51 protein-coding genes and 1 pseudogene (1 of these 52 running past the window's edge) are annotated in these 57,671 nt (G+C 71.9%); 24 read left to right on the top strand and 28 right to left on the bottom strand.

What is annotated here, in order from left to right; genetic code table 11:
- Positions 1-1,502: the final stretch of a multifunctional oxoglutarate decarboxylase/oxoglutarate dehydrogenase thiamine pyrophosphate-binding subunit/dihydrolipoyllysine-residue succinyltransferase subunit gene (locus tag MUE36_03305; protein ID MCU0309952.1), read on the top strand. 2,131 nt of this gene lie to the left of the window's left edge; only the last 1,502 of its 3,633 coding nucleotides appear in the window; its start codon lies off the left edge, out of view; it ends in the stop codon at positions 1,500-1,502.
- On the opposite strand, the gene MUE36_03300 is transcribed toward MUE36_03305, so the two are convergent.
- Positions 1,499-2,833 carry a M20/M25/M40 family metallo-hydrolase gene (locus MUE36_03300; GenBank protein ID MCU0309951.1) on the bottom strand — a complete coding sequence of 445 codons (1,335 nt, stop codon included), beginning with the start codon at positions 2,831-2,833 and terminating at the stop codon, positions 1,499-1,501. The two genes, MUE36_03305 and MUE36_03300, sit on opposite strands and share 4 nt — an antisense overlap.
- Positions 2,834-3,048: 215 nt before the next feature.
- Between MUE36_03300 and MUE36_03295 the strand changes: the two are divergent.
- From MUE36_03295 to ettA, 3 genes and pseudogenes are all read left to right on the top strand, one after another.
- Positions 3,049-3,312 (top strand): annotated as a pseudogene (locus tag MUE36_03295) (hypothetical protein).
- 450 nt (positions 3,313-3,762) lie between these two features.
- On the top strand, positions 3,763-4,437 hold the full coding sequence (locus MUE36_03290) for a hypothetical protein (GenBank protein ID MCU0309950.1): 675 nt from the start codon (positions 3,763-3,765) through the stop codon (positions 4,435-4,437).
- 100 nt (positions 4,438-4,537) lie between these two features.
- Entirely contained in the window at positions 4,538-6,214 is a 1,677-nt protein-coding gene (ettA, locus tag MUE36_03285; GenBank protein MCU0309949.1) for an energy-dependent translational throttle protein EttA, read from the top strand.
- Positions 6,215-6,268: 54 nt separating this feature from the next.
- On the opposite strand, the gene MUE36_03280 is transcribed toward ettA, so the two are convergent.
- The 4 genes from MUE36_03280 to cysD are packed head-to-tail and all read right to left on the bottom strand — an operon-like array spanning position 6,269 to position 9,680.
- On the bottom strand, positions 6,269-6,826 hold the full coding sequence (locus MUE36_03280) for a nuclear transport factor 2 family protein (protein MCU0309948.1): 558 nt from the start codon (positions 6,824-6,826) through the stop codon (positions 6,269-6,271).
- 60 nt (positions 6,827-6,886) lie between these two features.
- Complete coding sequence (cysC, locus tag MUE36_03275; protein MCU0309947.1) at positions 6,887-7,516, bottom strand: adenylyl-sulfate kinase; 630 nt, start codon at positions 7,514-7,516, stop codon at positions 6,887-6,889.
- Positions 7,513-8,775 carry a GTP-binding protein gene (locus MUE36_03270; protein MCU0309946.1) on the bottom strand — a complete coding sequence of 421 codons (1,263 nt, stop codon included), beginning with the start codon at positions 8,773-8,775 and terminating at the stop codon, positions 7,513-7,515. The genes cysC and MUE36_03270 overlap by 4 nt, the downstream gene beginning before the upstream one ends.
- Positions 8,775-9,680, bottom strand: a complete 906-nt coding sequence (gene cysD, locus MUE36_03265) for a sulfate adenylyltransferase subunit CysD (protein ID MCU0309945.1) — start codon at positions 9,678-9,680, stop codon at positions 8,775-8,777. The genes MUE36_03270 and cysD overlap by 1 nt, the downstream gene beginning before the upstream one ends.
- Before the next feature lie 140 nt (positions 9,681-9,820).
- Between cysD and MUE36_03260 the strand changes: the two genes are divergently transcribed.
- Positions 9,821-10,525 (top strand): 3'(2'),5'-bisphosphate nucleotidase CysQ, encoded by a 705-nt coding sequence (locus tag MUE36_03260; protein MCU0309944.1) that lies wholly within the window; start codon positions 9,821-9,823, stop codon positions 10,523-10,525.
- 88 nt (positions 10,526-10,613) lie between these two features.
- Positions 10,614-12,266, top strand: a complete 1,653-nt coding sequence (locus MUE36_03255) for an AarF/UbiB family protein (protein ID MCU0309943.1) — start codon at positions 10,614-10,616, stop codon at positions 12,264-12,266.
- Positions 12,267-12,281: 15 nt separating this feature from the next.
- Here MUE36_03255 and MUE36_03250 read toward each other — a convergent pair whose 3' ends face one another.
- The gene (locus MUE36_03250; GenBank protein MCU0309942.1) at positions 12,282-12,737 is read right to left on the bottom strand and encodes a hypothetical protein; all 456 of its coding nucleotides are present in this window, start codon (positions 12,735-12,737) and stop codon (positions 12,282-12,284) included.
- Between the two features lie 76 nt (positions 12,738-12,813).
- On the opposite strand from MUE36_03250, the gene nucS reads away from it, so the two are divergent.
- On the top strand, positions 12,814-13,473 hold the full coding sequence (gene nucS, locus MUE36_03245; GenBank protein ID MCU0309941.1) for an endonuclease NucS: 660 nt from the start codon (positions 12,814-12,816) through the stop codon (positions 13,471-13,473).
- Between the two features lie 105 nt (positions 13,474-13,578).
- Here nucS and MUE36_03240 read toward each other — a convergent pair whose 3' ends face one another.
- The 4 genes from MUE36_03240 to MUE36_03225 form a co-directional block, all read right to left on the bottom strand.
- On the bottom strand, positions 13,579-13,854 hold the full coding sequence (locus MUE36_03240) for a hypothetical protein (GenBank protein MCU0309940.1): 276 nt from the start codon (positions 13,852-13,854) through the stop codon (positions 13,579-13,581).
- Positions 13,855-13,983: 129 nt separating this feature from the next.
- Positions 13,984-14,928 carry a CPBP family intramembrane metalloprotease gene (locus tag MUE36_03235; protein ID MCU0309939.1) on the bottom strand — a complete coding sequence of 315 codons (945 nt, stop codon included), beginning with the start codon at positions 14,926-14,928 and terminating at the stop codon, positions 13,984-13,986.
- A 36-nt stretch (positions 14,929-14,964) separates the two neighbouring features.
- Positions 14,965-15,270 carry a type II toxin-antitoxin system PemK/MazF family toxin gene (locus tag MUE36_03230; GenBank protein ID MCU0309938.1) on the bottom strand — a complete coding sequence of 102 codons (306 nt, stop codon included), beginning with the start codon at positions 15,268-15,270 and terminating at the stop codon, positions 14,965-14,967.
- Complete coding sequence (locus MUE36_03225) at positions 15,257-15,508, bottom strand: ribbon-helix-helix domain-containing protein (GenBank protein ID MCU0309937.1); 252 nt, start codon at positions 15,506-15,508, stop codon at positions 15,257-15,259. Before MUE36_03225 ends, MUE36_03230 begins: the two co-directional genes overlap by 14 nt.
- A gap of 266 nt (positions 15,509-15,774) precedes the next feature.
- Here MUE36_03225 and MUE36_03220 point away from each other — a divergent pair, with 266 nt between their 5' ends.
- Both MUE36_03220 and MUE36_03215 read left to right on the top strand, forming a co-directional pair.
- Complete coding sequence (locus MUE36_03220) at positions 15,775-16,707, top strand: sulfite exporter TauE/SafE family protein (protein MCU0309936.1); 933 nt, start codon at positions 15,775-15,777, stop codon at positions 16,705-16,707.
- Between the two features lie 125 nt (positions 16,708-16,832).
- Positions 16,833-19,475 carry an adenylate/guanylate cyclase domain-containing protein gene (locus MUE36_03215; protein MCU0309935.1) on the top strand — a complete coding sequence of 881 codons (2,643 nt, stop codon included), beginning with the start codon at positions 16,833-16,835 and terminating at the stop codon, positions 19,473-19,475.
- A gap of 121 nt (positions 19,476-19,596) precedes the next feature.
- Here MUE36_03215 and MUE36_03210 read toward each other — a convergent pair whose 3' ends face one another.
- On the bottom strand, positions 19,597-20,502 hold the full coding sequence (locus MUE36_03210; protein MCU0309934.1) for an SDR family oxidoreductase: 906 nt from the start codon (positions 20,500-20,502) through the stop codon (positions 19,597-19,599).
- A gap of 126 nt (positions 20,503-20,628) precedes the next feature.
- On the opposite strand from MUE36_03210, the gene MUE36_03205 reads away from it, so the two are divergent.
- Positions 20,629-21,792, top strand: coding sequence for a fatty acid desaturase (locus MUE36_03205; GenBank protein ID MCU0309933.1), 1,164 nt, complete (start codon positions 20,629-20,631; stop codon positions 21,790-21,792).
- A gap of 3 nt (positions 21,793-21,795) precedes the next feature.
- Here MUE36_03205 and MUE36_03200 read toward each other — a convergent pair whose 3' ends face one another.
- Positions 21,796-22,281 carry a hypothetical protein gene (locus tag MUE36_03200; GenBank protein MCU0309932.1) on the bottom strand — a complete coding sequence of 162 codons (486 nt, stop codon included), beginning with the start codon at positions 22,279-22,281 and terminating at the stop codon, positions 21,796-21,798.
- 135 nt (positions 22,282-22,416) lie between these two features.
- Here MUE36_03200 and MUE36_03195 point away from each other — a divergent pair, with 135 nt between their 5' ends.
- The gene (locus tag MUE36_03195; protein ID MCU0309931.1) at positions 22,417-22,761 is read left to right on the top strand and encodes a metallopeptidase family protein; all 345 of its coding nucleotides are present in this window, start codon (positions 22,417-22,419) and stop codon (positions 22,759-22,761) included.
- 7 nt (positions 22,762-22,768) lie between these two features.
- Here MUE36_03195 and MUE36_03190 read toward each other — a convergent pair whose 3' ends face one another.
- Positions 22,769-23,569, bottom strand: a complete 801-nt coding sequence (locus MUE36_03190) for an ROK family protein (protein MCU0309930.1) — start codon at positions 23,567-23,569, stop codon at positions 22,769-22,771.
- A gap of 117 nt (positions 23,570-23,686) precedes the next feature.
- Between MUE36_03190 and amrS the strand changes: the two genes are divergently transcribed.
- Genes amrS through amrA form a run of 3 tightly spaced genes read left to right on the top strand, consistent with a single transcriptional unit; the run spans position 23,687 to position 26,225 of the window.
- The gene (amrS, locus tag MUE36_03185) at positions 23,687-24,802 is read left to right on the top strand and encodes an AmmeMemoRadiSam system radical SAM enzyme (GenBank protein ID MCU0309929.1); all 1,116 of its coding nucleotides are present in this window, start codon (positions 23,687-23,689) and stop codon (positions 24,800-24,802) included.
- 8 nt (positions 24,803-24,810) lie between these two features.
- Entirely contained in the window at positions 24,811-25,611 is an 801-nt protein-coding gene (gene amrB / locus MUE36_03180; protein ID MCU0309928.1) for an AmmeMemoRadiSam system protein B, read from the top strand.
- The gene (gene amrA, locus MUE36_03175; GenBank protein ID MCU0309927.1) at positions 25,608-26,225 is read left to right on the top strand and encodes an AmmeMemoRadiSam system protein A; all 618 of its coding nucleotides are present in this window, start codon (positions 25,608-25,610) and stop codon (positions 26,223-26,225) included. Before amrB ends, amrA begins: the two co-directional genes overlap by 4 nt.
- Here the strand turns inward: amrA and pgi are convergent.
- The 7 genes from pgi to MUE36_03140 form a co-directional block, all read right to left on the bottom strand.
- Entirely contained in the window at positions 26,159-27,841 is a 1,683-nt protein-coding gene (gene pgi / locus MUE36_03170; GenBank protein MCU0309926.1) for a glucose-6-phosphate isomerase, read from the bottom strand. The two genes, amrA and pgi, sit on opposite strands and share 67 nt — an antisense overlap.
- Positions 27,842-27,875: 34 nt before the next feature.
- Complete coding sequence (locus MUE36_03165) at positions 27,876-28,778, bottom strand: aldose 1-epimerase (GenBank protein ID MCU0309925.1); 903 nt, start codon at positions 28,776-28,778, stop codon at positions 27,876-27,878.
- A gap of 47 nt (positions 28,779-28,825) precedes the next feature.
- Positions 28,826-29,857 carry a decarboxylating 6-phosphogluconate dehydrogenase gene (gene gnd, locus MUE36_03160; protein ID MCU0309924.1) on the bottom strand — a complete coding sequence of 344 codons (1,032 nt, stop codon included), beginning with the start codon at positions 29,855-29,857 and terminating at the stop codon, positions 28,826-28,828.
- A 93-nt stretch (positions 29,858-29,950) separates the two neighbouring features.
- Entirely contained in the window at positions 29,951-30,580 is a 630-nt protein-coding gene (locus MUE36_03155) for a class I SAM-dependent methyltransferase (GenBank protein ID MCU0309923.1), read from the bottom strand.
- Positions 30,581-30,619: 39 nt separating this feature from the next.
- The gene (locus MUE36_03150) at positions 30,620-33,076 is read right to left on the bottom strand and encodes a GNAT family N-acetyltransferase (protein ID MCU0309922.1); all 2,457 of its coding nucleotides are present in this window, start codon (positions 33,074-33,076) and stop codon (positions 30,620-30,622) included.
- Positions 33,073-34,737: an ABC transporter substrate-binding protein gene (locus MUE36_03145; GenBank protein ID MCU0309921.1), complete on the bottom strand. Its 1,665-nt coding sequence runs from the start codon at positions 34,735-34,737 to the stop codon at positions 33,073-33,075. The genes MUE36_03150 and MUE36_03145 overlap by 4 nt, the downstream gene beginning before the upstream one ends.
- Positions 34,738-34,770: 33 nt before the next feature.
- Positions 34,771-36,030, bottom strand: a complete 1,260-nt coding sequence (locus tag MUE36_03140; protein ID MCU0309920.1) for an alpha/beta hydrolase — start codon at positions 36,028-36,030, stop codon at positions 34,771-34,773.
- A 115-nt stretch (positions 36,031-36,145) separates the two neighbouring features.
- Here MUE36_03140 and MUE36_03135 point away from each other — a divergent pair, with 115 nt between their 5' ends.
- From MUE36_03135 to MUE36_03125, 3 genes are all read left to right on the top strand, one after another.
- On the top strand, positions 36,146-37,549 hold the full coding sequence (locus tag MUE36_03135) for a wax ester/triacylglycerol synthase family O-acyltransferase (protein ID MCU0309919.1): 1,404 nt from the start codon (positions 36,146-36,148) through the stop codon (positions 37,547-37,549).
- Between the two features lie 42 nt (positions 37,550-37,591).
- Positions 37,592-39,211 carry an acyl-CoA synthetase gene (locus MUE36_03130; GenBank protein ID MCU0309918.1) on the top strand — a complete coding sequence of 540 codons (1,620 nt, stop codon included), beginning with the start codon at positions 37,592-37,594 and terminating at the stop codon, positions 39,209-39,211.
- A gap of 139 nt (positions 39,212-39,350) precedes the next feature.
- Positions 39,351-40,814, top strand: coding sequence for an aldehyde dehydrogenase (locus tag MUE36_03125; protein MCU0309917.1), 1,464 nt, complete (start codon positions 39,351-39,353; stop codon positions 40,812-40,814).
- 101 nt (positions 40,815-40,915) lie between these two features.
- Here MUE36_03125 and MUE36_03120 read toward each other — a convergent pair whose 3' ends face one another.
- The 3 genes from MUE36_03120 to MUE36_03110 all read right to left on the bottom strand — a co-directional run bounded on the left by MUE36_03120 (position 40,916) and on the right by MUE36_03110 (position 45,199).
- A complete protein-coding gene (locus tag MUE36_03120) occupies positions 40,916-42,112 on the bottom strand; it encodes a CoA transferase (protein ID MCU0309916.1) in 1,197 nt (398 codons plus the stop codon).
- Positions 42,113-42,142: 30 nt separating this feature from the next.
- The gene (locus MUE36_03115) at positions 42,143-43,786 is read right to left on the bottom strand and encodes an acyl-CoA synthetase (GenBank protein MCU0309915.1); all 1,644 of its coding nucleotides are present in this window, start codon (positions 43,784-43,786) and stop codon (positions 42,143-42,145) included.
- Between the two features lie 93 nt (positions 43,787-43,879).
- Complete coding sequence (locus MUE36_03110; protein ID MCU0309914.1) at positions 43,880-45,199, bottom strand: hypothetical protein; 1,320 nt, start codon at positions 45,197-45,199, stop codon at positions 43,880-43,882.
- 135 nt (positions 45,200-45,334) lie between these two features.
- On the opposite strand from MUE36_03110, the gene MUE36_03105 reads away from it, so the two are divergent.
- From MUE36_03105 to MUE36_03095, 3 genes are all read left to right on the top strand, one after another.
- Positions 45,335-46,561 carry a hypothetical protein gene (locus MUE36_03105; GenBank protein ID MCU0309913.1) on the top strand — a complete coding sequence of 409 codons (1,227 nt, stop codon included), beginning with the start codon at positions 45,335-45,337 and terminating at the stop codon, positions 46,559-46,561.
- Positions 46,562-46,642: 81 nt separating this feature from the next.
- Positions 46,643-47,353 carry an ABC transporter ATP-binding protein gene (locus MUE36_03100; GenBank protein ID MCU0309912.1) on the top strand — a complete coding sequence of 237 codons (711 nt, stop codon included), beginning with the start codon at positions 46,643-46,645 and terminating at the stop codon, positions 47,351-47,353.
- Between the two features lie 110 nt (positions 47,354-47,463).
- Complete coding sequence (locus MUE36_03095) at positions 47,464-49,899, top strand: ABC transporter permease (protein ID MCU0309911.1); 2,436 nt, start codon at positions 47,464-47,466, stop codon at positions 49,897-49,899.
- Positions 49,900-49,994: 95 nt separating this feature from the next.
- Here MUE36_03095 and MUE36_03090 read toward each other — a convergent pair whose 3' ends face one another.
- The gene (locus MUE36_03090) at positions 49,995-51,014 is read right to left on the bottom strand and encodes an acyl-CoA/acyl-ACP dehydrogenase (GenBank protein MCU0309910.1); all 1,020 of its coding nucleotides are present in this window, start codon (positions 51,012-51,014) and stop codon (positions 49,995-49,997) included.
- A gap of 5 nt (positions 51,015-51,019) precedes the next feature.
- Positions 51,020-52,216 carry an acyl-CoA dehydrogenase family protein gene (locus MUE36_03085; protein MCU0309909.1) on the bottom strand — a complete coding sequence of 399 codons (1,197 nt, stop codon included), beginning with the start codon at positions 52,214-52,216 and terminating at the stop codon, positions 51,020-51,022.
- 99 nt (positions 52,217-52,315) lie between these two features.
- Between MUE36_03085 and MUE36_03080 the strand changes: the two genes are divergently transcribed.
- From MUE36_03080 to MUE36_03070, 3 genes are all read left to right on the top strand, one after another.
- A complete protein-coding gene (locus MUE36_03080) occupies positions 52,316-52,942 on the top strand; it encodes a hypothetical protein (protein ID MCU0309908.1) in 627 nt (208 codons plus the stop codon).
- 127 nt (positions 52,943-53,069) lie between these two features.
- A complete protein-coding gene (locus MUE36_03075; GenBank protein MCU0309907.1) occupies positions 53,070-54,314 on the top strand; it encodes an amidohydrolase in 1,245 nt (414 codons plus the stop codon).
- Between the two features lie 43 nt (positions 54,315-54,357).
- Positions 54,358-55,044, top strand: a complete 687-nt coding sequence (locus tag MUE36_03070) for a hypothetical protein (protein MCU0309906.1) — start codon at positions 54,358-54,360, stop codon at positions 55,042-55,044.
- Between the two features lie 7 nt (positions 55,045-55,051).
- Here the strand turns inward: MUE36_03070 and MUE36_03065 are convergent, their stop codons facing one another.
- Entirely contained in the window at positions 55,052-55,888 is an 837-nt protein-coding gene (locus MUE36_03065; GenBank protein MCU0309905.1) for a 2'-5' RNA ligase family protein, read from the bottom strand.
- Between the two features lie 69 nt (positions 55,889-55,957).
- On the opposite strand from MUE36_03065, the gene MUE36_03060 reads away from it, so the two are divergent.
- On the top strand, positions 55,958-56,725 hold the full coding sequence (locus tag MUE36_03060; GenBank protein ID MCU0309904.1) for an alpha/beta hydrolase: 768 nt from the start codon (positions 55,958-55,960) through the stop codon (positions 56,723-56,725).
- A gap of 29 nt (positions 56,726-56,754) precedes the next feature.
- Here the strand turns inward: MUE36_03060 and atpC are convergent, their stop codons facing one another.
- Both atpC and MUE36_03050 read right to left on the bottom strand, forming a co-directional pair.
- Positions 56,755-57,150, bottom strand: a complete 396-nt coding sequence (atpC, locus tag MUE36_03055; protein ID MCU0309903.1) for an ATP synthase F1 subunit epsilon — start codon at positions 57,148-57,150, stop codon at positions 56,755-56,757.
- Positions 57,150-57,671 (bottom strand): F0F1 ATP synthase subunit beta (locus MUE36_03050; protein MCU0309902.1); only part of this gene is annotated, 522 nt, incomplete at its 5' end. The genes atpC and MUE36_03050, both read right to left, overlap by 1 nt.

Raw genomic sequence — 57,671 nt, 5'->3', positions numbered from 1 at the left:
GGGTGGCCGGGCTCGCCTTCGCCTATCGCCAGGCGTTCCACAAGGACGTCGTGATCGACATGGTCTGCTACCGCCGCCACGGGCACAACGAGGGCGACGACCCGAGCTACACCCAGCCGCTCATGTACCGGCGCATCGACGCCCGCCGAACGGTCCGCAAGCTCTACACCGAACTGCTCGTCAAGAAGGGCGACATCTCCGTGGAGGAGGCCGAGGCCGCCCTCGACGACTTCCAGCAGCGGTTGCAGAGCGCCCTCGACGAGACCCGGTCCCAACAGCCCACCCCGGTCGTCGCCGACGCTCCGGAGCGGGTGTACATGGGTGTGCGGCCCCAGGTCGACACCGGCGTGTCGAAGGCCGACCTCGACGAGGTCTTCGCCGCCATCGACCACGTACCCGACGGGTTCACCGTCCACCCGAAGCTGGCTCGCCAGTTCGACGCACGGCGGTCGATGTACGGCGAGGGCGAGATCGACTGGGCCCTCGGGGAGGCTCTGGCCTTCGGCACCCTGCTCCACGAGGGAACGTCGGTCCGGGTGGCCGGGGAGGACAGCCGGCGCGGCACCTTCTCCCACCGCCACGCCGCGCTCGTCGACCACGACACGGGCGAGGAGATCGTCCCGCTCGCCGGCGCAGCGCGCGACGGCGCCAAGTTCTGGATCTACGACTCGCTCCTGTCGGAGTTCGCGGCGCTCGGGTTCGAGTACGGGTACTCGGTGGAGAACAAGGACGCGCTGGTCGTGTGGGAGGCGCAGTTCGGCGACTTCATGAACGGCGCGCAGGTCATCATCGACCAGTTCGTCGTCGCCGCCGAGGACAAGTGGGACCAGACCTCCGGACTCGTCCTGTTGTTGCCCCACGGCTACGAGGGTCAGGGGCCCGAGCACTCCTCGGCGCGCATCGAGCGGTTCCTCACCCTTTCGGCCGGCGACAACATCCAGGTCTGCAACGCGACCACGGCGGCGCAGTTCTTCCACCTCCTGCGCCGTCAGATGCATCGCGACGTGCGCAAGCCGCTCGTCGTCTTCACGCCGAAGTCCGGGCTACGGGCCAAGACCAGCCGTTCGCCGGTCAGCGACTTCGTCCAGGGCTCCTTCCAGGAGATCCTCGACGATCCCCGCATCGAGGACCCCGCTGCGGTGCGTCGCGTCGTCCTGGCCTCGGGCAAGATCGCCGTCGAAGCCCAGGCCGAGCGCGACGAGCGCGGTGCGCCGGTGGCCGTGGCCCGCGTCGAGCAGCTCTATCCGTGGCCCTACGAGGGCGTGGCCCGGGTGCTGGACCGCTACCCCAACGCCCGCGAGCTGTGGTGGCTCCAGGAGGAGCCCGAGAACATGGGCCCCTGGAACAACGTCAAGGGTCGGATGTACGAGGCCCACGAGGACACCCACGAGATCCACCGCGTGAGCCGGCCCGAGTCGGCCAGCCCGGCCACGGGGGCGTCGAGCATCCACCATGCCGAGGTGCGCAGCCTCTGGGACCACACGTTCGGCGGGCTCGACTAGCCGAGCAGGTCCTCGGCCACCGCCTTCCAGAGCTCGGTGGAGAGCCGCAGCGACTCGGTGTCGACTCGTTCGTCGTCACCGTGGAACATCGACCCGTAGTCCTCGAAGGTGAGGTGCTCGCTGAAGAGGCCGAAGCCGTAGGCGGTGCTGCCCATCCGACGGAAGAACCGGGCGTCGGTGGCGCCGACGGTGAGGAAGGGCACCGTCTCCGAGCCCGGGTACCACCGCTGGGTCAGCTCCGAGAGGGAGTGCCACAGCGGGGTGTCGACCGGTGAGGCGCTGGAGGGATCGGACTTGTGAGGGGTGTAGGTGACGCGTTCGGCCAGGTCGCCGAGCGCCTCGAAGAGCTGATCCCGGGCATCGTCCTCGGTCTGACCGGGGAGCGTGCGGATGTCGACCTGCAGGTCGACGGTGTCGGGGATCACGTTGATCTTCGTGCCGCCCTCGATGACGGTGGGGGCGAAGGTGGTGTGCGTGCAGGCGTGGAACTGACGGGCCATCCCGGTCGGGAGGCCGGTCAGCATGTCGTCGAGGCCGTCCTCGGAGAGCAACGGACCGGTGATCTCCTCCGGGTAGCCCATCGAGGAGATGAAGCGACGCCACGTGTCGTGGATCATCGTCTCGGGGCGGTACTCGTGGAGCCGGCGAACGACCTCGGCGGCGGTCACGAGTGCGTTGTCGGTGCGGTACGGCTGGGATCCGTGGCCGGGAGTGCCCCCGATGCGGATGGTTCCCCACAACGAGCCCTTCTCCCCCACGATGACCGGCAACTTGGTCCCGGTCGGACTGGGCAGCGGGATCCCCCCGGACTCGGTGATGACGTAGTCGGCGCGAACGGCGTCGAGGTGGTGCCGGACGAGGTGATCGGCGCCGTAGGCGCCGTCCTGCTCCTCGTCGGCGACGGCGAGGTAGACGAGTGTGCCCTCGGGGCGGAACCCGCTGCGGGCCAGCTGCCGCACGGCGACCGCCATGGACGACGTGAGGTTCAACATGTCGATGGCACCGCGACCCCAGACCTCGCCGTCGACGAGCTCACCGCCGAAGGGGTCGTGGCGCCAGCGCGGCGAGTTGGCCGGCACGACGTCGGTGTGCCCCATCAGCAGGAGCGTGGGAGCCTCCGGGTCACGACCTTCGATCCGGGCGACGAGGCTCGTGCGACCCGGGGCGGCGGTGTAGGCCTCGAGGTCGAGTCCCGGACCTTCGAGGTAGGTGGCGAGGAGGTCGGCGCTGCGTTGCTCCTGGCCTGACCCGACCGTGCCGTCGTTCACGCAGGCGTTGCGGATGAGGGCCTGGAGGAGCTCGGTGCACTCGCCCTCGACTCCGGTCGGCATGGCACTCACGCCCGGCAGCGTAGGCTGAGGCCTTCATCACGTCGTGGAGCGGCTCCGAACCTCCCGACCGTGCCCCAACCTCGACCGGCAGCCCCTTCTCGGGAACGGTGCGACGGGGGTGGGCGGGTCGGACGGGGTTGGTGGTGCTCCCGGTCGCCCGTCCGGGCACCGAAGCCCCGCGTGCAGCGGGCCAACAGAAGAGTCGAACCCCCAACATGATCCGATCCCACGTGGTCGTCGATGGCTCGAACATCGCGACCGAAGGGCGCACGACGCCCAGCCTCCGCCAGCTCGACGACGCCGTGAAGGCGTTCCTCGACGAGCACCCGGTGGAGACGCTCACCGTCGTCGTCGACGCGACGTTCCCGAACCGCATCGACCCCTCGGAGCGCCCCGAGTACGAGGAGGCGATCCTCGCCGGCGAACTGGTGACCCCGCCGGCCGGCGCGATCGGCCGCGGCGATGCCTTCATCCTGCAGATCGCCGAGAAGGTCGGGGCGACGGTCCTCTCCAACGACTCGTTCCAGGAGCTGCACCCCACCCACCCGTGGGTCTTCGAGGAGGGCCGCCTGATCGGCGGGAAGCCCGTCCCCGGCGTCGGGTGGGTCTTCCTCCTGCGCACGCCCGTGCGCGGGCCGGTCAGCCGCCGGGCGGTCCGGGAGGCCAAGGACCGGGGAAGGGACACCGGCGATCGGGCCACGGCGGCTTCCGGCGACCGGGCCACGGCGGCTTCCGACGGCCGCCGCCAGGGTCGCGGGCGCGGGTCCGCGAAGAGCACGAGGGGCGCGACGACCCCGTCGGCGGCCAAGGGGAGGAAGCCGCCGCCGCCGACCGGGGACTCGGGCCCGAAGCGCTCGCGGACGTCCCGCAAGCCCTCCGAGCCGCTCAACGAGGCGCTGCCCTTCATCGAGTTCGTCGCCTCCCACCCCGTGGGCAGCACCCTCGAGGGCGAGGTCCTGGAGTTCTCGTCCCACGGCGCGTACGTGTCCGCCGGCGGGGCCCGTTGCTACGTGCCGCTCAAGCTGATGGGCAACCCCGCGCCGCGCGCCGCGCGCGACGTGATGGTCGTCGGCGAACGACGGCTCTTCGCCGTCCACTCGGTCGACGCGCCTCATCGAGGCGTCGATCTGGCCCTCGTGGCGACGGGTCCTCGACCCGTCGGCCCACCCCGACCGGACGCCTCGGAGCGAGAAGATTCGCCGGCGCAGCAACATCGAACTCGGGCGGCTGACGGCCGTGGCGAGAAAGTGAGTCACAAAACAAACGTGGTCTCGGGGGACGACGACACCGGGGGAACCGCGCTCGGTGTTGACGCGCTTGGTACAACATACGGAGCCGAACGACCCGCCGAGGAGGCGATGGTGACCCCAGCAGCGAAGAAGTCCCCAGCCAAGAAGACCGCGGCGAAGTCGACCGCCAAGAAGGCACCGGCCAAGAAGGCCCCCGCCAAGAAGACGGCAAAGAAGGCCCCCGCCCGCAAGGCCCCCGCCAAGAAGGCACCGGCCCGCAAGGCCCCCGCCAAGAAGGCACCGGCCAAGAAGGCCCCCGCCAAGAAGACGGCGAAGAAGGCCCCCGCCAAGAAGACCGCCACCCGCCGGCGCTGACACCACCCCCGGTCGGTCCTTCGATGCCCCGCCCCGTGCGGGGCATCGTCGCGCCCGGGCCCGTGACCGGGCCCCTGGCACCATCGGTAACCTCGCCCCCATGAGCGCCCAATTCATCTTCACGATGCGCAAGGTGAGTCGGTTCCACCCGCCGGACCGCGAGGTGCTCAAGGACATCAGCTTGTCCTTCTACCCCGGGGCGAAGATCGGGGTCATCGGCGCGAACGGGTCCGGCAAGTCGTCGCTGCTCAGGATCATGGCGGGCCTCGACGACGGCTACACCGGCGAGGCCCGACTCAGCCCGGGGTTCACCGTCGGCCTCCTCGAACAGGAGCCCCACCTGGACCCCGCCAAGGACGTGATGGGCAACGTCATGGACGGTCTCGGCGAGACCGCCACGCTCCTCGAGCGCTACGACGCCGTCCTCGCGAAGTGGGCCGATCCCGAGGCCGACTACGAGAAGCTCGGCGAAGAGCAGGCCGACCTCGAGGCGAAGATCGAGGCCAGCGGTGCGTGGGACCTGAAGCGGACGATCGAGATCGCGATGGACGCACTCCGGCTGCCGCCGGGTGAGGCCGACGTGACACCGCTCTCGGGTGGCGAGCGGCGCCGGGTGGCGCTCTGCCGACTCCTCCTGAGCCGGCCCGATCTCCTCCTCCTCGATGAGCCGACCAACCACCTCGATGCCGAGTCGGTGGCCTGGCTCGAGCGATTCCTCCGCGACTACGAGGGGACGGTCGTGGCCATCACCCACGACCGGTACTTCCTCGACAACGTGGCCCGCTGGATCCTCGAGCTCGACCACGGCCGGGGCATCCCCTTCGAGGGCAACTACACGAGCTGGCTCGAGCAGAAGCAGGAGCGCCTCCGCCAGGAGGAGAAGGCCGAGTCGTCGCGGGCCCGCACCCTGGCCCACGAGCTCGAGTGGGTGCGGATGGCCCCGAAGGCCCGCCAGGCCAAGGGCCGGGCCCGACTCAGCGCCTACGAGCAGCTGCTCGCCGAGAGCCAGGCCGCCCAGGGCTCGGGCGACAAGCTGGAGATCTTCGTCCCCTCCGGTGACCGCCTGGGCGATCAGGTGATCGAGGCCGAGCACCTCGCCAAGGGATTCGGCGACAAGCTGTTGATCGAGGACCTCACCTTCTCGCTGCCCCGGGCCGGCATCGTCGGTGTGATCGGCCCCAACGGCGCCGGGAAGACGACCTTGTTCCGCATGCTGACCGGCCAAGAGCCGCCGGATGCCGGTCGACTCACCATCGGCCCGACCGTGAACCTGGCCTACGTCGACCAGAGCCGCGACATCCTCGACGACGACAAGACGGTCTACGAGGAGATCACCGACGGACAGGAGACGGTCCGACTCGGACCCCGGGAGATGAACGGTCGGGCCTACGTCGCGTCGTTCAACTTCAAGGGCAGCGACCAGCAGAAGCCCGTCGGCGTCCTCTCCGGCGGCGAGCGCAACCGGGTCCACCTGGCGAAGGTGTTGGCACGGGGCGGCAACGTGTTGCTGCTCGACGAGCCCACCAACGACCTCGACGTCGACACCCTCCGCGCCCTCGAGGACGGCCTCGACGCCTTCGCCGGCTGCGCCGTCGTCATCAGCCACGACCGCTGGTTCCTCGATCGTGTCGCCACCCACGTGCTGGCCTTCGAGGGGGACTCGCAGGTTCGCTGGTTCGAGGGGAACTTCACCGAGTACGAGGAGTTCCGGCACAAGGAGCTCGGGGCGGAGGCCGACCAACCCCACCGGATCAAGTACAAGCCGCTGTCCCGCTGACGGCCGGGCCGGCGGCCCGACCGTCGCTCCCCCGTCACGTCGACGTCGGTCGGCTCAGCTCAACACCTCGTAGGACGGGTCGGTGCGACCGCGGCGACCGGTGGCTGTCGACCCGTCGGTGAGCGCCGACGCCGGGCTCTCGACGACGCGCTGGAGGTCGTCGACGTAGCGCCGATGGTCGATCGCCCAGACCCCGTCGCGACACGACCACCGGTCGACGTAGCGCCCCCGACCCTCCAGGTCGCGCACCACACCGTCGTTCGCCGGCCAGCGCAGCCAGACGGAGACATAGCACTCGCTGGCGGCCGTGCCGGCGGCCACATCGACGTCGACCAGCACGTTCGTCACCACGTGGGAGTGACGGGCGAACCCCTCGTGGGTCGGCCACACCCAGTCGAGGAAGCCCGACCCGGTGCCCTGGTAGAGGGGCTCGTAGTCGGCGGTGCCCCCGGGATGCCACACCGACTCGGCGAGCGCCCGGTCCATCCGGTCGAGCCCCCGGCAATAGCGATGGAGCACCGCCGTGACAGCCTGCACGGCCTCCACCTCTGCGAGGCGGGACCCCACCTCGTCGAATCGATCGCCGTCGCCGGTCTCCGTCGTCGTGGCCACGTGCCACCCCCGTTCGTCGTCCCCGACAGTCCATCACGACGCGCCCGCGGCGGCCCTCCATCAGGAGCGCGGCCCGGTGACCCTGTCGAGGAGGGCCAGGACCCGGGCCGCCATGTGGTCGACGTCGCCGTCGGACGGCACCAGCCTCAGTTCGGGGTCCACGGGCGCCTCGTAGGGGTCGTCGATGCCCGTCATCCCCGAGAGGGTGCCGGCCCGGGCCTTGGCGTAGAGGCCCTTGGGGTCACGCTGCTCGCACAGCTCGAGCGGCGTGTCGACGAACACCTCGACGAACGCCAACCCTGCGGCGGCGTGCGCCGCCCGGGCCCGCTCCCGACCGGCCCGATAGGGCGAGATCAGGGGAACGAGCGCCACGATGCCGGCGTCGGCGAACAGCCGCGCCACCTCCGAAGCCCGACGGACGTTCTCGTCGCGGTCCTGCGCCGAGAAGCCGAGATCGCCGTTCAGCCCGTGACGGAGGTTGTCGCCGTCTAGGAGGTAGGCGGCCCGTCCCCGGGCGAGCAGGTGACGCTCGACGGCGACGGCGACCGACGACTTCCCCGAGCCCGAGAGGCCGGTGAACCAGACCGTCGCCCCGCCGAGGGCGGTCGCCGACCACCGGTCGGCGCGATCCACTTCACCGGCGTGCCACACCACGTCGGGGCTGCGGCCCGCGGCGCCCGAGGTGCTCACGCCTGTGTCGGGCCCAGGATCATTCCCGCGCCGACGGTGGCGTTGGTGGCCTCGTCGATGAGGATGAAGCTGCCGGTGTCGCGGTTGCGGCGGTAGTCGTCGAAGAACAACGGGGCGGTGGTGCGCAGCGAGACCCGCCCGATCTCGTTGAGGGTGAGCTCGCCGGCCTCGTGGTCGCGATGCAGCGTGTTGACGTCGAGGCGGTAGTGCAGGTCCTTGACGAGCGCCCGCGCCGAGCGCGTGGTGTGCTTCAACGCCAGCTTGGACCCGGTGCGCAGCGCCGAGGACTCGCTCATCCAACAGACCATGGCGTCGATGTCCTGACCGACCTGCGGGCGGTTGTGGGCGCGGCAGATCATGTCGCCCCGCGAGACGTCGATGTCGTCGGTCAGTCGGATGCTCACCGACATGGGCGCGTAGGCCTCGGGGACCGCGCCGTCGGCGGTGTCGATGGCGGCGATGGTGCTGCTGAAGCCGGAGGGCAGCACGACGACCTCATCGCCCTGCTTGAACACCCCACCGGCCACGGTGCCCGCATACCCGCGGTAGTCGTGGTGTGCGCCGCTCATGGGGCGCAGCACGTACTGCACGGGGAACCGGGCGTCGATGAGGTTGCGGTCCGAGGAGATGAAGACCTGCTCGAGGTGGTGGAGCAGCGACGACCCCTCGTACCACGGCATGTGCTCGCTGCGGTGCACGACGTTGTCACCGTTGAGGGCCGAGATGGGGATCGAGGTGAGGTCGGTGATGTCGAGCTTGGTGGCGAAGGCCCGGAACTCGTCGCAGATCCGGTCGAAGACACCTTGGTCGTAGCCGACGAGGTCCATCTTGTTGACGCACAGCACGAGGTGGGGGACCCGGAGGAGCGACGCCAGGAAGGCATGCCGGCGGGACTGCTCGACGAGGCCGTGGCGGGCGTCGACGAGCACGAGCGTCAGGTCGGCCGTGGAGCAGCCCGTGACCATGTTGCGCGTGTACTGGATGTGGCCGGGGGTGTCGGCGATGATGAACTTGCGGCGCGGGGTGGCGAAGTAGCGGTAGGCCACGTCGATGGTGATGCCCTGTTCGCGCTCGGCGCGGAGCCCGTCGGTGAGAAGGGCCAGGTTGGTGTACTCGTCGCCGCGCTGGCGGCTGGTGGCCTCGACCGACTCGAGCTGGTCCTCGAAGATCGCCTTCGAGTCGTACAGCAGGCGACCGATGAGGGTCGACTTGCCGTCGTCGACCGAGCCGGCGGTGGCGAAGCGGAGCAGCTCGGCCATCAGAAGTAACCCTCCTTCTTGCGGTCTTCCATGGCCGCCTCAGAGGAACGATCGTCGGCCCGGGTGGCGCCCCGCTCGGTGAGCCTCGTCGCGGCGACCTCGGCGATGACCTCCTCCACCGTGGCGGCCGCCGACTCGACGGCACCGGTGCAGGTGGCGTCGCCGACCGTGCGGTAGCGGACCTGCATCTCGACGACCTCCTCGTCGTCGGCCACGGTGACGAACGGGCTCACGGCCAACCACATGCCGTCACGGCGGAACACCTCGCGCCGGTGGGCGTAGTAGATGGGGGCCAGGTCGATGCCCTGGTCGGCGACGTACTGCCAGATGTCGAGCTCGGTCCAGTTGGACAGCGGGAACACCCGGATGTGCTCGCCCGGCTTGTGGCGGCCGTTGTAGAGGCTCCACAGCTCGGGGCGCTGGTTCTTCGGGTCCCACTGGCCGAAGTCGTCGCGGAACGAAAAGACCCGCTCCTTGGCCCGGGCCTTCTCCTCGTCGCGCCGTCCACCGCCGAACACGGCGTCGAAGCGGTGCTCCTCGATGGCGTCGAGCAGGGTGGTGGTCTGGAGGCGGTTGCGGCTCGCCCGGGGACCCGTCTCGTCCACCACCCGCCCCTGGCGGATCGACTCCTCCACCGACGCCACGACGAGGCGGACGCCGGTCTTCTCGACCAGCTCGTCGATGTACTCGTAGACCTCCGGGAGGTTGTGGCCGGTGTCGACGTGCATCACGGGGAAGGGCAGCGCACACGGGGCGAAGGCTTTGATGGCCACGTGCAGCATCACCACGGAGTCCTTGCCGCCCGAGAAGAGCAGCACCGGGCGCTCGAACTCGGCCGCGACCTCGCGGAAGATGTGGATCGACTCGGCTTCCAGCGCGGCGAGATGGGACAGCTCGTAGTCCATGGCGGCCTTAGGGTACGGGTGTGGACGGAATTCCTGACCTTAGTGCTCGACAATCAGCGGGCGAGCCGGGGTCACCCCCCGACCCGCACGACGACCACCAGCTTGCCAGCCGCCTGGCCACGGCCGCCGGGGAGCTCCTGGTGACGCTGCGCGTCGAGCTGGACGCCGCCGGCACGGGCGAGCGGGCCATCAAGGACGAGGGCGATCGCCGCAGCCACGAGTGGCTGATGGACGAGCTGCGCCGGGCCCGCCCCGACGACGCCGTGCTCTCCGAGGAGGGCAAGGACGACCAGGCCCGTCTCGCCGAATCGCGCGTGTGGATCGTCGACCCGGTCGACGGCACGCGGGAGTACGGCGAGGGCCGCACCGACTGGGCGGTGCACGTGGCGCTGGCCGTCGAGGGCGTGCCCGCCGCCGGCGCAGTGGCCCTCCCCGGGCTGGGGCTGACCCTTTCCACCGAGCCGCCCGCGGTGCTCCCCGATCGCGACCCGGCCAGGCCGGTGCGCCTCGTCGTGAGCCGCAGCCGTCCGCCCGCGCTGGCCACGACCGTGGCCGACACGCTGGGTGGCGTGCTCGTGCCGATGGGCTCTGCGGGGGCGAAGGCCATGGCGGTCGTTCGGGGTGAGGCCGACGTGTACGTGCACGGTGGCGGCCAGTACGAGTGGGACAACTGCGCGCCGGCCGCGGTGGCCCTCGCCGCAGGCCTGCACGCCTCGCGCCTCGACGGCGGTCCGCTGCGCTACAACAACCCCGACCCCTACCTCCCGGACCTGGTGATCTGTCGCCCGGAGCTGGCCGACGCCGTGCTGGCGGCCGTCGCGGGGGCCGGCCTCGAACCGGCCTGATCCCGCCCGGACCGGGGATCACGGGACGAGCGCGACAGTCACGGCCCGGCCGGGGGATGCACGGGGGTGCTCCGTACACTCGGAGCCGATGGCTTCTCCCCCCACCGCCGCCTCGTCCACCGCCGCCTCGTCCTCCGCACCCTCCCCGGTCGCCGACGGCCCTGCCTCCGCCCCGGCCGACCTCGCCATCGGTGCCTTCTCCGACGACCCGCCGTGGATCGTCGAGCCCGCCGCGATGCCATGGCGGGAGGGTGTCGACGGGGTGCGCTGGGTGGTCCGGGCGCAGCTCCCCGACCTGATCCGACCCCGCCGGCTCCCCCGGGGCCGGCGGGTGTTCAGCGTCGTGGCCCACCTCGGGCGGGCCCTCGGGGGCTGGTACCTCCTCGACCGCGGCCGCGACCGGAGCCGCCTGGGACTGTCACGTCGCCTGCGAGTGGCCGCCGAGCACCTCGGGCCGACCTACATCAAGCTGGGGCAGATCATCTCCTCCGGCGAGGGCCTGTTCCCCGAGGAACTGGTCTGGGAGTTCAAGAAGTGCCGCGACCAGGTACCCGCCCAGCCCTTCAGCGACGTCCGGGCCATCGTCGAGAGCGATCTCGGACGACCCCTCGAGGACGTGTTCTCGTCGTTCGACCGCACCCCGCTGGCCGCGGCGTCGATCGCCCAGGTCCACGCCGCCACCCTGCGCACCGGCGAGGACGTGGTCGTCAAGGTCCAGCGGGCCACGGTGGGCCACCTCGTCCACGCCGACCTCGAGGTCATGGCCTGGTTGGCCCCGTTCCTCGTCGGGCGCATCCCCGTCTCGGCGCTCGCCAACCCACCGGCGCTGGTCGAGCTGTTCGCCGAGACGATCACCGAGGAGCTCGACTTCCGCCTCGAGGCCCAGAACATGCTCGACGTCGCCGAGAGCTTCGTGAAGCTCGGCCAGCGGGGCTACGTCGTGCCCCGCCCGCACCCCGAGCTGGTCACCCCGCGCGTGCTGGTGATGGAGCGGCTCGACGGCTTCAACTTCGACGACGTCGTCGGGATGAAGGACGCAGGGGTCGACACCCACGAGGTCGTGCGCACCGGGATGATCGGGTTCATGGAGGGCGCCCTGATCCACGGGATCTTCCATGGCGACCTCCACGGCGGGAACCTGTTCGTCCTCCCCGACGGCCGCACCGCGCTGCTCGACTTCGGGATCACGGCCAGGATGGGCGACGTCCAGCGCCTGGCCTTCCTCCGGCTGCTGCTGGGGGCCACCACCAACGACGTCCGGGTGCAGCTCGCCGCGCTCCGCGACCTCGGCGCCCTGCCGCCCGACACCGACCTCGAGCAGGTCATCGTCGATCTCGACCTCGAGGGCCCGCCGCTCGACCCCACGCAGATGAGCCCCGAGGAGATGATCCACGAGATCCAGAAGGTGGTGAAGCTGCTGCTCGGCTACGGCGCCCGCATGCCCAAGGAGCTCATGCTCTACGTCAAGAACCTGGTGTTCCTCGACGGTGCCATCGCCCGCCTCGCCCCCGACCTCGACCTCTTCGCCGAGATCGCCAACATCTCGATGTACTTCGCCCAGACCCACGGCGAGCGCATCTTCGCCGACATCGGCGTCGATCCCACCGCGGTCGACTTCGACTTCAGTGGCGTCAAGGCCGGCTTCGGCGTCGACCCCAACCTCGAGCGGCTCACCTACCGGGAGCTGCGCGAACGCCGTGAGCTGATCACGAAGCGCATGTCCGGTCACGAGGTCGACTGAGCCCCTCCCGGACGGTCAGGTCGACGCCGCCCCGAGCCGTGCGTAGAAGGCCTCGTTGAAGCCGCCGAGCCCGGGCAGGGCGGTGTTCTCCAGCTGCAGCACCTCGCCGGTCTCGATCAGTTCGACCGAGACCCCGTCGAGGTGGCCGGCGCCGGTCGGGAGGATGCGCACGGCATCGCGCCGCCACACGGTGGGGGCGCCCTTCACCTTCAGGCCGCGGCCCTTGGGCTTGTAGGCGAACACGTACACCGAGGTCGCGGTCAGGGCCACGGCGGCGTGGGGCGGGAGGCCGCCGGCCCGATCCTTCTCACCCTTGCCCTTGATCATGGCTGCGAGTGGTGAGGCGAAGTAGAGGGCCTCGGTGCCCATCCGCCCGCCCCGACTGAGCATCGCCACGGCCTCGATCGGCTCGGGGACCTCCTTCTGCAGGGACTCGGCGTAGATCCGGTTGTACTTCGCGACGTCGGCCATCGCCACAGTGAACCATCATGCGGAGTGCACCGACCGGAGGATCCGGTACCCCTGGCTCCCCTACCCTCTGTCGGTCATGCGCCTCGTGATCGCCCGCTGCTCCGTCGACTACCAGGGACGGCTGGCGGCGCACCTCCCGAACGCGACCCGGCTGATCATGGTGAAGGCCGACGGCTGCGTGGCCATCCACGCCGACGGCGGCGCCTACAAGCCGCTCAACTGGATGAACGCCCCCAACCGCCTCGTCGAAGAGGAGGGCCGGTGGGTGGTCACCAACCCCAAGGGGGAGACGCTCACCATCACCCTCGACGAGGTGCTGCACGACTCCGCCCACGAGCTCGGCGTCGACCCCGGGCTCCAGAAGGACGGCGTCGAGGCCCACCTGCAGGAGCTGCTCGCCGCCGATCCGACGACGATCGGCGATGGCCTGGTGCTGGTGCGACGGGAGTTCCCCACCGACATGGGCCCGGTCGACCTGCTCTGCCGGGACGCGGACGGCAACGCCATCGCCGTCGAGGTGAAGCGTCGGGGCGACATCGACGGGGTGGAGCAGCTCGCCCGGTACCTCGAACGACTCGACCGCGACCCCAACCTGCGCCCGGTGCGCGGCGTGTTCGTGGCGCAGGCGATTACCAGGCAGTCCCGCGTACTTGCGGCATCCAGGGGAATCGACTGCGTCGAGATCGACTACGACGAACTGCGCGGTATTGAATCGAAGGTCCTCAAACTGTTCTGAGAACCATCCCCTACCGGCACTTCGGTGACGGTCTCGGCGCGGGAACTGCAGACGATTCCACCCGGATCGGAGCCGTGCACCGGGGTCGGCACCGCTGACGACGCTCTATCCCGCCGCGGCGCCCGCTCCCGAGACCCTTCGAAGGTGCGAGAAGTTGATGGCCCACAGCAGGCCTGTCGCCAGTGGAAGCTCCACCCCCTCGACGATGTCGACCGGGTAGCGACGCTTCAGCGGCAGGTCCCTCAGGTCCATCCTCGCGATGGGTTCGTCCCCGTCGAGAACGGTGTAGATCTGCTTCAGGGCACCGGACTTGACGACGACCCACTCGGCACCGCTGGCCAGCGTGAGTTCCATGTGCTTCTTGCTCAGCACCGAGTTCATCTGCGCACGATGTCGGAGCGTCGCGCTGAGGGCAGACGGACCGAACCAGGGCCCACGCCACACCACGACCCTTCACGGCGATCACCGAGACCGGCTGATGAGCCCCGCACTCAGGCTGGTACAGGTTGCCTACCCACGGGTCTCGAACGCGGCGAGCTGGTCGCCGCCGGGCTCGACGACGTCGCCGGACTTGAGGATCTTCACCAGGGCGACGATGCCGACAACGATCGCGATGTACAGGAGGAACCCGCTGGGGTTCGCCGGCTTGTCCGTCAGGTTCAACACCGAGTGGTCCTGGATGAACACCGAGTAGTCCCAGATTGCGTGCAGCGCCATCGTGACGATCAGCGTGCCGGAGAGCCGTCGCACGACGTAGTAGGTGAGCCCGACGCCGAACGCGAAGAACATCTGCTGCAGCGTGCCGGGCACGCTCTGACCGAACAGCGCATTGGGCGCGTGCAGCACTGCGAAGATCGCGCCAGAGAACACCCACACCCACTTCTCGTGCATCGAACCGCGTCCACCGACGATCGCGAGGCCACGGGTCAGCAGCTCCTCGGAGAAGCCGACGAACAGGGTGCCGATGGCCAACCAGGCCGCGTAGGTGGCGACACCTTCGATCTCGCCCCACTTCGTGGACGCCAGGTTCCCGATGGCGCCGAGCAGCAGCAGCGCCGGAATCACCCACATCCAACCGCTACCGACTTTGCGAGGCTCGTGGATCGCGGGCTTCCACCAGCCCAGGAACGTCGTGACCACGACCAGGTAGACAGCACCGAGTCCGACAGCCAGGACCACACCCTTCTGGACGTTCTCGACGGTGTCGCCGACCTCGTCGTAGTCCAGCCCGGTTACGGCCCACACGGTGAACACCACGACCATGTAGCCGACGATCGCGACGATCGCGGACAGAGGAGACGGCTTGATGCGCATACGGGCCTCGATCTGCTGCTGTCGATGGATCCGGTGACGACCGAACAACAGCCACCACGAAACGAGGCGCTGGGCAACGCCAGATGGGCAAGGTACCGGATCGACATTCAGCTGCCACGTTTGCCGGCCCCACGCGACCAACCCACCCGCCAGTTGGGCACCGCCCCATATCGCCGGTTAACAGCCCGTCGCGGCCTGGAGGGTTCGACAAGCTTCGGCCATGCGGGCCGGCGACAACGTGGCGACCCGACGCCGGAAGGTCTCTCTCTTGATCGTGTGGATGTTGTCGAAGTTGACGACACTGCTCGTCGGGACGCCGTCAGCCTCGGTCAACACCAGTTCCGACGCGAGGCCCCGACGGGTTCGCGTGAGTGCGGCCACGACGACCGCGCCGATCCTGTCCGCCACTGGATTCCTTGTCAGCACCAGCACAGGCCGATCTCCTCCCGGCGTCGCCGCGAACCACACCTCACCCCGCTGCATCAGCCCACTCCGACCAGTCCTCTGCCGGTCCCCACTCGGCGATGTCGGCAAGGGCCGCCTCACCCGGCTGCAACGGTGAGGCCTCCCAGCGGTCGCTGTCCCCTTCGGAAGCGAGACGATCGAGGTGGCGACGAAGCGCCTCGCGCAGAAGCTCGGAGCGGTCGACCCCGAGTGCCTCGGCCCATCGTTGCACTTCGGTTGCGTCATGGGCATCGACGCGGAAGCTGAGCATTGTCATACGAGTATGATATTGATGTATGACGGTCCGGGGCAACCGTCCGGAAACGCCGAACGCGCGCCGATCAACGACAATCGAGGGAGCTGATTGCCCAGTCCATCGAGCCCCAGGCCAAGGTGCTGGCCGACGCCCGCGACATCGCCTGCGTGGAGGTCGACCACGACGAGCTCCGCGGCATCGAGTCGGCGATGCTCAGGTTGTTCTGACACGAGCCGGCGCCGGGGCGGAATGGAAACCCGACCAGATCGGTCATATATTGCCGCCCCGTGGATCTGTTCGTCGTCGCCCTCGCCGGGTTCCTCGCCGCACTCGTCGACGGCGCCCTGGGCATGGGCTTCGGGCCGACCAGCTCGAGCATCCTGCTCGGCACCGGGCTGGCCCCCGCCTCGGTGTCCACCACGGTCAACATCGCCAAGGTCTTCTCCGGCCTGGCCTCGGCGATCTCGCACTGGCGGTTCCGCAACATCGACCACCGGCTGGTGGTCCGGCTGGCCCTCCCGGGATGCGCGGGAGCCGTCCTCGGCGTCACCGTGCTGTCGAACGTCGACGCCGAGACGCTGCGCCCGGTGCTGGCCGTGCTGTTGACCCTGATCGGCATGCGCATCCTCTGGCGCTTCAGCCGGCGCACGACCATCCGGCCCGAGGAGTTCGAGGACCTCGCCCACGACCCCGACGCCATGCCCGACTTCGACAGCCGCGGCACCGAGGTGGTGGCCGCCGCCGGCGGGATCACCAACGGCCTCATCGGGGCCTGGGGGCCCGTCGTCACCCCGTTCCTGATGCACCGCGACCTGCCACCCCGCTTCGCGGTCGGGTCGGTGAACACCGCCGAGGTGGCCGTGGCCGTGGTCTCGGCCGCCTCGTTGATCGCCGCGCTGGGCAGCGGCGGCCTGGACCTCGGGGTGGTGGCCGCCATGCTCGTCGGCGGCATGCTGGGCGCGCCGGTGGCGGCCTGGCTGGTGCGCCGGATGGCCCCCCGACCGATGGGTGTGGCCGTCGGCGGCCTCCTCCTCCTCACCAACGCGAGGGAGCTGGCCGGGTGGGCCGACCTCGGCGCCGCCCGCTGGTTCCTCTACGGAGCGGCGATCGCCGCGGTCGCCGTCGCGGCACTCCGGCCCCGACTCGGCGACGCATGGGCCCGACGGATCGCACCCGACGCGCCCCCGGCGCCCACCGCCGCGACGTCGGACGAGGCCTGAGCTCGCAGCTCCGACGCGACGACCGCGGTAGGGAGGGTCCGAGCTGCTCCGACCGCTGCCATCGCGGGACGCGGCACGTGACGATCGGCGCAGCGCAGCTTCCTGTGGTCTGGGATGCTTTGGCGGTGAACAGCCTGCCGACGGGCACCGTGACATTCCTGTTCACCGATGTCGAGGGGTCGACGCGGCGGTGGCAGGACGAGCCGGAGTCGATGCGGGCGTTGTTGGTCGAGCACGACGCGATCCTCGGCGCGGTGATCGAGAAGCACCACGGTCACCTGTTCAAGCACACCGGTGACGGGGTGGCTGCGGTGTTCGCGTCAGCATCCGACGCGGTCGACGCGGCGGTCGACGCCCAGACACGTCTGGCCGATGTGTTGCCGGTGCGGATGGGCCTGCACACCGGTGAGGCCGAGCTCCGCGACGGGGACTACTTCGGGTCGACCCTGAACCGGTGCGCCCGGGTGATGGGGGTGGCCCACGGCGGTCAGGTGGTGTGCAGTGCCGCCACCGCGGAACTAGTGCGTGGTCGCGACGACCTGCGCGACCTCGGTGAGCACCGGCTACGCGATCTCGCTCACCCGGAGCACGTGTTCCAGGTCGGGGGCGGGGAGTTCCCGGCGTTGCGGTCGTTGGAGAACTACGCGACGAACCTGCCGTTGCAGGCGTCGTCGTTCATCGGCCGCGAGGGCGACATCGCCGACATCGGCGGCCTGTTGGGCGAGCAGCCGTGTGTGACCCTCACCGGGGTGGGTGGGGTCGGCAAGACCCGCCTGGCCATCGAGGTCGGCGCCGACGTGCTCCCCCATTACGCCGACGGGGTGTGGCTGGTGGAGCTGGCCCCGGTCGCCCACGACGAGATGGTGCTGCCCACGATCGCCGAAGTGCTGGGCGTGGCCGCCCAGACCGGCGAGCCATTGATCACGACCCTGGTCGGTCGGCTGAAGACCAAGCAGTTGCTGGTCATCATCGACAACTGCGAGCACCTCCTCTCGCCCGTGGCTCGTTTCGTGGACCGTCTGGCCGCGGCGGCGCCGGGGGTGCGGGTGCTGGCCACCAGCCGCGAGCCTCTCGGTGTCGCCGCCGAGCGGGTGCGATCCGTGCCCCCGCTGGCCGAGGGCACCGAGTCGGTCGAGCTGTTCGTCGACCGGGCCACCCAGGCCGGCGCCACCTTCGACGACAGCCAACTCACCGCTGTGGCCGCCATCTGTGTCCGTCTCGACGGGATCCCCCTGGCCATCGAGCTCGCTGCGGCCCGGGCGCGGATGATGGCCCCCACTCAGATCCTGGAACGCCTCGACGAGCGCTTCCGCCTCCTCACCGGCGGGGGTCGCACCGCGGTGGAACGCCACCGCACCCTCCAGGCCACCGTGGCCTGGTCCTACGACCTGCTCGAGGACACCGAGCAGTTGGTGTTCCAACGCCTGTCGACCCTGGCCGGGACGTTCGACCTCGACGCCGGCGAGGCCATCGCCGCCGGCGGGACCGTGGAGGACTTCGAGGTCCTCGACGCGCTCGGACACCTGGTCGACAAGTCGATGGTCGTGGCAGCGACGGGGGCGATGACCACCCGCTACCGGCTGTTGGAGACGCTGCGCCAGTTCGCCGCCGACCGCCTCGTCGAGCGACCCGACGCCGACGAGGTCCGCGACCGACACGCCACCTACTGGTGCGACCGGGCCGTCACCCTCGGACGAGCGACCGGCGGCACCGACCAGAACGCGGTGCTCGACGCCATCGACGTCGACATCGACAACTACCGCAGCGCCTTCGCTCACCTCCTGACCACCGGACGGGTGAACGACGCCGCCCGCAGCGTGCTCGCCCTCAGCGCCTACTGGCAGATCCGCCGCAGTCGCGAAGGACTGGGCTGGTTCCACCAGCTCCTCGACGACCCCGACCTCGACCCCCGCCGCCGGATGCGAGCCCTCGCCGACGCCGCCAACGCCGAGACGAACGTCGGCGACGCAACCGTCGCAGAGCGCCACGCCATCGAAGCCGTCGACCTCGCGGAGACTGCCGGCGTCGACCCCCCCGGGGTGGCCTTCCTCGCGCTCGTCCGCGTCGCCCAGAACCGCATGGACCCGGCGGACTTCCGGAGCTGGTCGGAACGCGGTCACCGGGTCGCAGCGGACAGCGGCAACCGCTATCTCGAGCTGCTCCTCGAAACCCAGAGAGGCTCTCTCGAAGGAGCTTGGGATACCGCCGAGCTGCTCGAGCTCTACGAACGACTCCAGCGCGACGTCCTCGACCACGGTGACCCGCTGCTCATCGCCTTGGCGGAAGGGTCGTATGCCGCGGTCCTCTGGCGCGACGGCCAGATCGACCGGGCCCGTCACCTGGCCCGCTCGGCCCTCGGTCCCGGCCGGGTCGCCGGGTCTCTCGCCCTGGTCTCCACCCACATCTGGGCCTCTGCGATCGACCTCCTCTCCGGCGTCCCCGATAGCGAGGCGACCGACCTCACCGAGGGACTGCGCGTCGCCCATGACGAAGGTCAGACCAACCTCCTCTACATCTGCATGAACATCTGCGCCGCCCGCGCCGCTCGGAACGACGCCCTCGAGACCACCGCCGTGTTGCTCGCCGGCGGCACCCACCAAGCAGACCAGCTCGGCCTCGGACGGGGCAACACGCTGGGCGACGAGTGCCGAGCCCGGGCCCAGGCGGCCGTCGACGCCCACCCCGGCGACCTCACCGCCGCACGACGCCGCGGCGAGGCGATGACCGTCGACGAGCTCGTCGACGTCGCCCTCGGCGCCCTCGCCTGAAACCGAGCCGCGCCGGTCCGTCGGTCAGATCGGCACGTCTCGGATCACTTCGGTGCGGGCGGGGCGAGGCCAGCCCGCGCTCGACCGTGACCTCCTGAACCGGGAAGCCCCGGCAACGCGCTCAGCCGGTGCGGTCGGCGCCGAACATGTCGGCGTTGGGACGGGCCGTGGCCAACAGCTCCTCGACCAGGGGTCCGATGGCGGTCGGGTCGAGCGTCGGGGGGACCTCCGGTCCCCGGTGCCAACCCTCGGCGATCGCCAGCTGGCGACCGGTCACGTCGAAGACCCGCCCGGTGACGTGGGCCGACTCGGTGGACGCCAGCCAGGTGGCGATCGAGGCGATCCACTTCGGCGACAACTGCTCCTTCACCTCGTCGGTGGCCTGACCCATGCCCAGGCCCTCGGTGAGGCGGGTGAGCGCCGCCGGGGCGATGCAGTTGACGGTGACGCCGTAGCGGGCCAGCTCGTCGGCGGCGATGATCGTGAAGGTGGCGATGCCGGCCTTGGCGGCGCCGTAGTTGGTCTGACCGACGTTGCCGTAGATCCCCGACGGCGAGGACGTGTTGATGAGCCGGCCCTGCACCTCCTCGCCGGCCTTGGCGCGATCGCGCCAGTGCGCGGCCGCGAAGTGGGAGGGCCCGGCAGTGCCCTTGAGGTGCACCTTGATGACGGCGTCCCACTCGGCCTCGCTCATGTTGGCGAGCATGCGGTCGCGCAGGATCCCGGCGTTGTTGATCACGACGTCGAGACGACCGTAGGTGTCGACGGCCTGGGCGACGAAGCGCTCGGCGCCGCTCCACTCGCTGATGTCGTCGGTGTTGGCCACCGCGTCGCCCCCGGCGGCGAGGATCTCCTCGACCACCTGCTGGGCCGGCCCGGCATCGGTGCCGGTGCCGTCGGCGGCACCGCCCACGTCGTTGACCACGACCTTGGCCCCGTGCTCGGCCAGCATCAGGGCGTGCTCGCGGCCGATGCCCCGGCCGGCCCCCGTGACGATGCAGATGCGGTCCTCGCAGAGCCGGGCCATGGCGGTGTCCCCCTGGTGACGTGTCGGACGGCGACGACGGGCGGGCCCGTGCGCCGGAACAGGGATCTTGGCACGATCCCGTTCCCCCGCCGCACTGGCCTACCGACCAGTCGGTAGACTGATCCCGTGCCTCCCACCGACGTCGTGACACCTGCCGCCGGGTCGCCCGTGTCCGGACCCGACGACACCCCGGACCGGTCCGAGCCCCCGACCTCCGACGAGACCCGCCGAGGATCGCTCAAGCCGGTGATCGACGTGATCCCGCCGGAGGCCTACGAGAACCCGACGTGGAAGGGCCTCGCTTACTTCGCGCGCGACGCCGTCATCTACGGCGCCGTCGTGGCCGGGCTGATCCTGACGAACAACCCCTTCTTCCTCGTCGCGCTGTGGGTGCTCTCGGCGATGGTGATCTCCGGGCTCTTCATCGTGGCCCACGACGCCGCCCACGGCGCCCTGTTCCGGAACAAGCGCCTCAACCGGGTCATCGGCACCGTCGCGATGCTGCCGTCGTGGCACGTCTACGAGGGCTGGGTCCTCGGCCACAACCGCATCCATCACGCCTACACGGTGCGCCAGGGCTTCGACTTCGTGTGGCACCCCTACACGCCCGAGCAGTACGCCGCGATGTCGCCGCTCGCCAAGGCCCGCCACCGCTTCGAGTGGTCGTGGATCGGCGCCGGCGCCTACTACCTGCGCGAGGTGTGGTGGCACAAGATGATCGTCGGCGCCCCACCGGCCCGCTGGGCCGCGGCGGTCCGGCGCGACCGCATCCTGGTGTGGACCTTCGTCGCCGTCGCGTCGGTGCTCCTCGGCGCACTCGGCTGGGCGATGTACGACTCGGCGGCGGGCGCCGCATGGATGGTCGTCAAGGTGCTGGTGGTGCCGTTCCTGGCCTTCACCTACGTCATCGCCACGTTCGTCCACGTCCACCACGTGCAGCCGGGCATCCGTTGGTGGAAGCGCCGGGAATGGACGAAGTTCAAGGGCCAGATGGAGGGCACCACCGTGCTGCGGGCCCGCTTCGGCCTCAACTTCTTCTTCCACTGGATCATGGTCCACGTCCCCCACCACGTGGACATGCGCATCCCCATGTACAACCTCGAGCTGGCCACCGACGCCATCGAGGAGGCCTTCCCCGGCACCGTGCACGACGCGCCCCTCCGCTTCCGGGACTTCGTCGCCAACACGCGTCGCTGCCAGCTCTACGACTTCGACGCGGGGCGCTGGCTCACCTATCGCGAGGCCGCGACCCGGCCCACGCCGAGCGACGCCACCGCCACCGCCACCTGAGTCCTAGGCGTCGTCCTCGTCGAGGTCCGGGGGGCCCTCCGGACCCCAGTCGTAGCCGAGGGCGTCGAGCCACCGGGCGATCTCGGGCACCCGCCACGACACCGACGAGCCGTCGTGCCCGGGTGCGTCGAACCCCACCAGCACCGTCGCCTTCTCCAGGGTGCGGGGATCGGCTGCCGAGGTGGTCACCGACGTGACGGCCGCCCGGGGGAGGCGGAAGACCTTGCGCGGCGCCCAGGTCACGAAGACCATCGCGTCGGCACCGAGGGCCAGCACGCCCTGGCCCCGCAGGCCGCCGGCCTCCTCGGGCTCGGAGCCGAAACCCACCGCCTTCGGCTCGAGGAGCAGCACCGACTCCCGCCCACCGAGCTCCTCGCGGGCCTGGGCGATGGCGGCGTCACCTCGCTTGGCGAGCAGCGGGTTGAACGCCAGCGCGGCGATCACCAGGACGACGACGACGACGATGGCGACGATGACCAACGGGCTCATGGAGGACCTCGACAGCGACGGGGCTCCCGGTGACCGGGCGGCGGGGCGCCCACAGGTTGGCAGGCCCACCCACCGGCGACGGGGACCCGACCCGGGACGCCTCGAAGGCCACTACCGTCGGCGACCGTGGTGAGCATGACACCCGAGCGGTTCGAGGAGCTGGTCGCCGACGCCCTCGACGCCCTCCCGCCGGCGCTCGGCAGGATGATGGACAACGTGATCGTCGTCGTCGAGGACGACCACCACGAGGGCCTCCTCGGGCTCTACGAAGGGATCCCCCTCACCGAGCGCGAGCAGTACGGGGTGGGCTGGGGTGAGTTGCCGATGCCCGACCGGATCACCGTCTTCCGCCTCCCCATCTGCCGACTGGCCCGCGACGAGGACGAGGTGGTGGAGGAGGTGCTGGTCACCGTCGTGCACGAGGTCGCGCACCACTTCGGGATCGACGACGACCGACTGGTGGAGCTGGGCTGGGACTGAGCGGCGCTCAGCCCTTGCGCTTCCCCTTGCCCTTGGAGCTCGGCACGCCCTGACCGTCGTCGCCGTGCTTGGACTGGTGGCGATGGGCCGCCATCGCACCACCCACGATCCCCGCCTGGTTGAGCAGCTCGGCCGGCACGACCTCGGTCCGACACGTCAGCAGGGGCACGAAGTGCTCCGCCTTCTTGGCGACGCCGCCGCCGATGATGAAGAGGTCCGGCCAGAAGAGGCTCTCGACGAGATGGAGATACTCGTCGACGCGAGCGGCCCACTCCTCCCAGCTCAGCTCGAGCCGCTCGCGCACCGAGTTCGCCGCCCACTGCTCGGCCCCGCCCCCGCGCAGCGGGAGGTGACCGAGCTCGGTGTTGGGCACGAGCCGACCGTCGATGACGAGCGCCGTCCCGATCCCGGTGCCGAGGGTCACCGTGATCACCAACCCCGGCTGACCGTGCCCGGCGCCGAACGCCGCCTCGGCCTCACCCGCGGCGTCGGCGTCGTTCACCACGCTCACCGGGCACCCGCTGGCCTCGGCGAACAGCCCCGCGGCGTGCAGGCCGATCCAGCCGTCATCGAGGTTGGCGGCCGTGTGCACCGACCCTCCCTTGGTGACCCCCGGGAAGGTGCAGCCGATGGGCCCGTCCCACTCGAAGTGCCGGGCCACCTCGCCGACGATGCCGGCCACGGCCTCGGGGGTGGCGGGCTGCGGCGTGAGGAGACGGAGACGGTCGGTGAGCAGCCGGCCCCGCTTCGTGTCGACCACCGCCCCCTTGATGCCGGTCCCCCCGATGTCGATGCCCAGTGCCTTCATGGCCGCGGAGTCTGACACGCTCGACGGACGCGGGGTCGAACGGCGCCCGTGACGCGGCCCGAGGTTTCCGACCAAGGACCCTGGGCGACAACCGACTGCGGTCCTATCGTTCGACCCATGGGCGACGCCGTCCGCATCGACGATCCCTTCACGGTGGCCACCCGCCACTGGCACCGGGTCGACGACGGTCGGCTCCAGTGCGACGTGTGCCCCCGGGCCTGCAAGCTCCACGACGGCCAACGGGGAGTGTGCTTCGTGCGGGGGCGGGCCGGCGACGAGGTGGTATTGACGAGCTACGGGCGCTCGAGCGGGTACTGCGTGGACCCGATCGAGAAGAAGCCCCTGAACCACTTCCTGCCCGGCACCTCGGTGCTGAGCTTCGGCACCGCCGGGTGCAACCTCGCCTGTCGCTTCTGCCAGAACTGGGACATCTCGAAGTCCAAGGAGACCGACCGCCTCTCCGACGCCGCGCCGCCGGAGGCGATCGCCGCCGCCGCGCTCGAGCTGGGGTGCGCCAGCGTGGCGTTCACCTACAACGACCCGGTCGTCTTCCTCGAGTACGCCGTCGACACCGCGGCCGCCTGCCGCGACCAGGGCGTCCGCTCGGTCGCCGTGTCGGCCGGCTACGTCAACGACCGGGCCCGCCGGGAGCTCTTCGACGCCGTCGACGCCGCCAACATCGACCTGAAGGGCTTCACCGAGGACTTCTACCGCCATGTCGCCATGGGTGCCCTGGCGCCGGTGCTCGACACGCTCGAGTACATCCGCCACGGCACCGACGCCTGGCTGGAGATCACGACGCTGCTCATCCCCGACCACAACGACGGTGACGACGAGCTCGACGCGATGACCCGCTGGATCGCCGAGCACCTCGGCCCGGACGTGCCGCTGCACTTCAGCGCCTTCCACCCGGACTTCAAGATGCGCGACGTCGGGTCGACCCCTGCGTCGACCCTGAGCAGAGCGCGGCGGATCGCCGTGGACAACGGTCTGCGCTACGTCTACACGGGCAACGTGCACGACGCCGAGGGCGACACCACCTGGTGCCCCTCGTGCGGGCAGGGCGTCATCGAGCGCGACTGGTACGAGATGCGCAGCTGGAAGCTCACCGGCGACGGGCACTGCCGGGCCTGCGGGGCACCGGTGGCCGGCGTCTTCGACGGGCCCCCGGGCGAATGGGGGGCGCGGCGGGTCCCGGTGGAACTGAAGCACGGGCGGGTACGGCGACGATGAGCGCCTCGGTGCGACCGCCCGCGGTCGCCGGGCTCTTCTACCCCGGGGACCCGGTCGCCCTGGCCGCCGAGGTCGACGAGGACCTGCGCGTCGCCCGTCGGGCGGGGGACGCCGGGGACGCCGCGCCGGGGCCGCCCCCCAAGGCGCTCGTCGTCCCCCATGCCGGCTACGTGTACTCCGGCCCGGTGGCCGCCTCCGGTTACGCGCTGCTCGGCGGATCGGCGATCGAACGCGTCGTGCTCCTCGGCCCCGCTCACCGGGTCCCCGTCGAGGGCATGGCCGTGCCCGGCGTGGGCGGGTTCGCCACCCCGCTGGGCGTGGTCCCGGTCGACGGCGATGCCCTCCGTCGGGCGCTGACCTGTCGAGGGGTCGTGACCGACGACGACGCCCACGCCGAGGAGCACAGCCTCGAGGTGCACCTCCCGTTCCTCCAGCGGGTGCTCGGGCCCGACGGCTGGGCCGTGCTGCCGGTGGTGGTCGGACGGACCACCGACGACGCCGTCGCCCATCTCCTCGACGAGCTCTGGGGCGGCCCGGAGACCCTGGTGGTCGTCAGCACCGACCTGAGCCACTACCACGACGCCGTCACCGCCGCCCGCCTCGACGCGGCGACGGCCGGGGTGATCGTGGCGGGGGACGAGCGGCGCCTCGACCCGTCCGCCGCCTGTGGTGCCCACCCGTTGCGGGGCCTGCTCGTCGCGGCGCGGCGCCACGGCCTGCGGGTGCGCCTCCTCGACCTGCGCAACTCGGCCGACACGGCCGGCGGACCCGATCGGGTCGTGGGGTACGGCGCGTTCGCCGTCGGATGAACGACGCCGGCGGTCGCGAGCTGGGCCCCGACGAGAGGCGGTGGCTGCTCGACCTGGCCCGCCGCACCGTCGCCGAGGGGCTCGCCGGCCGCTCCCCGGACGAACTGGACCCGTCGACGGTGCCGCCGCCCCTTGCGACACCGGGCGCGGCCTTCGTCACCCTGCGTCGCGACGGCCGGCTCCTCGGCTGCATCGGCTCCATCTCCCCCCACCGTTCGCTGGCCGACGACGTGGCCGCCCACGCCTACGACGCGGCGTTCCGCGACCCCCGCCTGCCCGCCGTCACCGACGCCGACGCCGCGGCGATGACCGTCGAGATCTCGGTCCTCGGACCCCTCGAACGGCTCCCCGTGCGCTCGCGCCGCGAGCTGGCCGCGGCGCTGCGCCCGGGCGTCGACGGGCTCTGGATCACCAGCCGGGAGGGTCGGGGAACGTTCCTGCCGTCGGTCTGGGCCCAGACCGACGGGGTCGACGACTTCCTCGACCGCCTCTGGGCCAAGGCCGGCCTCCGCGACAGGCGGTGGCCCCCCGACCTCGAGATCGACCGCTACACGGTCGAGGAGTTCGAGGACGGGCCGGAGCCCGGGGAGCCTCCGGCCCGCAACTCTCGGTAGCGCCGGATCAACGCGCTCGTCGAGCCATCGTGGGCGAGATCGGGCTCGGTCGGGGCGGTGAGCTCCGGGATGATGACCTGGGCGAGCTTCTTGCCCAGCTCGACCCCCCACTGGTCGAAGCTGTTGATCCCCCAGATCGCGCCCTGCACGAACGTCTTGTGCTCGTAGAGCGCGATGAGCTGGCCGAGGGTCGAGGGGGTGAGGGCCGGCAGGAGGATCGACGTCGAGGGCCGGTTGCCCGGGAAGGTCCGGGCGCTGACGAGCTCGGGGGCCACACCCTCGGCGGCGACCTCCTCGGCGGTGCGGCCGAAGGCGAGGGCCTCGGGCTGGGCGAAGAAGTTGGCCATGAACACGTCCTGGTGGCCGTCGACCTCGTGGGGGGCGTGCGCCAGCCCGATCACGTCGCAGGGGATCAACCGCGTGCCCTGGTGGATGAGTTGGTAGAAGGCGTGCTGGCCGTTGGTACCCGGCTGGCCCCAGACGATCTCGCCGGTTCCGGCCGTGACCGGTCGACCCCAACGGTCGACGGACTTGCCGTTGCTCTCCATCGAGAGCTGCTGGAGGTAGGGCGTGAGGTGCCCGAGATAGTGGCTGTAGGGCAGCACGGCCAGCGTCTCGGCACCGAAGAAGTTCGAGTACCAGACGCCGAGCAGGCCGAGCAGCACCGGCAGGTTCTCCTCGAGCGGGGCGGACCGGAAGTGCTCGTCGACGAGGCGGAAGCCGTCGAGCATCTCGGAGAAGTGCTCGGGCCCGATGGCCAACATGAGCGAGAGGCCAATGGCCGAGTCGTAGCTGTACCGTCCACCCACCCAGTCCCAGAACCCGAACATGTTGACGGTGTCGATGCCGAACGCCGCGACCTCCTCGGCGTTCGTCGAGACGGCGACGAAGTGCCGGGCCACGGCAGCGTCGTCGCCCAACGCCTCGAGGGCCCACTGGCGGGCGGTGCGGGCGTTGGTCATGGTCTCGAGGGTGGTGAAGGTCTTCGAAGCGATGATGAACAGGGTCTCGGCCGGATCGAGGTCCTTGGTCAGCTCGTAGAACTCGCTGCCGTCGACGTTCGAGACGAATCGGACGATGAGCTCGGGATCGGCATGGGCCAGCAGTGCCTCGTGAGCCATCCTCGGACCGAGATCGCTGCCACCGATGCCGACGTTCACCACTGCGCGGATCCGCCGGCCGGTGTGACCGACCCACTCCCCCGACCGGACCCGACGGGCGAAGGCGGCCATCCGGTCGAGCACCTCGTGGACCTCCGGGACGACGTCGGTGCCCTCGGCGTCGACGACGGTCGTGCCCCGGGGGGCCCGCAGCGCCACGTGGAGGACGGAACGGTGCTCGGTGACGTTGATCGGGCGGCCGGCGAACATGTCGTCGCGCAGGGCCTCCACTCCCGCACGGCGGGCGAGCGCGAACAGCAGCGCCATGGTCTCGTCGGTCACCCGGTGCTTGGCCAGGTCGACGTGGAGGTCGCCGACCTCGTGGGTGTACCGGGCGGCCCGGTCGGGGTCGTCGGCGAAGAGCTGCCGGAGGTGGACGTCGGCCATGGCCGACTGGTGCTCGACCAGGGCGGCCCACTCGGCGCTCTCGGTGACAGGGGCGGGCGGGGTGGTCATCGGGGCTCCTCGACTGGCGGGGGACGAAGGGGGCTCAGGTCGTGCTCAGGCGGAACGTCGCGGCGAACGACTCGCCGGGCCCGACGATGTCGGCCCCGCCGGTCACCAGCGCGTTGATGGCCGCCGTCATCGGTTCGAGGGCCACGACCGTCGAACCGGCCGGTGAGTAGACCTGACCATAGGGGTAGCCGGCGTCCATCGAGATCCGCAGGGCGCGCCGACGACCGGACAGGGTGAACGACCGCCTCGCCGACGCGAAGCGGACGGCGTCGTCGTGGCCGTCGGGCGACAGGGGTCGGCGTGACGCCCGTTGCCTCGTGACCCCTCCGGTCGGGAGCATCCGTCCGTCGAGTGCGAGGCGGTCGACGGTGGGCACGTGGACGCGTAGGTCACCCGGAGCCTCGCCACGGAGGCGGAAGTAGGGATGCCAACCGAAGGCGACCGGCACCCCGGTGCGGCCGGTGGCGGAGAGGCGGGTGGTGACCGCCAGCACGCCGGGTCGCAGCCGGTAGGTGACCTCGAGGACGTGGGGGAACGGGAACGAGGCCATGACCTCCTCGTCGGCGGCGGCGTCGAAGCGGGCGACGAGGACGGCGCTGCCGCGTCGCGCCGTGACGCGGCCGACCTCCCATCCGGTGCGGCCGACCATCGTGCCGTGGATGGCCAGTCCGTGCTCCTCGCGGTGCAGCCCGGGCGCGCCGGCGAGCTCGACGGTGCGGCCGCCGACCCGGTAGCGGTCGGCGCTCAGGCGGTTGGCCCACGGGGCGAGGAGGGGGAGCCCGCACGTGTGGCCGTCCAGCACCCGCTCCGGGCCGGTCCCCAGGTCGAGGTACTCGTGGGTGCCGTGGCGCAACGAGGTACCGAGCAGACCGAGCGCCGGGACGACGACGAAGCGGGTGGGCCCGGCGCGCAGCGCCCACGCCGCGCGACCGGCCACGCGCGTGGTCGTGACTGCCGCCGCGGCGGCGCGCTCGACCACGGGTGTCAGGTGCCGGGAGCGGCGGGCTTCTCGTCGTGCCCGCCGAACTGCTTGCGCATGGCCGAGAGGACCTTGTCGGCGAAGTCGGCTTCGCCCCGCGAGCTGAAGCGCTCGAAGAGCGCCGCGGTGAGCACGTGAGCGGGCACGCCGACGTCGATGGCGGCGAGCGACGTCCAACGGCCCTCACCGGAGTCGCTCACCCGGCCGGCGAAGCTGTTGAGGCCCGGGTCGTCGACGAGCGCTGCGGCGGTGAGGTCGAGGAGCCACGACGCGATGACGCTGCCCCGCCGCCACACCTCGCTCACCGCGGTGGTGTCGATGTCGTAGCGGTAGTACTGCGGGTCGCGCAGCGGGGTGGTCTCGGCGTCGATCTCGTGGTCGAGCGTGCCCACCCCGGCGTGGCGCAGGATGTTGAGCCCCTCCGCGTAGGCGGCCATGATCCCGTACTCGATGCCGTTGTGGACCATCTTGACGAAGTGGCCCGCCCCCACCGGCCCGCAGTGCAGGTAGCCCATCTCCTCCGGCGTCGGCTCGCCGGTCCGGCCCGGTGTCCGGTCGATGGTCCCCGCACCGGGGGCGATGGTCCGGAAGATCGGGTCGAGGCGGGCGACGACATCGTCCTCTCCGCCGATCATGAGGCAGAAACCCCGCTCGAGGCCGAAGACCCCGCCGCTGGTGCCCACGTCGACGTAGTGCACGCCCTTCGGCGAGAGCGCCGCAGCCCGGTCGATGTCGTCGCGGTAGTACGTGTTCCCGCCGTCGATCACGATGTCGCCTGGGCCCATCCGGGCGGCGAGGTCGGCGACGGTACCCCCGGCGTAGGCGGCGGGAACCATCACCCAGGCCGCCCGGGGGACGTCGAGCGCCGCGACGAAGGCATCGAGATCCGCGGCCCCGGTGACGGCGTCGCTCTCGGCGGCGAGCGCCGAGGTGGCCGCGGCGTCGACGTCGTAGACGACGCAGGTGTGGCCGTCGGCGACGAGACGCCGCACGAGGTTGGCGCCCATCCGCCCCAGACCGACCATTCCGAGCTGCATCAGGGACGTCCTTTCGTCGCGAACCCGGGGTTCCGGACCGGGTCCCCAATCGTGACACGCCGGGCGGGCCCGGCAACCGGCGAACGGGACGGCTCAGCCGGGGGACGCCTCGGGGACCGCGACACCGGACCACATGGAGGACTGGATCTTGGGCCCGGCGAGCTGGAAGCGCTGGAGCCGGTCGACGCGGTAGCCCGCGGCCCGGAGGCGCTCGGGGATGTCGCGGGTGAGGTGGCACCCTCCCGCGAAGCGCTTCTGCATCGGCTCGAACCGGTGCTGGCGACGGGCGACGGTGGGGTCGTCGGAGAGCCCGTGCTCGACGAAGTGCAGCGTCCCCCCGGGGCGCAGCACCCGACGGATCTCCGCCAGGGCGCTGTCGAGGTCGGGGATCGTGCACATGGTCCACGTGGACAGGGCGTGGTCGACCGAGTCGTCGGGCAGCGCCAGGTGGGCACCGTCGAGCCCGACGTACTCGACCGGGGGTGAGGGGTGCCGTGCCCGCCGCTTCTCGGCGAGGCGTCGCCCCACCAGGGCCGGGTCGACGGCCAGGACCCGGGTCACGTCCGGGGGGTAGAGACCGAGGTTCGGGCCGGAGCCGAACCCGACCTCGAGCACCGTGCCGCTCAGTCCCTCCACGACCGGTGCCCGGACGGCCTCCATCTTCTTGTTGCCGCACAGGACGTCGATGACCCGGGGCAGCACCTGGTTCTCGTAGAAGCCCACGGCCGGACCCTACCCGGGCGGCCGCCTCGCCATCGGCGGTCAGGTGCGCAGCCGGCGCACCAGATCGGGGGGCTCCGGTGGGACGGCGCGCAGGTGGACCGCCGGGACCCCGAGGAGCCCCTCGGCGTCGACGAGGAGCGGGTCGATGCACAGGTGCTCGACCTCGGGGAGGTCGGCGGCGAGGCGCCCCAGGCGCACCAACAGCTCGACCAGCGCAGCAGTAGAGGCGTCGTCGCTCCCGCGGGCGCCGGACCCGAGCGCCGCCACCATCGCCTCGGCCTCCGCGACCGCGAGCGGTGCGAGGCGCACCACGGGCGCGTCGGACAGCCGGATCGAGGCCGCCAGGTCGAGGCGCAGCAGAGCCCCGAACGACTCGTCGTGGTCGATGTCGACGGCCAACGGCGCACCCGGGACCACCCCGACGGCGTCGGGGCGACCGGCCCGGCGAGGGAGGTCGATGCCGTACGCGGCGAGCAACGCCCCGGCTGTCGCCTCGTCGAGCTCGGCGACACCGTCACCCGCCACCAACGCCCCGTCGACGACCCGGCGTGCCGCCCCGGGGTCGACACCGACGTCGCCGAGGGACCCGGACGACGTCTCGACGGCGTCCGCCAGGCGGCGCCACTCGGCGTGGTCGACGGTGCGGGCGAGCGCCAGCGACGCGGCGTGCGCGGTGTCGAACACCCTCACGGATCCGCCCCGCAACGCCGCGGGCGGCAGGCCCGGCGACAGACGGCTGACGACCACCGGCACCGCCGCCGCAGCGATCCGGGCCTCGATCTCGGCCGCGACCTGCTCGGCGGCCGGGGCGTCGTCGCTCACCGTCACCACGTGGACGACGTCCACGCCGGGGTCGCCGAGGACCGCGTCCAGGGCGGCCGCCCAGCGCTCCGGCGTGGGAGGTGACACCTCCACCAAGCCCTCCACGGGCGCTCGCCGTCCGGTGGGCACCTCGGGGGCGGGGAGGACCGTGGCCGAGGACACCGGCGCCGCCTCGAGCCCGACGGCCCGAGCGGCGTCGAGGGCCAACAACCCGGGGCCGTGCGCGCCCGACACCACCGCCACCCGCGGTCCGGCCGGAGCCGGCCCGACGAGCAGCGCCGCGACGTCGAAGAGCTCGGGGACGGACTCCACCCGAACGACGCCGGCCTGCCGGAAGAGAGCGTCGACGGCGGGGTCGCGACCCGGACGGACGGCCACGACGGGTGTGGTCCGGGCGACCCGGCGGGCGAGGCGGGCGAACTTGCGGGGGTTGCCGAAGCTCTCCAGGTAGAGAAGCACGACGTCGGTCCCGGGGTCCTCCTCCCAGTACTGCAGGAGGTCGTTGCCGCTCACGTCGGCCTTGTCGCCGGCGGACACGAACGACGAGACCCCCACCCCCCGCCACGCCGCCCATTCGAGCAGGGCCGCTCCGACGGCGGCGGACTCGCTCATCATCGCGACGCGCCCCCGAGCCGGACGCTCCGCGGTCGTGGTGGCGAACAGGCGGTGTTCCGTGTCGAGGATCCCCAGCGAGCCGGGGCCGACGAGGCGGATGCCCGCCCGCCGGGCGGCGCGCAGGAGCTCGCGCTCACGACGCATCCCCTCCGCTCCGGCGTCACGGAATCCGGTCGACATCACGACGAGGCCCTGCGCCCCCTTCGCCGCGCAGGCCTCGACGAGTCCGATCGCCTCGGGTGCCGCGACGGTGACGATCGCGAGCTCGACGTCGACGTCGACGTCGTGGAGCGACGCGAGGACCTCCCGGCCCGCGAAGGAGCGACCGGCGCGGGCTGCGGGATCGACCAGGCGGACCGGGCCCTCGAACCCGCCGTCGAGGAGGTTCGTCGCCACCACGGAGCCCGTCGAGCCTGGCGAGGACAGGTCGCCGATGACCACCACCGACCCGGGCCGGAGGATCCGGCGGACCGACGCCGCCTCGGCACGGTGCTCCCGTCGCTCCACCACCGCCCGGGCGTCGTCGGTGTCATCGATCCGGAACTCGACCTCGACCATCCCCCCCGAGAACCGATTGACGCTGTGGTACCCGGCGGCGTGGAACACGGCGAGCATCCGGCGGTTGTCGGGGATGGTCTCGGCGACGAAGCGGGTCACCCCGTGCTCCCGGCCCGCTGCGGCGAGGTACTCGAGCATCAGCGCACCGAGCCCGCGACCCTGGTGGGCGTCGTCGATCGTGAACGCCACTTCGGCGTCGGGCCCCGGCCGTCCGTCCTCCACGAGGCGGTCGTAGCGGGCCACGGCCACCATGTCGGCCCCCTCGAACGCCGCCAACGCCACCCGGTCGGCGTGGTCGACGGTCGTGAAGTAGGTGACCTCGTCGTCGGTGAGGGTGCTCTTCGGGCTGAAGAACCGGTAGTAGCGGGTCTCGGCGGACAGCCCGTGGAAGAACCGGAGGTACGCCTCCCGGTCCCCGGGGAGCAGCGGACGGATGTGGACCGTCCCCCCGTCGTTCAACACGACGTCGAACTCCCAGTGCGGGGGCGGGGCGTCGCTCACGGCACGAACCAGGCGCCCGCGGTGATCAGGTTCGTGGCGCTGCGCCGCCCCGGGTCGCCGTTCGGGAAGGTCCAGTCGGCCAGGCCGCGCACGTCGGCGCCTGTGCCCACAGCCGCGATCTGGCGTACCGAGTACACGTAGGGGAGCTCGGCGGCGAGGCGCTCCTGCACCACCCGATAGGCATCGGCGCGCGTCGCGTCGTCCGGTGCGGCCCGGCTGGCGTCGAGGGCGGCGGTGAGCACCGGATCGTCGTTGCGCACGAAGTTGAGCGACAGCTGTCCGACGGGCCGCACGGTCGTTCCGGCGATGAAGACGTAGGCCGTGTCGAGCGTCGGCTGGCCGAACATGATCCACCCGGTGGCCTCGAAGTCGCCGTTGAGCGCGGCGGCCACGAGGCGGCCCTGGTCCATCGTCTCGATCTGCATGTCGACGCCGATGCCCGCGAACCGCGCCTGAGCCGCCTCGAGCACCGCCCGGATCTCCGGGGTCCCGGGGATGTGCACGGTGTAGGCGAGCCCGCGCCCGTGGCGCGCCGCGTACTCCTCGTTCAGGCGCCGGGCCTCCTCCAGGTCGTAGGTGGGGAAGTCGGTCTCGACGAAGTAGGGGGACGACCGGTCGAACGGCCCCTCCGCCGGGGGGAAGACCCCGAGGTAGCCGACCTCGGAGGCCGTCTCGCGGTCGGTGCCGGTGGCGACGATGCGCCGGGCGAGCGGGTCATCGAAGGGCGGCGCCGCGGTGTTGAGGGCGATCATGGCGACCGACGTGTCCTCGGGTGGGTTGGCGAACAGCTGGAGCTCGCCGGCGGCACCCGCCCCGGACAGCTCGATCAGCGACGCCGGGTCGCTGGTCTCGATCACGTCGACGGCACCGGTGGTGAGCGCCGTCAGCCGGGACGACGGGTCGGGCAGGACCCGGAACTCGACGCCGTCGAGGTAGGGCATCCCCTCTCGCCAGTAGACGGGGTTGGCCGTCGTCTCGAGGGTGGCGTCCGGTGTCCAGCGCTCGAACCGGAAGGGGCCCGAACCCACCGGGTTCCGGCTCCCGTCGGGGTCGGCCAGCATGCTGGGCGCAGCGACGAAGCCCGTCTGGTAGGCGAGGACGTAGTCGAACGTGGCCCACGGGCGGTTCATGACCACCTGCACCGTGCGGGGGTCGACGACCTCGACGCGCTCGACGGGCGCGAACACCGAGGCGGTCAGGGGCGACGCCTTGTGGGCGTCGAGGTTGGCCTTCACCGCGGCCGCGTCGACCGGCGTGCCGTCGTGGAACTCGACCGCCGGCCGCAACCGGATCGTCCACGTGGTGGCCGCCGGGTCCGACTCGATGGCCAGGGCCAGGTAGGGCGCCGGCTCTCCGTCGGCCCCGATGGCGGCCAGACGGTCGAAGATCGCGTTGGCGACGACGTAGGCCGAGCCGGCCCACTGGTTGGAGGTCGGGTTCCACCCGTCGGTCTCCGCGTTGAGCCCGACGCGCAGCGTGCCCCCGAGCTGCGGCGGTGGGTCCACCGGGAGCACCTGGTCGAGGTCGAGGGTGGTGGGCGGACCGGCCGTGCCGTCACCCGACGACGTGGTGCACCCTGCGACGGCGAGCGCCACGACGATCGCCACGAGGAGACCGACGAACCCCCGGACGCACCGCTGTCGGCTCGTGCTCGTCCCCACGCCAGCGCCCTCCCCCTCGAGGGACCAAGTGTGTCAGCCGTTGGCCACGATGTCCGCGCCCTCGGCGGGGCCGGGGAGGCCGGGCTCGCCGGCGGCCGGCTGGTCGGGCTCGTGACCCGCCCGGTGACGGATCCAGGCCGTGGTGAGGAACTGATCGACGGCCCGCACGACCCGGCGGGTGCGGATGGAGGTGAAGGTGTCGAAGGCGTGCTGTGCGCCGTGGAGCTCCAGGTACGCGACCGGGGCCTCGGACACCTCCCCCATCCGCTCGACGAAGGTCCGGGCGTCCTCGACCGGGGCGAGGGTGTCGTTGTCGCCGTGGATCACGAAGAACGGCGGGGCGTCGGCGCGGATCCGGTCGAGGGGGGAGGCCTCGGCGAAGCGCTCGGGCTCCTCGTCGAGGAAGGCCTTCATGATCATCGGCTCCACGAACCACGACACGAACTCCGGCGACATGAGGTCGTGGCGGTTGGTGAAGTCGTACACCGCGTAGAACGGCACGGCCGCCTGGACGGAGGCATCGGCGTCCTCGAAGCCGGGTTGGTAGCGGCGATCGTCTGCGGTGAGGGCGAGCATCGCCGCGATGTGCCCGCCCGCCGAGCCCCCGGTGACCGCCACGAAGGACGGGTCGACGCCGTACTCGTCGGCGTGGGCCCGTATGAAGGCCACCGCCTGCTTGATGTCGACGAGGTGGTCGGGCCACGTGGCGCCGGGGCTCAGACGGTAGTTGGCGTTGAAGCCGACCCATCCATGGCGGGCCATGGCCTTGAGCAGGGGGATGCCCTGCTCGCGCTTGTCGCCGATGACCCACGCCCCGCCGTGGACCTGCAACAGGGCCGGCCGACGCTCGCCGGGAGCCGGAGGGTCGACCGGGGCGAACACGTCGAGCTTGAGCACCCGGCCCGCCACCCGGGAGAACGGGACGTCCTTGGTCCGACGGATCTCGTGGCGGGCCGACGGCGGGGGGTCGTCGACGAGCCCCGCGAGGGCCGCCGCCGCAGCAGCCGCCGTCCCGCGACTCTGGACCACCACGAGCAGAAGTGCCGCCGCGTCCACGCCGAGGGCGACGAGGCCGACCCACCCCGGCCAGTGCTCGAGCGCCCCCGCCCACACGAGGAGCGCCACCGCCACGGCGGTGATCACCAGGTGCACGGGGGCCAGCTCGATGGTGAGCCACGACGCGAAGAACGACGGCAGGAAGAGCACCCGGTTGCGGCGGACCGGCAGGAACGCGTTCACCATGAACAGCGTCGCCACCACGCCCACTGCGAACAGCAGCCAGGACGAGAGCATGGCTCCAGTGTGCCCCAACCCGGCGACCGCCCGGCAGGGTCCCAGGGCGGTGAGCCCCCGGGACCGGCGGTGCCAGACTCTCCCCACCGCCCCCGACGATCCACGAGACGACGCCATGCCCGAACGGCTCAGCGGCCTCGACGCCACCTTCCTCTACGCCGAGACCGAGTCCATGCCCATGAACGTGGCGGTCACGGCCGTGCTCGACCCGAGCACCGTGCCCGGCGGGTACACGTTCGAGAAGCTCCGCGACCACATCGCCGAGCGCGTGCCGCTCGTGGCCGAGTTCCGCCGCAAGCTGATGGACGTGCCCTTCAGGGTGCACCACCCGGTCTGGGTCGACGATCCCGCCTACCGGGTCGAGCACCACATCCACCGCACCCGCCTCGACCCGCCCGGCGACGAGCGGACGCTGGCCCGCTTCGTCGCCGAGATGGCGTCGCGCCGACTCGACCGGGATCGCCCGCTCTGGGAGTTCTGGGTCCTCGAGGGGCTGGCCGGCGGCCGGATCGCGCTCACCGGGAAGGTGCACCACTGCGCGCTCGACGGCGCGTCGGGCGCCGACCTCATGCCGGCCTTCTTCGGCCTCGAACCCGACCCGGAGCCGATCGACCGGACCATCCTCGCCCCCGCCGCCCCCCGGCCGGGCGAGCTGGATCTGTTGACCTGGTCGCTCACCGACCGGGTCCGGAGCACGGTCGGGGGACTGATGGCGCTGGCCAAGACCGGACTGGCCACCGACGCGGTGCGCCGCCGGCGCCGGGAGGGCGAGCGGGCCGGGGGGACACCGCTCACCGGGCCCCCCACGCCGTACAACGGGGCCATCACGGCCGGGCGGTCCATCGCCTTCGGCCGGCTCCCCCTCGAGGAGATCAAGGCGATCCGACGGGCGACGGGGACCAAGGTGAACGACGTGGTGCTGGCCGTGGCGGCCGGGGCGCTGCGCCGTCACCTCCGGAGCCTCGACGCCCTCCCCGACCAGCCGCTCGTGGCCGCCTGCCCGGTCTCGGTCCGCTCGACCCGAGGCCAGGGCGACACCGGCAACGTCCTGTCGGTGATGTTCGTGCCGCTGCACACCGAGCTCGACGACCCGGTCGCCTGCCTCGAGGCGATCACCGCGGACGCCCTGGCCGCCAAGAGCGAGCAACGGCTGTTCGGGGCGATGACGCTGGTCCACCTCGCCGAGATGCTCGACCCCATCAGCCTCGGCACGGTGATGGAGCTGTACTCCCGGGCCGGGCTCGCCGACCGGCACCGCCCCGCCGTCAACGCCATCGTCTCGAACGTGACCGGGCCGCCCGTCCCCATCTACCTCGGCGGCGCCCGGGCCCTCAACCTCTACCCGATGGGGCCGGTCACCGAGGGCATCGGCGTCAACCTCACCGTGATGAGCTACGAGGACCACCTCGACGTCGGCCTCCTCACGGCCACCTCGCTCGTACCCGACGCCTGGGACGTGGTCGACGAGCTCGAACCCGCCTTCCGGGCGCTGATGGACGCCACCCTGGGCGACCGCTGAGCGGGATGTGACCGCGGGCACCGTGCCCTACGATCGGCGCCCATGGCCTACAACTTCGCTGACCTGTTCGAACACACCGTCGACACGGTTCCCGACCGTGTGGCGCTGGCCTGCGAGGGCGAGCACCGCACACTCGCCGAGCTCGAGGACGCCGGGAACCGACTGGCCCACCACCTGATCGCCAGCGGCGTGCAGCCCGGCGACCACGTCGGCATCTACGGCCTCAACTCGATCCAGTGGGTCGAGGCCCTGCTCGGCGTGGTCAAGGCCAGGGCCGTCCCGGTGAACATCAACTTCCGGTACGTCGCCGACGAGCTGCGGTACCTGTTCGACAACGCCGACCTGGTGGGCCTCTTCTTCGACGCCCAGTTCGGCCCGCTCGTCGCCGAGGTCCGCGACGAGCTCCCGCTCCTGAAGACGCTGGTCCGCATGGACGACGGATCGGGTGGCTCCGACGACGGCCTCGACGCCGTCGAGATGGCCGACGCCCTCGCCGACAACTCCGCCGAGCGCGACTTCGGGCCCCGCAGCGACGACGACCAGGTGATCATCTACACGGGCGGCACGACGGGCATGCCCAAGGGGGTGATGTGGCGCAGCGCCGACATCTTCTTCGCGTTGGCGGGCGGCATCGACATGGTCACCCGTGAACCGGTGCCCGACGAGTTCCACCACGCCAACGCCGCCCCCGGGAAGACCCCGACGGTGATGATGAACATCCCGCCGCTCATGCACGGGGCGGCGTTCGTGGGGACCGTCGGACAGATGTTCCAGGGCAACACCTGCGTCCTGCTCCCCAAGTTCGACCCCTACGAGGTGTGGCGCACCATCGACCGGGAGAAGGTCAACGCCATCCTGATCGTCGGCGACGCCATGGGCCGCCCGCTGATCGAGGCCCTCGCCGACATGGAGTCCAAGGGCGAGGTGCCCGACCTCTCCTCGCTGTTCGCGGTCAGCTCGACGGCGGCGATCTTCTCCTCGACGGTGAAGGAGCAGTTCCTCGACCGCTTCCCGAACCTCGTGGTGACCGACTCGGTCGGCGCGACCGAGAGCGGGTTCAACGGGACGATCGTCGTCACCAAGGGCCAGGTGAACCGTGGGGGCGGCCCGACCGTCAACCCCATGAACGACACCGTGGTGCTCGACGACGACCTGAAGCCGGTCGAGCCGGGCTCGGGGGTCATCGGGCGGATGGCCCGCTGCGGCAACATCCCCGTCGGGTACTACAAGGATCCGAAGAAGACCGCCGAGACCTTCGTGATCGCCGCCGACGGGAGGCGCTACGCCATCCCCGGCGACTTCGCCACCGTCGAGGCCGACGGCTCGATCAGCCTGATGGGTCGCGGCTCGGTGTGCATCAACACCGGCGGCGAGAAGGTCTACCCGGAGGAGGTCGAGCAGGTGCTCAAGGACCACCCCGCGGTCTACGACTGCCTGGTCGTCGGCGTGTCCGACGAGCGCTGGGGCCAGAAGGTCACGGCCGTCGTGCAACCCCGCGAGGGGGCCACCGTCGAGCTCGACGACCTCGTGGCCCACGCCAAGGGCCACCTGGCCGGCTACAAGGTGCCGCGCAGCCTGCACCTCGTCGACAGCATCCAGCGCTCGCCGAGCGGCAAGCCCGACTACCCCTGGGCCAAGAAGCTCGCCGAAGCCGCCGTCTGAGGGGATTCCGCCCCCCGCCGGGCCGCAGCGGCAGTAGCGGCGTTACAGTGACGCCCGTCGCTCCCGCCTCGTCGCGGCCGGCACCCATCCCGCACACCCGATCCGCGACGGCGCCGTCGCACCCACCAGGGGGAACGAAATGCACACCTACGAGAAGTTCTTCATCGGCGGCGAGTGGGTCGACCCCGCCGGTACCGACACGCTGAAGGTCACCTCCCCCACCACCGGGGACATCGTCGGCTCCGTCCCGGTCGCGTTGCCCGCCGACATGGACCGCGCCGTGGCCGCCGCCAAGGCGGCGCTCACCGGCGAGTGGGCGTCGTGGACCCCGGAGCAGCGTGCCGACCTGATCCAGCGGGTCAGCGACGGCATCAAGGCCCGCCAGGACGACTTCACCGGCCTCATCACCCAGGAGGTCGGCTCGCCATTCTACTTCTCGATGTTCGGCCAGACGCTGGCCGCGGCGATGATCCTCGACGCCTTCGCCACCCACACCCGGGCGTTCCCCTTCGAGGAGCGCCGCGACGGTGCCCTCGGCGGCCAGATCATCGTGCGCCGCGAGCCGGTCGGTGTGGCCGCCGGGATCATCCCGTGGAACGTGCCGCTGTTCATCACCTGCCTCAAGCTCGGCCCCACGCTGGCCTCGGGCTCGACGATCGTGATCAAGCCGGCCCCCGAGACCCCGCTCGACGCCAACGTGCTCGCCGAGATCCTCGTCGAGGCGGGCGTCCCCGCCGGCGTCGTGAACATCGTGGCCGCCGACCGTGAGGTCGGGGAGCACCTGGTGCGCCACCCCGATGTCGACAAGGTGAGCTTCACCGGGTCCACCGCTGCGGGGCGCAAGATCGGTGCCATCTGCGGCGAGCAGCTCAAGCGCTGCACCCTCGAGCTCGGGGGGAAGTCGGCCGCCATCGTGTGCGAGGACGCCAACCTCGAGGAGACCATCCCCCACCTGATCGGTGGCGGCCTCATGAACAACGGCCAGGCCTGCGTCGCCCTCACCCGGGTGCTCGCTCCGCGCAGCCGCTACGACGAGATCCGCGACGCGCTCGCCGCCGCCGTGTCCGCCCAGGTCGTGGGCGACCCGACCAACCCGGACAACCTGGTGGGCCCGCTCATCGCCGACCGCCAGAAGGTGCGGGTCGAGGGCTACATCGCCAAGGGCCGCGACGAGGGGGCCACCGTCGTCGTCGGCGGCGACCTCCCCGAGGGGCTCGGCAACGGGAACTTCGTCGCGCCGACCCTCTTCGCCGATGTCGACAACTCGATGACCATCGCCCGTGAGGAGATCTTCGGACCGGTCCTGTCGCTGATCGCCTACGACACGCTCGACGACGCCATCGCCATCGCCAACGACAGCGACTACGGCCTCGCCGGTGCGGTGTACACCACCGACATCACCAAGGGCATCGACGTGGCCCGCAAGGTCCGCACCGGCACCTTCGCGGTGAACACCACCCAGGGCATGGACTTCAACGGCCCGTTCGGCGGGTTCAAGAACTCCGGCATCGGCCGCGAGCTCGGCCCGGAGGGCATCCACGCCTTCTGCGAGGACAAGACGATCTCGCTGCCCGGCGGCATCGACCTCCCGATCGGGGGCTGATCCGAGGGGCACCCCGCCCCCGTCCGACGAGCGACCCGGCCCCTCGGTGCCGGGTCGCTCCGCGTCCGGGGTGCGGACGCCGGGGCGGCGTCGGTAGTCGCTCAGGCCACGACACCCCGGCGCCGCAGGTCGGCCACCTGCTCGGCGGTGAGCCCCACGTCGGCGAGCACGGCGTCGGTGTCGTGGCCGGGCGGCACCGGTGGGCGGTCGACGGCGGCGGGGGTGCGCGAGAACCGGGGGGCGGGAGCGGGTTGCACGGCACCGTCGGGGGACAGGTAGGTGCGCCGGGCCGCCAGGTGGGGGTGGCCGGCGGCTTCGCGGTAGGTGAGCACCGGGGCCACGCAGGCGTCGCGGTGCTCGAAGACCGCCTCCCACTCGGCGCGGGTGCGGCCGGCGATCACCGCCGCGAAGCGTTCGCGCAGCACCGGCCACCCGGACCGGTCGTGCTGGGGGGGCAGGTCGTCGTCGGCGAGGCCCAGCCCGTCGAGCAGCTCGACGTAGAACTGCGGCTCGATCGCCCCGACGCTGACCCACCCACCGTCGGCGGTCTCGTAGACGTCGTACCAGGGGGCGCCGGAGTCGAGCATGTTGGTGCCCCGCTCGTCCGAGAAGGTGCCCCCGACGTAGGCGGGCACCATCGGCGCCGAGATGAGCGACGCCCCGTCGACCATGGCCACGTCGAGCACCTGTCCGAGGCCCGAGCGGGCCTTCTCCACGAGCGCCGCGCAGACGCCGAGGGCCATCAGCAGCCCTCCGCCCCCGAAGTCGCCGACCAGGTTCAACGGGACCGTCGGCGGCTGGCCGACGCGGCCGATGTGGGCGAGGGGCCCGGCCATCGCGACGTAGTTGATGTCGTGGCCGGCCCGGTCCGCCCACGGCCCGTCCTGACCCCATCCGGTCATGCGGGCGTAGACCAGCCCGGGGTTCCGCTCGCACAACACGTCGGGTCCCAACCCGAGCCGCTCGGCCACCCCGGGTCGGAACCCCTCGACGAACACGTCGGCGCCGTCGACGAGGCGGCGCACGATCTCGAGGCCCTCGGCGGACTTCAGGTCGACGGCGACCGAGCGGCGGTTGCGGTTGAAGACCCCCATCCGCGCCGACGCCACCGGCGCGCCCGTGACCTTGGCGGGTCGGTCCACGGCGACGACGTCGGCGCCGTAGTCGGCGAGGACCATGGCCCCGAACGGGGCGGGTCCGAGCCCGACGAGCTCCACCACCCGCACCCCGGCCAGCGGGCCGGTGCGGGCCACGATCGGCGGGGTGGAGGGCGGCTCGTGGGCGGCGGCGTCGGTCATGGCCGCATCCTGCCAGACCGGTCGGTCGGTTCAGGCGGGCGGGACCGGCCCGGTGGCGGTGGCACGGGCCCAGCGATGGTCGGCCTTCCCGGCGGGGGTGCGCACCACCTCGTCGACCAGCACCAGCGTACGGGGGAGCTTGTACCCGGCGAGGTGCGGCCGGCAGTGGGCATCGAGCTCCTCGAGGGTGAGCGACTCGCCGGGCCGGACCTGCACGACGGCGGTGACCCGCTCCCCCCACCGATCGTCGGGGGTCCCGACCACGACGACGTCGTACACCGCCGGATGCCCGGCGATGACGGCCTCCACCTCCTCCGGGTAGACCTTCTCGCCACCGGTGTTGATGCACGCCGAGCCGCGGCCGAGGAGGGTGATGCTCCCGTCGACCTCGACGGTCGCCTGGTCGCCGGTGAGGATCCAGCGCTCCCCGTCGATCTCCACGATCGTGTCGTCGGTCTTGTCCGGGTCGTTGTGGTAGCGCAACGGGATCCGGCCCCGTCGGCCCACCCGGCCCGTCACCCCGCTCCCCGGGGCGACGATGGTCCGGGTCGTCTCGTCGATCACCGCGGTGGTGGCCCCGCCGCCGAACTCCGAGAACGACTCGGACCCGCCCTCGGTGGTGAACGTGCGGGCCGTCTGGGCACCGGTCTCGGACGACCCGTAGCCGTCGGTGATGACGACCGAGGGGAGCAGGTCGAGGGCCCGGGCCCGCGTCGACGGGGTGAGCGGCGCGCCGCCCGAACCGATGGCCAGCAAGGAGGAGATGTCGAAGGGCCCCTCGGCCTCCCACGCGTCGAGCATCGGCTTCACCACGGCGTCGCCCACCACGCTGATGGTGTTGACGCCCTCGGCCTCGATCGTGCGCCACACCCCGGCCGGGTCGAGGCTGCCCTCGAGCAGGACGTTCTTGCCGCCGCAGAGGAGCACGCTGAGCATCGTCCACTGTCCGGCGGCGTGCATGAGCGGGGCGACGGGGTGGAAGACGAAGCCCGGGACGATCCGGTCGAGGATCTGCTCGGGGGTGTCGACGGGCCCGAGCATCCGCATGGGGTCCCCGCCGCCGACGCAGGCATAGAAGGCGTCCTCGTGTCGCCACACGACGCCCTTGGGCATCCCCGTGGTGCCGCCGGTGTAGATGACGTAGAGGTCGTCGTTGGTCCGACCGTCGAAGCCCCGCTCGGGGGACCCGGCGGCCAGCGCGTCGGCGTAGGCGGTGACGGGCAGGGATGACGAGTCGAGGGCGCCGGTCGGGGCGTCGGAGTCGTCGTCGACGACGACCGCCCACCGGATGGAGGGGACCTGGGGCACCACCTCGGCCAACCGGTCGGTGAAGGCCCGGTCGACCAGCACCCCGACCAGGGCGGCGTCGGTGAACAGATAGGCCAGCTCGTCGGCGACGTAGCGGTAGTTCACGTTGATCGGGACGGCCCGGATCTTGAAGCAGGCCAGGAAGGCCTCGACCCACTCCACGGAGTTGGTGAGGTACAGCCCGACGTAGTCGCCCGGGCGCACGCCCTGGTCGAGCATCCAGTGGGCGAGCCGGTTGGCGTGCTCCTCGAGCTCCGCGTACGTGCGGCGGTCGGAGCCGCACACGAGGGCCTCCCGGTCAGCGACGCGTTCGACCACCGCCTCCCAGAGGTCGGCGAAGTTGAAGGTCTCGGGGACGATCGCCATGGTCTCCACCCTGGTCGGACGACGGGACGGGCGGGACCTTACCGCTCTCCCGCCGGCGTTCCGGGGGCGGCCCGGGGGCGGCCCGGCGGGTGCTCAGGGACGGCCGGTCCACGCCGTGACGGGCCCGGCCAGCTCGACCAGGACGTCGGTGGCGTCGGGGTCGACCGCGACCGCGAGGCGGTGGACGCCCGGCGCAGCCACGGCGGCGCGGAGCCGCTCGGCACGGTGCTCGGGATCACCCGGTGCCCCGGAGTCGTCAGGGTCCGACCCGGCCCCCCACACCTCGACCACCAGCGCGACACCGAGCCGCTCGGCCAGCTCGACGAGGGCCTCGGTGCACGCGTCGGTCGGCGCGGTCGTGACCGCCACCGCCGGGCGACCGTCGAGGCCGGCGACGAACGCCGCCGCGACCGCGAAGCCCTCCGCCGGGAGGGCGGGGACGACCACGGTGGCGGCGCTCGCCGCGAGGCCCCGCGCCACCCAGAGACCCGCCGGACCGGCGTCGGCGGCGACCAGCGCACCCGGCCTCGCGGCATCGAGCACGTCGACGGCGGCCCGGGCCGGGCCACCGTCCGCCGAGCGGAGCCGGTCGGCGAGGGCGGCCACGCCACGGGTGAGGGTCGACCCCGAGGCGGTCGACGTCGGGTCGGGCCAGTGCGAGGCCATGAGGCCGAGCTGCCACGGCTCGAGGTCGAGCACCTGGGCGGTGTCGGGGAGGAGGTCGACGGCTTCGGTGGGATCGACGCCGGCGGTGATGACCAGCTCGGCATCGTCGAGGCCCGACAGTGCGGGGTCGTCGCGCTGGAGCCCGACGACCCCGCACCAGGCGGGATCGTCCACCGGCACGACGCCCACGGCGCCGAAGGTGGCCACGATCCCCGCTCCCGTGCGCCGGGCGGCCTCGGCCACCGCTGCCCCCTGTCCGGCGCGCGCCACGCCGGGCCCGACGAGCAGCATCGTGGTGAACTCGGCCAGCGTGGGCGACAGGGTGATCAGGTGGTCGGCGCCGAGGTCGAGGGTCCAGGGCTCGAGCCCGGAGGGCGCCGGGGCGGCGAGATCGAGGAGGAGGTCGAGCTCGGCGGCGGCGTGGACCTCGCCGAGCGACCAGCCGCCGACGGCGGCGGGGATCGACGTCGGGTCCGTGATCTCCTGGGGAGCGGCGCGCTCTCCGGGCTGTGAGGACAGGCGGATGCGCCGGCCGGACAGCAGTGCGACGCCCGGACCGGCCCCGGGACCGACGGCGAGGCGACCGTCGGCGTCGGCCAGGATCGCGGCCAGCGCGTCACTCCCGACCTCGATCTCGTCGAGACCGCCCAGGGCCGGCATGTCGCTCCCCGGTGCGCGGAACACCCGTCGGGCCCCTTGGGCCACGAGGCAGCCGGCGAGGAGGTCGAGGACGGTGGCTGCGGTCACCGGCCCAGTATCGCCCCTCCCCCACCGGCGCCGTCCCTGACAGGGACCTGAACCCCAGGAGCGCCAGGCCCGGGACAGCGCCGGCGTCGGGGGCTAGCGTCGCTCTGCGGCCACGGGGCCGTGGGAGGTCCGGGGATGGACGCACGCCAGCTGGGTATCGGGATCGTCGCCACCGGGGCGCTCGCCCAGGTCACCGGGCTCGGGCTCGACGCGTGGCTCCACTCCTCGGCCGACCGCGACATCGACGGGGCGCTCGCGCTCGAGAACGTCGGGCACGTGCTCTTCGTCGGGGGCCTGGTGGCGGTGGTCGTCGGGGCCGTGCTGGCCCTCGTCGGTCCACGGCTCTACGCGCCCACCGCCAACGCCGGGCCCGGTCGCCGCCTCGCCCAGTTCGGGGCGCCCGCCGCCGCGGTGCTGTTGGTGGTCGCCGGGCTGAGCGGGGCCTCGTCGTCCAGCCTCACCGGCACGACCGAGGCGTCCTCGGCGAGCGGCACGGCCGGCGACGGCCACACCGACCACGACCACGAGGCGGAACCCGTCCGCTGCGACCTCGGGATGAACACCGCGGCGTACTACCGGGGTGCGGTCGAGGCGGGGATGGACCTCGCCGGCGGCGGCGACGGCCACGACCACGCCGAGCCCGGGCCGGTGGGCGGCCTCGGCGAGACGGCGGCTGCGCCGGCGGGCGACGCCGGGGGCGGGCACGACGGCCACGACGGGCCCCAGGCCTGGACCCCGATCACCGACCCGGCCACCTGCGCCCAGCTCGAGACCGAGCTCGACCAGGCCGCCGCGGTGGCGGCGCGCTACCCCACCCCGGTCGAGGCGAAGGCCGCCGGTTACGTGATGGTCACCACCTACATCCCGGAGATCGCGTCGCACTGGATGAACTTCGCTCACGTCGACGACGAGTTCGTCATCGACCAGCCCGAGATGCTGCTCTACGACGGCACCGGCGACGACGCGACCATGGTCGGACTGAGCTACTACCTGTTGTCCGACGGCGAGCCGTCGCCCGACCAGACCTTCGTGGGCGGCAACGTCGAGTTCCACCAGCACGTCGGGCTGTGCGTGAAGGGCACGCTGGTGGTGGGCGGATCGGGGACGAGCGCCGAGGAGTGCGCCGCCCGCGGCGGCCGCAAAGGGGGCGGGAGCAACGCCTGGATGGCCCACGCGTGGGTGGTCCCGGGCTGCGAGAGCCCCTGGGGCGTGTTCAGCGCCTCCAACCCGAAGCTGACCGCGGAGCTGGGTCGGGCGTCGGGCCGAGGGGCCCCGTGCAGCGGCTCGGGCGCGACCTACGACGACACCCCGGGCCTCCCCGCCGAGCTGGCCTCGCTGGTCGCGGGAGCACCGCCGGCCTGACCGACGCCGGCCACCCTCCGCGGCCGGGAGGAATGACCTAGGACCCTGACCCTGCTCGGCGCGGGCCGTCACCATGCGATCGTGGGCGTCATCGAGTTGGCGGGAGCCGGTCGCAGCTACGAGACGGCAGGGGGAACGGTGCACGCGCTGACCGGCGTCGACCTCGTCGTCGACCGCGGGGAGTTCGTCGTGGTGCTCGGGCCGAGCGGCTCCGGCAAGACGACGCTGTTGAACCTCGTGGGAGCTCTCGACGTGCCCACGTCGGGGCGCGCCGTCGTGTCCGGCCACGACCTCAGCGCCGCCGGGCGGGCGGAGCTGTTCCGCTACCGGCGCGAGACCGTGAGCTTCGTGTTCCAGAGCTTCAACCTGTTCCCGGGGCTCACCGCCGTCGAGAACGTGCGGTTCGGGGCCGACGTCGCCGGCCGCCCAGGGGCCTCGGCCACCGCCCACGAGATGCTGGAACGTGTCGGTCTCGGCGATCGGGTCGACCACTTCCCCGCCATGCTCTCCGGCGGCGAGCAGCAACGGGTCGCCATCGCCCGGGCCCTCGCCACCCAGAACCCCGTCGTGCTGGCCGACGAGCCTACGGGAGAGCTCGACTACCACACCGGCGTCGCCATCCTCGCCCTGCTGATGGAGCAGGCCCGAGCGGGCAGAACGGTCCTCGTCGTCACCCACAACCGCGAGATCTCCCGCGCCGCCGATCGCGTCGTCGAGCTCCGCGGTGGCCGGGTCGTCGCCGACGGACCTCCCACCGGCGGCCGACGGGACGTGTCGGACCTGCAATGGTGACCACCACCGGCTCCGCCACGGCGGAGTCCGAGGCACCACGAACGGGACGGAGCGCTCCGCCCGTTCGCTTCTGGCTGCGGTGGTCCCTGCGCGATCTTCGCCAGCGATGGGTGCAGGTCGTCGCCATCGCCGTGGTCATCGCGCTGGGCACGGGCACCTACGCAGGACTGTCGGCCTCGGCCGAATGGCGGAGGGTGAGCTACGACGCCTCCTACGAGGTGACCAACGCGCACGACATCCTCGTCTCGCCGGCCCAGAACACCACCGTCGACGAGGACGCCCTGCGGACCGCGCTCGCCTCGACCCCTCACCCGGAATGGTTCGCGGACGTGACGACGTCGCTCGCGGTGAACGTCCAGGTCGATGCGTCCACCGCCGAGGAGGTCATCCTCGTGCCCGGCCGGCTCATCGGCGTCGAGGTGACGGAGCCGCCCACCCCACCCGTCGACACGCTGTCCGTCAGCGAGGGTCGGGGGCTCGGCCCGGAGGACGACGGTGCCGACGTCGTCGTGATGGACGCCGGGTTCGCCCGTGCCCGCGATCTGCCGCCCACCGGAACGGTTCGCCTCGGCGGGGAGCGGGAGATCCCCTGGGTCGGAACCGGACAGTCGCCGCGGTACTTCCTCCCGGCGTCCGAGACCGGCACCGTCCTCGGCTCCGGTGGCTTCGCGGTGCTGTTCACGTCGTTGGCCCGAGCCCAGGCCGAGGCATCGACCCCCGGGAAGATCAGCGAGGCATCGATCCGCCTGGCCCCCGGCGTCGACCCCGATCAGGCCCGGGCGGAGCTCCGTGAGACGCTCGCCACCGGACTCCCCGGGGCGGCGACGGAGGTCCGCCTCCTCGAGGAGGAACGCGGGTACCGCCAGCTGTACGACGACATCGAGAACGACCAGACGTTCTTCACCGTCTTCGCGCTCCTGATCCTGGCCGGCGCCGCCTTCGCGGCGTTCAACCTGACCGGCCGCATCGTCGAGGCCCAACGGCGGGAGATCGGCGTGGGCATGTCGCTCGGTGTCCCCCGCGCCTGGCTCGCGTTGCGGCCGATCCTCATGGCGTTCGAGGTGGCGGTGATCGGGGTCGCCGCCGGGATCCTCGTCGGGTACGTGGTCGGCGAAGCCATGGGGAACGTCACCGAGTCCTTCTTCCCGATGCCGGTGTGGCTCCGCCCGTTCCAGGTCGGGCCGTACCTACGGGCCACCGCGCTGGGGGTCGGGCTGGTGCTGGCGGCCAGCATCTGGCCGGTCGTCCGTGCGGTCCGGGTCCCTCCGGTCGAGGCCATCCGCACCGGGCCCCGGACCGCAGGGCGTGGCGGGCTGGCGCCTCTCGTACAGCGGATCCCGCTCCCGGGATCGACGATCACGAACCTCCCGCTGCGGGAGGTGGTGCGCCGGCCGCGGCGCACACTGCTGACGGCCCTCGGCATCGCCGCGGCGGTCACCACGCTCGTCGCGGTCTTCGGGATGATCGACTCGATCTACCGGACGATCGACGACGGCTCGGCCGAGGTGCTGGGTGAGAGCCCGGAGCGGATGACGGTGGCGCTGCAGACGTTCACCGCCACCGGCTCCGCCGAACTGGCCTCCGTCGAGTCGGCGCCGGGAGTGGGAAGGTCGTCAGCCGGTCTGCGCATCGGTGGGACGCTGGCCGGGCCCGACACCGACCTCGGCCAGGCCGACGGACCGGCCACCGCCACGAGCAGCGACCGCTTCGACGTCCTGATCGACGTCATGGACCTGCGTGACGGCGTCTGGTCGCCCACCGCCACCGAGGGCTCGCTCGACTCCGAGACGCCGGCACTGGTGGTCTCGCAGAAGGCCGCCGACGACCTCGACGTCGGCGTCGGCGACCCGGTGCAACTCCGACACCCCGTGCGCGACGGCACGGGCTACCGGTGGGTGACGAGTGAGCTACCGGTGGGGGCCGTCCACCCGTACCCGTTCCGGTTCGTGACCTACCTCGACAGCCGTCACGCCGCGCTGTTGAACCTGGAGGGGATCGTCAACCAGGTGGACGTGGAGCCGGCACCGGGCGCCGACCTCGAGGCCCTGCGCCGCACCCTGTTCGGCATCGACGGGGTCGGCGCGGTCACTCCGGTCTCGGAGACCATCGACACCATCCGTTCGACCATGGACGAGTTCCTCGGCATCCTCCAGATCATCGTCTGGGCGGTGCTGTTGCTCGCAGTGCTCATCGCGTTCAACTCCTCGAGCATCAGCGCCGACGAACGAGCGCGCGAGCACGCCACGATGTTCGCGTTCGGCCTCCCCACCCGCACGGTCCTCGGTCTCGCCATGGCCGAGTCCGCACTCATCGGCGTGGTGGCCACCCTGCTCGGCACCGCCGCCGGGGTGGCCCTGACCTGGTGGCTGGTGCAGCGCCTGTTCACCCAGACGATCCCGGATCTGCTCCTGGTGACCGCCGTCGACCCGTTCACGTTCGTGGTCGCCGCGCTGGTCGGCATCGTCGCCGTCGCCATCGCGCCCGTGCTCATCCTCCGCCGTCTCCGTCGCATGGACATCCCGGCAACACTTCGCGTCGTCGAATGAGCGTCCCGGGGCACGACGTGACCTCTCCCGGACCCGGACCGTGCGCCGGGCGCGACGGTCCGGGCACGCACCTCGCAGCCCGCCTGACCCCCGTCTCAGTCGCCGATGACGAAACGGCCCACCCGTCGCCGGTGCCAGTCGGCGTCCCCCCAGGCCGCGGTCAGCGCCCACACCCGCTTCAACCACATGTGCACGTCGTACTCGACGGTGTAGGCGATGGCGCCGTGGCACTGCAGGGCCTGGGCGGCGACGAACGCGGCCGCCTCCGAAGCCATGCACTTGGCCATCGACACGTCACGCGCCGCGGTGTCGAGGCCTTCGGCCATCGAGTACGCCGCGTTGGCGGTGACGGGGCGGGCGAACGAGAGCTTGAGCTCGGCGTCGGCCAGGTGGTGCTTGACCGCCTGGAAGGTGCCGATCGGGACGCCGAACTGACGTCGCGAGGTCACGTACTCGACGGTGACGGCGAGCAGGTGCTCGGCCAGGCCGAGCAACAAGGCGGACGCGGCCAGCGCGCCGCGGTCGAAGGCCCGGTTGGCGGCGTGCCACCCGGCCTCGCCGTCGACGACGAGCTCTTCGTCGGCCACGTCCCACTCGACGGTGAAGAGCCGCCGGGCGCCGTCGACCGAGGTCTCCGGGGTGAGGCGAAGGCGGTCGGCCGCAACGGCCACGACGCGGTCGGCGCGTTGGGCGAGCAGCAGGTCGGCGACGTGGGCGTCGGTGACGAAGGGCTGGCCGGCGAACTGCACCGTGACGACGGCCGAGCCCTGCGCGACGGCCGGCATCCAGCGCTCGGCCATCGCCGACGGCGCGGACTCGGCCAGCAGCGGTGCGGCCACGGCGGTGGTCTCGAGGAGCGGTCCGGGGAAGGCGGCGCGCCCGACCTCGGTGAGGATGGGCAGGAGGTCGAGCTCGGTGAGCCCGAGCCCGCCGGACGATTCCGGCACGGTGAGGCCGACGACACCCATCTCGGCGAGGGCGGCCCAGAGGGCGGGGTCGCGCCCGGTCCCCTCGTCCCAGGCCCGCCGCACCGCGTCGGGCGGGAACTCCTTGGCCAGGAGTTCGGCCACGGCGTCGCGGAACAGCAGTTGGTCGTCGGTGAAGGCGAAGCGCACAGTGCCTACTTCCGGGGCAGGCCGAGCACGCGCTCGGCGACGACGTTGCGTTGGATCTCGTTCGTGCCGGCATAGATGGGACCGGACAACGAGAACTCGAAGCCCTTCATCCACGCGCCCCCGTCGACGGCGCCGTGCGAGCCGTCCACCAGCTCGGCGGTGGGTCCCAGGAGGCGCAGCGCCGTGGTGTGGAGGCGCACGTCGAGCTCGGACCAGAAGATCTTGGTCAGGCTCGACCTCGCCCCCTGGGGTCGCCCCTCCACGATGTCGGTCACGTCGGCGAGGGTGGCCAGGCGGTAGGCCTCGGCCTCCATCCACGACTGCGTCACCTCGTCACGGAGGTGGGGATCGCCGGCGGCGACGGCGGCCGGGTCGCCGGTGGCAGCCAGCGCCGAACGCCGGCGGTAGAGGTCGACGAGCCGGTCGGCGGCGGCGCAGAATCGGCCCGGGGAGCGCAACGTGAGCCCTCGCTCCGACGACGTGGTGGCCATGGCCACCCCCCAGCCCTGGTCGACCTCGCCGAGCACGAGGTCGTCGCCCACGAACACGTCGTCGAAGAAGACCTCGGCGAACCCCTCGTCGCCGTCGAGGCGGCCGACGCCCCGCACGGTGACGCCCTCGGCGTCGAGGGGCACCATGAGATAGGTCATCCCCCTGTGACGCTCGGCCTCGGGGTCGGTGCGGAACAGCCCGAACAGCCAGTTGCAGAAGGCCCCTCGGGTGGTCCACGTCTTCTGGCCCGTGATCCGCCAGCCCCCCGCGGCGTCGTCGCGCACGGCGCGGCTCTTGATGCCGGCGAGGTCGGACCCCGCGTCGGGCTCACTCCACCCCTGGCACCACAGGTCGTCGGCGGCAGCCATGGCCGGCAGGAATCGGGCCTTCTGCTCGTCGGTGCCGAACTCGAAGATGGTCGGGGCGAGCAGGAAGATGCCGTTCTGGGTGACTCGCTGCGGGGCGCCCGCCCGGTAGTACTCCTCCTCGAAGATCAGCCACTCCCACACCGACGCGCCCCGCCCGCCGTACTCCTCGGGCCACGACACGACCGACCAGCGGGCCGCGAACAGCTGCTTCTCCCACTCGAGGTGCAGCGCGAACCCCTCGGCGGTGTCGCCCGACGGGAGGTCTCGGGGCACGTTCGCCTCGAGCCACTCCCGGGCCTCGTCGCGAAAGGCCTGCTCTTCGGGGCTCCACTCCAGGTCCATCGGGTCAGCCTGACGCAGCGTCAGATACGGCGCAAACCAACCAGCGATGATCCGCCGAACTACCCTCCCGGCGTTGCCTGACCTTCCCAGGAGGAGCCTGTGCGCAAGCCCACCGTCCGCATCCTGTTGCTCAGCACCGTGGTGGTCGCCCTGCTCGGCGCCTCGCCGGCAGGCGCGGGCGGTCAGATCCAGCCCGATGCCGCCTACACCATCACGATCAGCAAGACCGTGGACGGCGTGGACGCCGGCGCCGGGTACGAGTTCGAGCTCCTGTGTGCGTCCGACGACGGCGCGGGCGAGGCCTCGTTCGTCTCCATCGACGACCCGCTGTTCCCCGGGTTCGAGTCGAGCGACGCCGTGGTGTTCGACCTGGCCGGCGGCGAGGAGGCCACGTTCGAGGTCTTCGTCGAGTTCTCCCGCCTGACGGTGATCACCTGCGCCGTCGTCGAGACGGGCGGCACCGGCGAGGCGCCCTCCGCCACCTCGGTGACGTGCACGGACGACGCCCTGGTGGTGTGCAGCGACCCTGCCGCCGGTGAGGCTGCCACCCAGAGCTCTGGCGAGGCCACGTTGTCATGGGTCGACGTGGACGCCGCCGACGCGTTCGGGACCGACGTGGGCGGGGCGACCTTCGCCTTCACCAACGTGATCGCCCCAGCCCCCGCTCCCGCCCCGGCCCCGCCGGTCGCGGCCGCAACCGTCGCCGCGCCGGCCTTCACGGGCTGAGGGGACACCCCACCGGCCACGACCTGACGGGTCGTCAGGTCTTCTCCTAGACTCCCGAGGACCGGGGCCCCGCCCCGGACCCGTTGGGTGGGCGCCACCGCGCCACCCGCCGCCACGAGGAGCCTCGATGACGCTGACCGCCCCGGAATCCGCCGACACCGCCGCCACCCGGACCATCCCCCGGTTCGTGAGCGTCGACGACCACATCATCGAGCCGCCCCACGTCTGGCAGGACCGCCTCCCCGAGAAGTACAAGGCCGTCGGGCCGCGGGTCGAACGCCTCCGGGTCGCCAACCTGAAGTTCAACGGCATGCAGTACAGCTTCGACATCGTCGACAACGACGCGGACGAGGGGAAGTTCGCCGACTTCTGGTGCTACGAGGACCTCAAGGTCCCGATGCGTCGCATCATCGCCGCGGTGGGCTTCCCGCCCGAGGAGCGCACGCTCCTGCCCGTCACCTACGAGGAGATGCGCAAGGGCTGTTGGGACCAGGCGGCCCGCCTCGAGGACATGGACGTCAACCACACCGAAGCGTCGCTGTGCTTCCCCACCTTTCCCCGCTTCTGCGGCCAGACGTTCCTCGAGGCCAAGGACCGCGAGCTCGCCCTGCTGTGCGTGCAGGCGTACAACGACTGGATGGTCGAGGAGTGGTGCGCCGGAGCCGGAGCCGGGCGGCTGATCCCGCTCATCATCGTCCCGCTGTGGGACGCCCAGCTCGCCGCCGACGAGGTGTACCGCAACGCCGCCCGCGGGGTGCGGGCCGTGTGCTTCAGCGAGATCCCGCCCTTCCTCGACCTGCCGAGCATCCACACCGGCGAGTGGGAGCCCTTCTTCCAGGCGTGCGCCGACACCGACACCGTCATCAACATGCACATCGGTTCGTCGTCGCGCATGCCGGCCACCTCCCCCGACGCCCCCGCCGGCGTCCAGGCCACGCTGAGCTTCAACAACGCCATGGGCTCGCTGGCCGACTGGCTGTACTCGGGCATCCTGGTGCGCCACCCCACGCTGAAGCTGGCGTACTCCGAGGGCCAGATGGGTTGGATCCCCTACGCCATGGAGCGCGCCGACAGCGTCTGGCGCGAGTTCCGCGGGTGGGCCTTCGACAAGGAAGCCGTGCCGGAGCCGCCGTCGTTCTACTTCCGCCGCCAGGTGTACGCCTGCTTCTTCCGCGACAACTTCGGGCTGAAGAACCTCCACGACGTCGGCGTCGACAACGTCACCTTCGAGACCGACTACCCGCACTCCGACTCGACGTGGCCCGACACCAAGGACGTCTTCACGACGATGGTGAAGGACCTGCCCGACGAGGACGTGTACAAGATCGCCCGGGGCAACGCCATCTCGATGCTCGGGCTCGACCTCGACTGACCCCACCGGGGGCCGGCGCGCCGGCCCCGGTAGCGTGACCGCCATGGCGCGCCGTGACCCTCCGCGTGAGCGACGCCGACGAGGGGTGCTGCGCCACTACGACCGACCCCTGTGGCGTGACCGCCTCTTCTGGATCGTCGCCGTCCCGTCGGGCCTCGTCACGGCGCTGTTCGTGGGGACCGTGCTCCTCCTCGCCGGGGTGCCCGAGGACCCGATCGGGTGGCTGCGCCCGGTGCTGCTCGGGATCGTGGTGCTGGTGCTCTCCTTCCGGCTCCTCGGAGCCGGCGTCACCACCTCGCGCCGGTTCCGGACCGGCCTGGGCGAGGGCTCGACCGCCCGACCGGGCGACCTCGAGAGCAAGGGCCGGGCGGCCGGCGCCGTCGTGGGGCGGGCGCTGCGAGCCGGCCGCACGACCGCCGGAGCGGACGCCGAACCCGCTCGGGTCGCCGCCCAGCCGGCCGCCCCGCCGGCCCCGACCGGCGCGGCCACGGAACCGGCTGACGGTCACCACACCGCACCCGACTCCGATCCGGGCCCGTCGATCACGATCGCGGCCGATGCCGCCACGTCGCCCGCGGCCGCCCCCGAACCCCCGCCGGTGACGATCGCGACCCCCTCCACGGCCGACGCCGTGGACCGTGCCGCCCGCGTGGCGGGGGCGATGCTCGGACGCCGCCTCGCCGAACGGCGGCGCTCCTCCCGGCCTCCCGACGCTCCGGGAGCGCCCTGACGAACCGTCAGGCCGGGCCCGCCCTGTCGCGCCCTGCGGCGTGGTCGAAGGCGTCCAGCAGGCGACCGGCGATCCCCTGACCCCGGTGGGCCTCGGCCACCACGACCGTCGGGGCCGCCGGCGGCGCCTCGACGCGCCGCCCGTGCACGACGCCCACCACCTCCCCGCGTCGTCGGGCGGTGACGACGACGGTGTCCGGCCCGTCGCGGGCTGCGTCGAGCCCCACCTCGGCCAGCAGTCCCGCCGCGTCGGGATCCACGAGCCGGGTCACGGTGAGCTCGAGCTCCACCCCGCCCCGCCCGACGACCCGCCGGGGGCCGAAGGGGGCGTCCGCGATCGGGACCCATCGGCGCCGCCCCCCCTCCCCCCGCTGCTGCTCCAGGAGGTGCACGCGGTCCACCGCCACCTCGACCACGTAGTCGGCGAGGGCGGTCATCGACGCCTCCAGGCGGCCGGGGCCGACGTCGTCGTCGAGCGTGACGTGAGGGACGAAGGGTCGGGTCGGTGGTCGGGCGAAGGGTCCGTCGACGAGTCGGCGACGCAGCTCGCCGAGCGGCCCGTCGTCCAGGTCGACCACGGCGAGGTGGATGGTCGGAGTCGTCGGCGCGAAGGTCGTCGGGGGGCCGAGGCGGAGGCGCAGCCCGTCGCACCCGGCTGCGGCGTCACGCAGCACCCGTAGGCCGTCCGCCACGGCGTCGGGACGTACGTTCACGGGTGGCACCAGGGTGACGTGGGGAGCGATCCGGGCGCGGGTCGCCGAACCCAGCGCCCTGCGGAGGCCGTCGACCTCGGCGGCGACGGTGGTCGGCAGGAGCAACGCCACCCCGAGGCGCGGTCGATCCACGCGCCGACGTTACCCAGCACCGGCGCCCGCCCGGCGCGACGGGCGCCCGCCGGGTGTCAGGCTGCTGGGGTGGATCCGAACGAGCTGTACGTCGTGATCGAGGGACCGCCCGAGGCGGTCCCGCTCGTGCTGGTGCACGGTGCCCCCGACCGCTCCGCGGCCTTCCGTCAGGCCTGCGGTCACCTCGACGCCTCGGTGCGGGTGGTCCGCTACGACCGGCGTGGCTACGGCCGGTCGGTCGGGGCGACCCCCGCCCGCTCGATGGCCGACCACGCCGACGACCTCCTCGGCGTCATCGGCGCCGTCGGAGGGCGCGCCGTCGTGGTGGCGCACAGCTTCGGCTCGAACCCGGCCATGCTCGCCGCCGTCGCCCGCCCCGCCGCGTTCGCGGCGCTCGGCGTCTGGGAGCCGCCGATGGTGTGGCTGGAGTGGTGGCCCCGGACCACCAAGGACTACGACGCCGAGGTCGCCGCCGCCCCGGATCCGGCGCAGATGGCCGAGGAGTTCAACCGACGCGTCCTGGGCGACGACGCCTGGGAGGCGCTGAGCCCCGAGAAGCAGGCGCTGCGCCGCGCCGAGGGTCCGGCGTTCGCGCGCGACATGGCGTCGCTGGCCACCGCGCCCTTCGCAGCCGATCGGCTCACCGTGCCGACGGTCGTCGGCCACGGCTCCGACACGTCACCCGAGCACGTCGAGGGCGCCCGGCGGCTGGCCGCCCAGGTGGCGGACGGTCGGCTGGTCACGATCGAGGGCGCCGGCCACTTCGCCAACCAGACCCACCCTGAGGAGTTCGCGGCGTTCATCACCGCCACGGTGGACCGTGCCGCGGAACGCTGACGCGGTCAGGGGCTGAACGGCCGCGAGGCTCAGATGCCGTGGCCGGTGGCCACGAGACGGGCGTGGGCCCGGCGCAGCTCGGCCTCGGCCTCGACGTCGTCGCCCTTGGCCAGCGCCGCCTCGGCGGCCTCCTTGGCCCGACGGGCCCGGTCGGCGTCGATCGTGCTCGCCATCTCGGCCAGGTTCGACAGGATCTTCACCTGGTCGTTGCTCACCTCCACGAACCCCCCGTGCACGGCAGCCAATTCGGTGGTGCCGTCGACGAGCGCGATCTCGAGGGTCCAGGTCTCCAACGCCCCGACGAAGGGCGAGTGGCCGGGCAGGAAGGCGATGTCGCCGCCCCCCACGGTGCGGGCTCGCACCATGGTGGCGTCGCCGGCGAACAGCGTCCGCTCGGGCGAGACCAGCTCGACGTGCAGGGCCATCAGGCGCCGGCCTCGAGCTCTCGGGCCTTGGCCCGGGCGGCATCGGCGTCGCCGACGTTGAGGAAGGCCTGCTCGGGCAGGTCGTCGAGCTCGCCCTCGACCAGCTGGGCGAAGGACTCCACCGTGTCCTCGACGGGCACGAAGATGCCGGGCATGCCGGTGAACACCTCGGCCACGAAGAACGGCTGGGAGAGGAACCGCTGCACCTTGCGGGCCCGGTTCACGATGAGGCGGTCCTCCTCCGAGAGCTCGTCGAGCCCGAGGATGGCGATGATGTCCTGGAGCTCCTTGTAGCGCTGGAGCACCTCCTGCACCCGCCGGGCCACGTCGTAGTGGCGCTGCCCGACGATCTCGGGCGTGAGGATGCTCGAGGTCGAGGCCAGCGGGTCGACGGCCGGGTAGATGCCGAGCGAGGCGATGTTGCGGGAGAGCTCGGTGGTGGCGTCGAGATGGGTGAAGGTGGTGAACGGCGCCGGGTCGGTGTAGTCGTCGGCGGGCACGTACACGGCCTGCAGCGAGGT

Source organism: Acidimicrobiales bacterium, assembly GCA_025455885.1.
In the GTDB taxonomy this organism is placed as follows: domain Bacteria; phylum Actinomycetota; class Acidimicrobiia; order Acidimicrobiales; family Acidimicrobilacustridaceae; genus Rhabdothermincola_A.
This window is presented reverse-complemented; position numbering and strand designations above follow the sequence as displayed.

Coding starts and splice junctions, on each gene's coding strand:
- MUE36_03300 (MCU0309951.1), bottom strand. CDS start 2,833: ATGCCGACCGGAGTCGAGGGCGAGTGCACCGAGCTCCTCCAGGCCCTC.
- ettA (MCU0309949.1), top strand. CDS start 4,538: ATGAGCGCCCAATTCATCTTCACGATGCGCAAGGTGAGTCGGTTCCAC.
- MUE36_03270 (MCU0309946.1), bottom strand. CDS start 8,775: ATGGCCGAGCTGCTCCGCTTCGCCACCGCCGGCTCGGTCGACGACGGC.
- cysD (MCU0309945.1), bottom strand. CDS start 9,680: ATGGACTACGAGCTGTCCCATCTCGCCGCGCTGGAAGCCGAGTCGATC.
- MUE36_03255 (MCU0309943.1), top strand. CDS start 10,614: ATGGCTTCTCCCCCCACCGCCGCCTCGTCCACCGCCGCCTCGTCCTCC.
- MUE36_03250 (MCU0309942.1), bottom strand. CDS start 12,737: ATGGCCGACGTCGCGAAGTACAACCGGATCTACGCCGAGTCCCTGCAG.
- nucS (MCU0309941.1), top strand. CDS start 12,814: ATGCGCCTCGTGATCGCCCGCTGCTCCGTCGACTACCAGGGACGGCTG.
- MUE36_03240 (MCU0309940.1), bottom strand. CDS start 13,854: ATGAACTCGGTGCTGAGCAAGAAGCACATGGAACTCACGCTGGCCAGC.
- MUE36_03230 (MCU0309938.1), bottom strand. CDS start 15,270: ATGCAGCGGGGTGAGGTGTGGTTCGCGGCGACGCCGGGAGGAGATCGG.
- MUE36_03225 (MCU0309937.1), bottom strand. CDS start 15,508: ATGACAATGCTCAGCTTCCGCGTCGATGCCCATGACGCAACCGAAGTG.
- MUE36_03210 (MCU0309934.1), bottom strand. CDS start 20,502: ATGGCCCGGCTCTGCGAGGACCGCATCTGCATCGTCACGGGGGCCGGC.
- MUE36_03200 (MCU0309932.1), bottom strand. CDS start 22,281: ATGAGCCCGTTGGTCATCGTCGCCATCGTCGTCGTCGTCGTCCTGGTG.
- MUE36_03195 (MCU0309931.1), top strand. CDS start 22,417: ATGACACCCGAGCGGTTCGAGGAGCTGGTCGCCGACGCCCTCGACGCC.
- MUE36_03190 (MCU0309930.1), bottom strand. CDS start 23,569: ATGAAGGCACTGGGCATCGACATCGGGGGGACCGGCATCAAGGGGGCG.
- amrS (MCU0309929.1), top strand. CDS start 23,687: ATGGGCGACGCCGTCCGCATCGACGATCCCTTCACGGTGGCCACCCGC.
- amrA (MCU0309927.1), top strand. CDS start 25,608: ATGAACGACGCCGGCGGTCGCGAGCTGGGCCCCGACGAGAGGCGGTGG.
- pgi (MCU0309926.1), bottom strand. CDS start 27,841: ATGACCACCCCGCCCGCCCCTGTCACCGAGAGCGCCGAGTGGGCCGCC.
- gnd (MCU0309924.1), bottom strand. CDS start 29,857: ATGCAGCTCGGAATGGTCGGTCTGGGGCGGATGGGCGCCAACCTCGTG.
- MUE36_03140 (MCU0309920.1), bottom strand. CDS start 36,030: ATGCTCTCGTCCTGGCTGCTGTTCGCAGTGGGCGTGGTGGCGACGCTG.
- MUE36_03135 (MCU0309919.1), top strand. CDS start 36,146: ATGCCCGAACGGCTCAGCGGCCTCGACGCCACCTTCCTCTACGCCGAG.
- MUE36_03130 (MCU0309918.1), top strand. CDS start 37,592: ATGGCCTACAACTTCGCTGACCTGTTCGAACACACCGTCGACACGGTT.
- MUE36_03125 (MCU0309917.1), top strand. CDS start 39,351: ATGCACACCTACGAGAAGTTCTTCATCGGCGGCGAGTGGGTCGACCCC.
- MUE36_03120 (MCU0309916.1), bottom strand. CDS start 42,112: ATGACCGACGCCGCCGCCCACGAGCCGCCCTCCACCCCGCCGATCGTG.
- MUE36_03115 (MCU0309915.1), bottom strand. CDS start 43,786: ATGGCGATCGTCCCCGAGACCTTCAACTTCGCCGACCTCTGGGAGGCG.
- MUE36_03105 (MCU0309913.1), top strand. CDS start 45,335: ATGGACGCACGCCAGCTGGGTATCGGGATCGTCGCCACCGGGGCGCTC.
- MUE36_03085 (MCU0309909.1), bottom strand. CDS start 52,216: ATGGACCTGGAGTGGAGCCCCGAAGAGCAGGCCTTTCGCGACGAGGCC.
- MUE36_03075 (MCU0309907.1), top strand. CDS start 53,070: ATGACGCTGACCGCCCCGGAATCCGCCGACACCGCCGCCACCCGGACC.
- MUE36_03070 (MCU0309906.1), top strand. CDS start 54,358: ATGGCGCGCCGTGACCCTCCGCGTGAGCGACGCCGACGAGGGGTGCTG.
- atpC (MCU0309903.1), bottom strand. CDS start 57,150: ATGGCCCTGCACGTCGAGCTGGTCTCGCCCGAGCGGACGCTGTTCGCC.